The sequence below is a fragment of the Acaryochloris sp. IP29b_bin.137 genome, from assembly GCF_028285745.1.
GTDB lineage: Bacteria > Cyanobacteriota > Cyanobacteriia > Thermosynechococcales > Thermosynechococcaceae > Acaryochloris.
The window spans coordinates 1-56087 of sequence record NZ_JANQOP010000047.1; the positions used below are offsets into that span (position 1 = coordinate 1).

Sequence of the window (56087 nt, forward strand, 5' to 3'; positions counted from 1 at the left end):
TACACTGATTGCCATTCCTATCATTTACTCGGTCTACGTGGGCATTGCTGAAGCAGCCAGGGATCTAACAATCCAGAATGCTCAAAAACGACGAGATGACGATCACGCTTGTTACTTGGTAGGTGGTCTAGAGAATGATTTAACGAACGCAAAGTTGGTGCTTCAGCAGATGATTGCTATAGCAGCCTCTCAATCACCAAGTATCGAAACTACCAACCAGATAATGATGGGTCGTACTTTGATCACCCAGTCGGTGTTGAAGGTAGTGGATGCTGCTATGGAAATTACGGGTGGACTCGCATTTCATCGTCCTTATGGTCTAGAAAAACTATTTCGTGATGCTCAAGGCGCTCGTTATCATCCCATGCGTGAGGAGGTACAGCGTAAGCTGGCAGGTCAGTTAGCGTTGGGCAATGCTCAAGAAATACTCTAGAAATGACCTTGATGTGTTCTCCTTATTTGATCCTAATGATTTGTTATTGGTTGTCCTCTTTGGTTGGCTGTCCATCAACGACTCGGTATGCTCCATTCTCCAGTTCTTGGGCGTAATCACGAATGAACGATCCGAAAGAATCTGAGATGACCATCCATGAACAGCCTTCCCAATCAACCGCAATAATCTGGCCTGAAATTCCCCCTTCTGCTGGATTCATATCCAGTGCCCAAAAAACATCGCCGTTGCAGTCCATGATCGGAATCCATTCAGGTAAAAACAACTTTGCTCGAACTGGTCCTTCAACAAAGATGATGCCATCACGAATTTGTTGTTCTTGATCAGGCATTTCATCTGCGTAATTCTCGACTTCAGCAGCAACTTGCTTTCTCTGTTTCCAATTTTCAAGAATGCTTTCAGTTCCAAGATAAGCACCATAGTCAGCAAATACTTTGCAGGGCCATCCGCCACTTTCACCATTGTGAATGAGCAAGCTTGCGCGAAAGTCTGCTGGGATGGGTTGGCCGAGTTCTGCTTCCAATGCTGCGATTTGCTCTTCCGATGCTCCAGGGTTTAGATCTTCGAGCATTTCTGGGGCATTGCGATTGCCCCACTCGATGATCGTCTCCCAGCTTTCAGCAATCATTTGGAATCTCCTTTATCCGTATCAATTTTAGAGATTTAAAACAGCTTAAAGTAGGTTATCAATGGTAGTTGCTCCAGTTGCCAAAACTTACCTATAGAAACAATTCGACCAGACTCATATCCATCAAATATCTAGTGACTAAGGCTTTAGTTAAAAACACAGTTGATGCATAAAAAACATTAAATAGAACTATTTAAATAAATTAAATTTTCAAGAAAAACAAATATTGCTTATCCAATAGCCATCGGCTAGATTGGGAGAAGACACCTTTCCTATTCTCCATATATTTAGCTCAGAGAATCCTCTGCTGTTTTTCTATTTTCCATGAAAATCGAATTTATTAAGATTGCCTGTATTGCAATATCTATTGGTACGCTAACTTTATTTGATAGAGCTGAAGCAGTAGAGAGAAACATTCCAGAAACGCCTTTGCCCAACTTGGCGCAACCTCGAAATTATTTACCTAGTGCCCATGCAACTCGCCGCTTAGAACTCAGTATTAGCCGTCGTCGAGTCACCTTATTTCAAAACGATCAGATCCTCAAATCCTATCCAGTGGCAGTTGGAAAAGCGGGATGGCCCACGCCCGTGGGGGACTTTGCAGTCAAGACCAAAGTCCGCAATCCACCCTGGCAAAATCCTTTTCGGGGTAAAGGGTACGTCATTCCTGGCGGCGCCCTCGATAATCCCCTCGGTACCCGTTGGTTGGGATTCTGGACCAATGGCAAGAACTGGATTGGATTTCACGGCACTCCCAATCGATCGTCCGTCGGTTCAGCGGCGTCTCACGGCTGTGTGCGGATGTATGACGAAGATATCCAAGAGCTGTTTGAGCTGGTTGCGGTCGGTACCCCCGTTAAGGTGATTCGCTAGACCAAAGGTCGGTCACGTTGTATCCCAGCTCTAATAACATCTGACGTAGTAAGGGTAAACTCAGGCCAATCACGTTGCTGTGGCAGCCCCTAATCTGATCCACAAATAGTCCACCGCGGCCATCCAAAGCAAAACAGCCTGCACAGTGTAAGGGTTCACTTGTTTCTGCATAGGCTCGAATTTGACCATCCGTGAGGGGAGCAAAATCCACTTCGGTAATTTGGCAACGGACAAGTTGACGGTTTTGCTTGAGATCGATCAGGGTATGCCCGGTGAGCAAGCGTCCCGTTTGACCGCGCATGGTTTGCCATCTTGCGATCGCATCCTCAATCCCCTGTGGCTTGCCATAAATTTCGCCCCCTAACTCCAACACCGAATCGCATCCCAGCACTAGCGCAGGGGGCTGTTGCTGGTGGGCAACCACTTCAGCTTTGCCTGTAGCGAGGGTGGTCACCAAGGCTTCCGGATCCGTCGTGGTGATCTGAGTTTCGTCAAAATGACTAGGGAGTACCACCGGATCGATACCGACCGTCTTCAGCAGTTGCCGACGAGCGGGGGAGGCAGACGCCAAAATAAAAGGAATCGTCATAGGATACCAAACGGCTATATGTCTAGAGGAGTTAGTCTTCCTTTAGCCCTAGGTAAAGGTGTCATTCATGCCCATGGAAGTGGGTAAACTGAGTGCGTCTCTAGGGATATGGGGTTGACGATCATTCTATGGGTAAGCTGCGAACATGGGGAATAAAGTTCGGACATTGGAGCATCATCTGTTTACCCCTTTGGCTAGGGTCCGCTGCTCAAACCCATCCCCAAGGGGCGTCCGCCATTGCTCAAAACCTAGCGTTTCAAAATCAAGTCACCCTTGAAGTAAAGGGGGATTATCGCTACATCACCAGTAACGGCATCCCTGATCATCAGCCAGGCAACTTTCCAAATCGGGGTAACCCTAACCGCATCTCACCCCAAAAGCATCAGTATCGCGTTCCTGTCCGTCCCCAACAAGCAGCAACCATTACCCCCATGAGAAGGCAGCCGTTTGGTGTGGCACTGAATGGAGTGCCGTTTGATCCAGGAACGGCAGAGTTCTGGAATAACGATCGCCAATCAGGATGGCGATACAATGCCTTGTCAGGGTCTATCAATTTGGGACTAGATGACCATCATGCCCACGTTCAGCCGACCGGAGCATATCACTATCATGGGTTGCCTACAGGTTTAATTGCCTCTCTCTCCTCAACCCAATCGATGATTTTGGTGGGATATGCAGCCGATGGATTTCCCATCTACGCTCTTAAGGGCTATACCGATGCCCAAGATGCCAATTCAGAGCTAAAACAAATGAAACCGAGTTATCGGTTAAAGTCAGGCCGAAGACCCGACGGCCCCCTAGGGCTATATGATGGGACTTTTGAGCAGGACTATCAGTTTGTTCAGGGCGCAGGCGATCTGGACCAGTGTAATGGCCGGGTTGGTGTCACCCCAGACTATCCCCAAAGGATCTATCACTACTACATTACTGAGACTTATCCGTTTATTCCCAGGTGTTTTCGAGGCACGCCTGATTCAAGTTTTGCCCGCAATAATCCTCCTCCCCCACGCAGACCCTCCCAGCCCCCCTCTCATCCTAGTGGGCAACATCCTCCTGGACATCATCCGCCTCGGCACCGACCACCCAAGCATCGACGCCCGCCACACCCTGGGCATTGGCCCCCTCCGCCTCGGCACCGCCATTAAACCCCTCAGTGCTTGCAGTTATCGTGGGGTCTATGGGGGACGATAAGAACTCTCAACCAAGCAGAGTTGAAGCGGACTTGAGAATGACCATCCGTTCTGGGCACAATAGGCTCAAACCAAATGACCTCCTGGTTTTGCTCAACTTTCGGCTAGGCCTCTATTTAGAATGAACACGGTTTCTGAGTCTCCACTCGACCATCCTTCTTCTGCTCCAACACGACCCCCAATTGATCCTGCAGATCTTCACTTTCCTAGCGGTGCGATCGCGTTAGACTCATCCCTCTATATTGAGCGATTACCCCTTGAAGCCCAGGCCTATCAGGGCATCGAGAAACCAGGCGGCTTAGTACGTATTCAGGCTCCCCAAGGTATGGGGAAAAGTTCCCTATTATTGCGGCTAACTGCTTATGCTCGCGCCCAGGGCTATCAGACGGTAACGATCAACTTTCAAACCGCGGATCAAGACATTTTTACCAATATTGGCAAGTTTTTACGGTGGTTCTGCGCTAGCGTCACTTATCAGCTTAGAACGCCCTCTTGTTTAGATGACTATTGGGATAACGACATTGGGGCGAAGCTAAGCTGCACCATGTATTTTGAAGATTATCTGCTGGCTGAGTTAGATACCCCCCTGGTCATTGCCCTTCAGCACGTTGAAGAGATTTTTGAACATGTCGCCATCGCCGTCGACTTTTTGCCCCTGTTACGCTTTTGGCATGAGCAAGCCAAACAAGGGGATGTTTTTCAGCATCTCCGACTTCTAGTCAGTCACTCCACGGAAGTGTATGTTCCCCTGAATATCAACCACTCGCCGTTTAATGTGGGCTTGCCGATTCGATTGCCGCCGTTTAATTTGGCCCAAGTTAAAGCATTAGCCTATGCCTATGGTTTGGGCTGGGAATCCGACCATGAGGCGCAGCAGTTAATGAACTTGGTGGGTGGACGTCCTGCGCTGGTCAATATGGCCTTGTATGACATCAGCTATGGCCAAAAGACTTTAGACAGGTTTTTGCAAGAGGCCCCTACCCAAACGAGCATCTACCGCCATCATCTCCAGAAGCTCTTAACCACGCTGAATCAGCAACCGGAGTTAGCTGCTGCCCTCAAACATGTGGTATCTGCAAGGAACGGTGTTGAGTTAGAACCAGTCATCGCCTATAAGCTTAATAGTTTAGGGTTAGTGGAACTGCGGGGAAATGAGTGTCTGACCTCCTGTGAACTCTACAGACAGTTTTTCGTCCACAAAACCTTCAGTCAACTAGATGCCTGGCGGAAACGGTTAGCGCAACTAGAAGAGGAGAATACCCATTTAAAACAGCTTGTTAATCTAGATGCCCTCACTCAAGTGGCTAATCGTCGGTCCTTTGACGAATTTATTCATGCGAAGTGGCATCAATTGGCCGAGATGCAGGCACCTTTAGCTGTGATCTTGGCAGATGTGGACTGTTTTAAGCTCTACAACGATACCTACGGTCATCAGGCTGGAGACCAGTGCCTACAACAGGTTGCTCAAGCCATTCAAAAGTGTGCCCATCGGGCATCAGACTTAGTGGCGCGATATGGTGGCGAAGAATTTGTAGTGGTGTTGCCCCTCACCACTGCAGAAAGTGCTGCCCAAATGGCTGAGACGATACTGAACTGCATCAAAGAGAAACAGATTATTCATGCTCGTTCTCCGATTGCCGTCAAAATTGTCACAGCCAGTATGGGGATAGCCAGTGTTATTCCTACGCTCAATCAGCACCCGGCCAGTTTAATCAAAGCGGCAGATCAGGCGCTATATCAGGCTAAAGCATTAGGGCGCGATCGCGTTCAGGTTGCCGACCAGCCTTAAGCTTATGCGATATCAGATTGGTGGCAGTCTTACAGCCAATGCGTCGACCTATATTGCCCGGCAAGCCGATCAGCAGATCTATGCTGCCCTAAAACGCGGCGAGTTTTGCTATGTCCTGAACGCTCGGCAAATGGGCAAATCATCCCTACTCGTGCAGACACGTCACCGTTTGCAGGCGGAGGGCTATCGATGTGCAGTTGTCGATATGACCAATATCGGTAGCGAGAACATCACTCCCTTGCAGTGGTATAAGGGGGTGATCAAAGATCTATGGCGCAACTTTAAGCTGATCCGCCAGTTCGACTTCAAATCTTGGTGGCAAGACGAAGCCGATATTTCTTTACTGCAGCGATTAAGTCGATTTATCAAGGACGGGCTGTTAGATCAGTTCCCCGATCAGCAACTGGTGATTTTTATCGATGAGATCGACAGTATTTTGGGATTGCCCTTTTCTGTCGATGACTTCTTTGCCCTGATTCGCTTTTGCTATAACCAACGGGCAGTGGATCCAGACTACTGTCGACTCAACTTTGCCCTTTTTGGCGTAGCCACACCGTCGGACCTAATCCAAAACCGTCAGCGTACGCCCTTTAATTTGGGGACTGCTATTCCTCTCCAAGGTTTTACGGTGGCGGAAAGTAAGATATTGGCCCAGGGGTTGGATTTGCAGGGTAGGGATGCCGATGCAATCTTAGCTGCGATTTTGTACTGGACCCAAGGTCAGCCGTTTCTGACCCAAAAGCTCTGTCAACTCGTGGCTCAAGCCAGCGATGAAGCTGTCAGCATTGCACCGGGGAAGGAAGCGAACTGGGTCGAGCAACTTGTGAAAGACCATATCCTTCAGCATTGGGAATCCCAGGATGAACCGGAACATTTAAGAACGGTGCAGAATCGATTGCTCAATCATTCTGCTTCTGCTGGTCGGCGCTTAGGACTTTATCAGCAGGTGTTGAAGGCTAGCGCTATCCCGGCAGAAGAGAGCCCAGATCAAACCGACCTTATTCTATCGGGGTTAGTCGTTAAGCAGGACGGACAACTTCGGGTTAAGAACCCCATCTATCGCCAGGTTTTCAATCAAGCTTGGGTGGAGAAGCAGCTGGGCCGACTCCGTCCCTACAAAGCGTCTTTGGAATTTTGGTTGGCCTCAGCGCAGCAAGATGAATCCCGGTTATTGCGTGGTCAAACCCTGCAAGAGGCGCTGGACTGGTCCCAAGGGAAGCGACTTAGCGATGAGGATCATCAGTTTTTAACGGCGTCTGTGGAATGCGATCGCAAACAGATTCAAATGACCCTCGAAGCCGAACGGGCACGAGCTATTGAAATCCAGCTTCAACAGGAACAGCAAACCACCAAACTGCAAAAGCGCTTCTCCATTACCGTCTCTATTGCCTTCTTAATTGCTGTGGGCTTAGGAGGAGCTGCCTATCAGCAAGCACAAACGGCCCAAAAACAGACTGAATTGGCCCAGGCCAGTGAGCAAAAGACGCTAGAAAGTAACATTAGGGCGCTCCTCTCCTCTTCCCAGGGAAATATGGATTCCCACCGACAGCTTGAAGCCCTCTCCGACATTATTCAAGCCCATCAACAACTTGATCACCTGCAAAAGGGGGCTGATGGTCTAGCGAACGAGATCCAAGCCACACTCCGTAGTAACGTCCACCGGATGGTGGAGCGGAATCGTCTAACCTTAGGCGTTAAGGTCAAGCATGTTGCGATTAGTCCAGATGGCACCCAAATTGCCACTGCCGCTGCCGATGGCTCCGTCAGTCTTTGGGGTTGGGATGGACAAAGGCGATGGAAAAAGTTTAATCACCAAGCCGAGGTCAACCAAGTCGTCTTTAGTCCAGATGGGCAAACCCTTGCTTCAGCCTCAGCCGATAGAACCGTAAAGCTGTGGAATTTACAAGGCAAGGTCACTCATACCCTTTCATCGTTTGATGCTGAGGTCCGTGCCTTAGTCTTCAATGCTAAGGGGGATCGGATTGTGACGTCTACGAATAGCCACAAAGTACAGTCTTGGACCCGAACAGGCGAACTGATGAACTCCATCACCAAGACGAAGTTTTTTGGCCACAGCGCGGATGGTCGCTATCTTGCCAATAACTACAAAGGTCATGTCATTCAAATTCGCGCTGCCGATAGCACCCTGATTCGGGAGCTGCCCCCAACCCCCCAATTATTGCGAATCATACGATTAAGCCCAAACGGGAACTATATTGCAGCGACGGGGCTGGATCATAAAATTCAGATCAGGACCAAAAAAGGGAAGTTAGTCAGTGAGTTGCCAGGGCATGGTGCCTTAATCCGAGATATGGCGTTTAGCCCCGATGGTGAACTAATCGCCTCGGTGTCATCCGACAAAACTGTGAAACTTTGGCACCGAAATGGCCAGTTATTGAGAACCTTCAAGGGACATCAAGCGACCGTTTGGTCCGTCACATTTAGCCCAGATGGTCAGTTTTTATTATCTTCTTCAGAAGACGGAACAGTGCGCTATTGGCAGCTTCACAATCCCTTTTGGCAACGGTTAGTTGGCCCCACAGATTTTCTCAGCCAAGTGGCCCATCGCCCGGATGGACAGCAATTGGCAGCGATTTCCCCTAGCCACAAAATTTATCGCTGGCATCGTCAGACATCAACAACCTTTGAAGCCGTGCCTCAAGTCATATCGCCTGAATTAGGTGGTCCCTTACATGGGTTGGCCTATCACCCTAACAAACCAGAACTCGTGACAACGGATCGCGGTGGCTATATTCATATCTGGAATGCAGATGGCTCACTTCGCACCCGAAGATCAACTCCAAGCCGCCTATGGTCAGTAGAGTACAGTCCCGATGGTCACCAGTTAGCGATAGGATCCGCTGACAATACAATTCAACGCTGGCAATTTGATGATCAAGGGCAATTGGAACAGGCTCCCTTTCAAATTTTAGAGGGGCATCAAGCCACCGTTCGTGATGTTAGTTTTAGCCCCGACGGTCAATGGTTCGTCTCCGCTTCTCTCGACAAGACCCTAAAACTGTGGACAAGGGATGGCACCTTAAAAGCAACGCTATCCGAGCATCGTGCGGCTGTCCAAAGTGTGGTCATCAGTCCTAACAGCCAGTGGTTTGCTTCGGCTTCAGAAGATAGCGATATCAAGCTGTGGGCTCCTTCAGGTCAATTAATTCAAACCCTGCCTGATCATCAATCTGCGGTCCAGGAGGTCGCCATTAGCCCAGATGGCAAATGGTTAGCGTCTGCGGCTATGGATAACACGGTCAAACTCTGGCAGGTTGATCTGTCAAGCTCGACACCAGCCACATTGGTTCGAACGTTAATTGGACATGATCGTGCGATCCGTAGCGTTGGGTTTAGTCCAGATGGGAAATCCTTAGTTTCAGCGAGCGATGACCAAACCCTAATGCGCTGGAATTTGGCGAAACTTCTACAGACAAAGGAAGAGGAATATGCTTGTCGTTGGATCTCAAATTTTCTAAAAAATAATACTCAGGGCCATCAGCATCGCCACCTCTGCTCGGCCCTGCACAAGCCTTAACGTCTTAGGTACTGAAGCGAAATCCCAGAAACAATAGAGCAATCCCTCCATAGACCAACAAAGCAGATTTCGCCTTGTCCGATAATTGGCGAGCGCATAAATCTCTGGTTCCTAACACCATGCCCACCAGAACATCACCGATACAACCCGTCAGCCGAAACCGATTTAAGGGAATATTGCCGTTGTCATCGACAATAAACCGGAAGTAGCCTGCCAGTAGACTCATGCATCCCAAGATAAACATGGGGATAAGCAGATTTTTCACGGGTGAAGCCACAGCCTATTTGCTCTTCATGATGCCCCACTTAGTCCTTTGCTTGAGCTATGTTTAAATTTGAAGACCGAGCAGCGCTTATCTTAGTAGAGACCAGTAGAGTATCCACCTGCCGAACCAGTTTGGTGATGAGTGAGTAACGCGTTCAGTCTTTTTGTAACTCTCGCAACCAGGGTTTATTGGCTCTACGGCGGGTTAGATTCATTTCCAGACCATAGGCTCTAAATTCCTGTTCACTGTAATATTCGCGAAACCGAGCCAAGGGCACACGGGACCGTCCGTCCAGAGAATGAACTACAGATGTCGGGATGCGAACGTCCCCGCCCAAATGCACAAAAGCTTCTTCTAGGGTCATCCAGGGCCGTTGGTTATCGTTCGCTTCCGTGGGAATAGCCTGTTCAAGATGACTTAATTTATCTGCCAGCCCCTTCATGACACCGCTAGGTTTGACGTTGGGATTTTGACTCGATTTTTGCAGTTTACCCATCCATAGCTGGATCAACGAGCTGAAATATTGAAAGATGCGCTTGAGAATGCGACCACAGACTTGCAAGATACTGCCAATCCCACCAGCTTCTCGGTCAGACTGGGTGCGACGAGAAGTGAGGGCGGCACTGGACCAGCCGCAATTTGCGCAAACTTGACGACCTGATTTAAGGGGGGGGCCTAAGCGGTGGGAGCAGCGGGGGCAGGTTTCCAGCATAGTCAGAGTTTCCGGAGACAGGGATGCGTGACAAGGGTGAATGGTTATTTCAAGCTCTCTGGTGCAGATATGGGACCTAGATTATGGAGGAATTCTAACGGCAAACCATCTGCATCAGCCGCAAAGGCGACATGGTACGACTGCTTGCCAATGGTTTGGGGCATGGGATAGAGCAACACGTTTAAGGTGATTGAGGCCGCCTTTAGCCGGGCTCGCCATTGTTCTAGCCAGGTCGATAGGGTTTGCCCTGGCGAGAGATCATCGGTGATATCTATCGATAAATGATAATAGCCCACGTAATGTTCATCCCCAAAGGCATCTGCTGGCGGTTTCGGATCTGGGATTTGGATCAGTTCCAACCGGCCAGCGGGACCTTCCAACCAACACCCCAGAGTATACCCAGTTGTAAAGCGTTCGATAACTTCAAAATCTAGGGTTTGGTAAAACGAGATCGCACGATGAATATCTCCCGTTCGAATTGACATATGATGTCCTTTCATCGCGCCATCCTAACCGTGCGGCTACCAGATATACCATAGCCCGATAAACCCAAGGCGAGGGATCAAAAGGACTTAATCAAAAAGACGAGAGTGGGGAGAATTAACGGGGATTCCCGGTTCCTTATCCAAATCGAAATTAATCACTTGCCAACGGGGATTTTCGACCGGGTCAGGCCCAAACTCTACCGGCAATCCGTAGAGGCGAGGACGTCCAGCCAGAGTTTTATCAGACCATGGAGATTGTTCTAAGTAGGTGTTAATCAGGGTTCGATAGCGCTGGGCAATAATGACTTTCGTGGCCCGAAACCCCTCTGTATACAGCCGATCAAGGGCTTCATGAATCTCAAAGCGAATACCATCGGGGTGGGTATGCTGTCGATACCACTGCCCATCCCACAAGCGCCAATGGCGTCCTGATTGCAAATGAACAAGGTCTTCCGTTTCAGGGTCCGCTTCAAAAGCACCGTGACGCTGACAAAGGTAAGTATCCGTAAGGGTCAGAGCTGACATCTTTTGCCGACAATGGGGACAGAGCGTCTCAGGCCCAAAAATCGGATAGTGCATGCTGACAGGTGTCATGAAGTCAGAGGAAGAACCGAAGAACGCGGATTGTCGCTTAAGTGGCTTCATTATAACTGTGATTAGCGCTGCTTTGGGTTGGGCCCTGACTGGAGTCGTCTTCATTCACGGTAGGATCGAAACGTCGTTTTGGCATCAGCAATTGGGTTTATCGTCCCCTGAATTTTGGTCTCCACCTGACCTGTCCTTAGCGGCATTTGTAGCGGAGAATGCTACGGTGTTGGGCAATGTGCAAATTCGCTCAGAGGCCAGCATTTGGTATGGAGCTGTGCTGCGAGGGGATGTAGAACGGATTGAAGTGGGTGAATATACCAATATTCAAGATGGGGCCATTCTCCATGGCGATCCTGGACAACCCACTGTGTTGGAGGATTACGTCACAGTGGGGCATCGTGCTGTCATTCACTCAGCCCATATCGAGACAGGGGTACTCATTGGCATTGGGGCCATTATTCTTAATGGGGTTCATATTGGGGCTGGTAGCATCATTGGCGCTGGAGCGGTTGTCTCCAAGTCTGTTCCACCCCGTTCCCTGTGGGTGGGGGTTCCAGCTAAGCCCTTGCGAGAGGTGAGTGAAGCAGAAGCAGCCGATCTGCTGAACCATGCTCGGCATTACCAAAAGCTGGCTTTAGTCCATGCCAATCGAGGGACTGATTTGGGTTTCAAAACGGTTGAGCGTAAAGTCTAAGGGATTTCGATTAGAAAAATCTGACTAATTGTAGGACAATAGCTAAAAAGTGCTTTTAAAAAATTTCTGAGAGGACATTGAGCATGGATGTACGTTTATTAATTGTTTTGGCTCCTATTGCTGTTGCTGGTGGTTGGGCGTTGTTCAGAATCTTCCCCGCTGCTCTCGAACAATGGCAAGGCATGAACAAGTAACCGGGACGTCATTGTTCAAGGTACTCCTTCTACGGTAATCATAATGGGAGGCTAGCGTCGGTTAGCCTCCCATTTGATTCAGTTAGCTTGAATCAACTAAGGCTTAAGCTAACTTTGATTTTGCCTAAGGAGCATTAGCATCGCAGATAAGGGAGTAAGGCTTGAGCGGTTTCTCCAGACAGATTTATGCGCTGCTGTAGATCGGCAAAGTTTTGAAAAGGACCATGGGCGATGCGATCGCGAATCATGTGGCGAGCAATACGCGAAGTCATGCCGGGGATGCCCGTCAACTGTTCTACCGTCGCTGTGTTGAGATTCAACGTAGTTGCCAAGGCTGCACTATCGTAGTAACAAAATTGTAGGATGGCTGCCAACGGCTGCATTCGTTGGACCGGGAGCGATAAGGCAGCCGCGACATCTTCGATGCAGTAAAACTGAACCCCATTATGCGTGAGCTGGACGAGCTGTCGGGCTTGGTGAATAGAGAGCCCAGGGAGACGGAGCCAGTCATCCACGCTGGCCTGATTCACATCAATTCTGACCCCCAGGTCTGCAGCCAGGGCAACTTCGGCTAAAGATTGAAACCGATAATAGGGGTCAGCCAGGATGCGAGCGTGAAGCTTGGGCTGTGTCCATTGAGCCAACCGATCAAGCATGGTGAATAGAACCCCTACCCCAAGAGTTGACGTCGTTGCTGCTCAAATTCATAGTCTGTGACTAACCCTTCTTGGCGGAGGCTCTCAAGTTGGCGGAGGGACTCTGCGATCGCATTCATTTGCGCCGGTTCGAGAGTGGGTTGAGCGGGTTGAGGCCAAGCTGGGTTAAAGGCTTGATGAAACCGATCATCTCCTTGAGACAGATAAACCAGGGCGTCACAAACACTCGCAATCCGGGTTAGGGTGGCAATCGGTAAAGACGCCCACAAGAGGCCCGGAATCATATAGATCAGCCCCCAGCGCATTTGGCCCAAGTAGATTTTATGCAGGCCGGGTAGAATAAGGCCCGCCAAGGCTAGGGTGATGGCTACTGTCCGATTTTTGGGTCTGGGTAGGCCGAGGTTGGGTTGATTGGCGTCAAGAGTCATCCGTCAGAAGGGGCTGCACGTTGGATTAGTTCTAACACATTGCTGATCTATTGGTGCAAGGAATTGAAATGGATGACGGACAAGGTGGCAAACTATCGTTGTTGCTTACCCAGTAGCCAAGCAGGAATATGGAAATATCGGGTGATTCTCAGGGATAACGATTCCATCCATTGAAGCACTCGTACTAGATACGGCTTCGGGGACCGTTGGGATGGCATTGGGGCGTGGCGCTGGCAACCTTGCAATTGGTTCAGCATTCTCTTTAGATGTTGATCCTGTTCCGCCAGTTGGTGAGTTAAGCAACGGGTCTGGCGTTGACACGTTTGACAAAGCATGGGAAATCACTCCTGATGAAGGGGGGCGATAGGGGCGAGCTTGTGCTCGAAAATCGCCGTTGGGGAAGATTTAGAAGAGTGAAGAGGGGTAAGGTTCGTTTATTCTAGCCAAGACAAAATAAAATGGCATCGTTTGAGGGTCAAGTTTCATGAAGCAGCGGTGCAGGTGGGCTGGAGCCCTAATCCACATAGGAGTGAGAGACATAAACCACATACATTTTGGGGTTGCTGGTATCGATCAGTACTTCCATCAAGGTAGTTCCGTCCGAGAAGTCTGCATATAACAGCGAATTCATCTGTGTCCCCTTCTGTTGCAACCTAGAATCCGAAAAGATCTGGCTGGTGGTTTCCTGACGCCACTGCTTGATTTTTTGAAAGGGAACTTGCTGATTCAGAACAGGTAGATCTTGCGGAGTAATTGTAAATTCTGCTTGATAAGTGGGATTGAACCCCGAATAGCAGTTCTCTTGACGGATACGGGCACTCTGAGGCCACTGTGTAATTTTCAGGCCATCGTCAAATTTGTCACAAATAATTTCCTCACCTAGCGGATTGCCACACCCCCCCAACCCTAATATCAAAACGAAGAAGAGTTGACTCAGTTTTTTGATGTGGGTGAAAGGACTGGGTTTAAGGGGTAACATAATCCGATCAGGCTATTGTTCAAACGGTGGAGCTATTTTAGGATAACCAACACCCAGTCCCGACATGAGGGTGACGATGGACGGGTGACTTTTTGTTTAAATCTTTTCCGAGAGACGACGCTTGAATCTATGAGTGCAGATCATCCATTGTGGCTTCAACAACAAGAACTAACCTGTCTTAACTTCCGAATTCTGGAAGTGACCCCAGACACAATTATTGCCGCTCGCAGAACATTTAATTGGGACTGTCTATTCACATGGGTCAATTACACCGTCTTTGTTCGTCGGGTTTCTCTCTTAACGGCGCAGGTCATGGAAACGGATCAGACCGCCTTAATGCAGAAGGCTCAACAGTCCAATCAGTCCCCCTTACCGAGGGGGTTTCAATCTGGGAATGCTGTTTTAGTCGCGTACATTGCCGATCAAGTCGATTTAGAAGCCCAACAGCTTTGCCAGCAAAGAACCAAGATTCGCTTTGCCCAGTTCTACTTGCCTGCTGCTTTAGATCAAAATCAGCACACCTATCTGATCCACAGAACGCCCCTTTGGGGTTTGATCTACTACACAAAATTTCGCTATATTCTCAACCGACTTTTAAAGCCTCTAGGAACCGCCAATCAAGAACCGCGTTCAATCGCTGGCATGATTCTGACTGGGGTAATAATTGGGTATATGCTCCTGTTGGGGGTGATATTAATTGCGATTTCCAGCTAGGCGACTCAATGATCTTGTCAAAAAGCTAATTTTTAGCAGTGAGACTTGTTTATTCAGGGAAGGGGACATTCTCAGCAAATCCTCAAGTTTATTTATGGGCTTCTCAGGCGTAGATCAAATCCTTCTCAAAATGGCTCGGCATCATTAGGGATAAGTTCAGTCTTACAGGGAAATCGCAATGAAACGTCTCGTCTTTGGCACCTTATCTGCCGTTTTACTGGCTGCCCATGTGGTTCAGCCAAGCCTAGCGGCAAAGCCTTCTGCACCCGGAAATCCGAGTGAAAATTCTTTTCTAGTGGCTAAAAAATCGGTGATTTCGTCGGGTCAATTTGTCACCGTTAAAAAGCAGTCTACGGGTTCTGCGCAAATTATCACCAAAAACGGTAAACGCTATTTGGAATTGAGTTCTGATTTCAGTACGGGGAATGGGCCAGATGTAAAAGTGGTTTTATCCCGTCAGTCCATTGTGCCCAATTCTATCGATGAAGGTTCGTATATAACCCTTGCTCCTTTGCAACAATTTAGGGGCAAGCAGCTTTACGAAATTCCCAGCAACATTGACTTGGCAGACTATGCATCCGTCGCCCTGTGGTGTAGACAGTTTAATGTCACCTTTGGGTATGCCCCCCTTAGCTAAACTTGTTAGGTTGCCGAACGGACTGATATTTTGATCGAATTAAGTCTTATCAGCAGCTATTTTCCACCTAAAAATGAGATCAAAAAATACCCTCGATATCGCTCGAGGGTATTGCTTCAGAAGAGGAACTCTAATCTAACGACAGACAGCACCCATATCGGGAAAGACCTAGCGCTTCGCTAATTCTCCGTGAACGGGGCGCCCATTTTCTCTTAAAAGTTCCAGCCAAGCGTCAGCATCATCGAGCTTATAGCCCGAAAACTGAATCGTCGTTTGTTGATCTGTAATGGTTCGCACCGTCATGAAAAAACTCCTTGAGCATAGGACCAAAAATCCAAATGCGATTCTCCCATGCTTTTTTAGGGTGAGTCGGGTTTACTAACGCGAGAGAAATGGAATTCTATATTTCTTTGAGGACTGCAAAATTTTGCAATAAACGGCTAGCCCTCTTCCTATTCATTCCAGCGATCGATCTACTCCCAATAGTTCCATCAATTGTTGCTCCGATAGTTGGGGAATATTGTATTTTTCTGCCTTTTTCAGCTTATTCCCAGGCGCGTTACCAACGACCACGTAGCTCGTTTTTGAACTCGGATGGGCATTGATGGTGCCTCCTGCTTCCTGAATAACTGTTTTCACTTGTTCATAACTCAATTGAGCTAGCTTGCCCGTAATCACAAAACTTTGACCTGCGAGGGGGAGGTCAGCCTCAATATTTGCCGTTTCTGGCGCAATCGCTGGAGCCGCAACTGACGGCTGCTGTTGTTTTTCCAGGGTGAGTTGTTCAACCTGCTGTTCAAAATGAGAGACCACGTCCTTGGCCATTTTCATGGCTTTTTCTAGCTCGGTTTTTTCTTGTTTAAGGGTTTTAACTTGGGCCTCTAGGTGGGTAATGTGCTGATCCGCCTCCTTCAGCGCCACCATCATCTCTTCTGGCAAGGCATCGCCCAGGTCAGGCAATTCAGCTGCCTGTTGTTCTAGGGTCTGAATTTTTTGCTGCAGGGTGGCTATTTCGGCCGTAGCAGCGTTGTAGGTCTGCTGTAATTGGTTGCGAGCAGTCGTCATCTCTTGAAGCTGCTGTTCTGCAGCGCTGGTAGCGGATTGCAGCTCAAGAATCTGCTGTTCTAAGGCTTGGTTCTCTGATTGGAACGACGCTGTCTCTTTTTGGGTTTGGGACAACGTTGATTGCAGGGTCTGTTGGGTATGGGTGAGTTGCTCAACTTCTGCGGTTAGGGTTTGAATGGTGTTTTCGGCAGTTTGCCAAGCTTGGGTGATGCGATCGCACTCTCCTTTCACTTGAGTTAACTCCGCTTCCACCGTGGCAATATCAGGAACTCGATCTAGGGCGGTTTGCAAGTCTAGATTGGTCTGGGTTAAATCAGTGAGCTGCTGTTGCAGTTGGGCCTGCTCCGTTTGGGCTGACTGGAGTTCAGCTTGCAAGGATACGGGAAGTGACTCGGCTTCCTTGAGGGCGGTTGCCAAGCGGGTTTTCTCCTGCTCCGAAGCTTGGCACTGCTGTTCAGCCTGGTTTAACTGTTGCTGTTGGCGTTGGAGTTCCTGCTGGAATTGGGTGCAATCTTGTCGTGTAGCCTCAAGCTGCTGTTCGAGTTGACTATTGCGGGTTTCTGTAGTTTGTAAAGCGGTTTCTAAGGTCTGCTGCTGCTGCTCTAAGTCTGTAATCTGTTTCTGGAGCGGTATCAGTTGATTTTGGTGTTTCGTTAACTGGGTTTGAAATCCGTTACGTTCTTGCTGCAGTTGAACTTGGTGCTCAGCGAGCTGTTGGTTGAGGGTATCCCGTTCCGTTTGCAGGGTCTGAAGTTGGTTCTCCAGCGTTGCGATCGCTTCTGCTTGCCTTTGGCCCCTCTGATCTTGCTTCGTCGCTTGGGCTAGATTGTTCTGTTCCAAATCCTGAATTTGCTGACGGAGGGTCGCAATGGTATCTTGAGCATCCGTTAAATCTGCAGAAAGCTGCTGATGGGCCTGGTTTCGCTCTTCCAGCTCTGATCCTGAGTCAACCGCCTGGGTTTCAAGGGTCTGCTCCAGTTCACGGACCTGCTGGCGGAGGGTATCAATCAACGTATGGGCATCTTGCAGATCATGCGTCAACTCGGTATTTAGATCGGTATCTTGAGTTTCTAAAGCCGCCAAAGATGTTTGAGCCACTTCGTACTCTTCCGCCAGTTGCTGTTGGGTCTGTTTAGTGGTGTCCAAGCGGTTTTTTAGGCTGGCGATTTCCTGTTCTTGGGCACTGATAACGGCTGTTAGGGCTTGATTCTCTTGAGTCAGGGTTTGGTATTCATCCTGGCTTTGACTGAGGGTTTGCCACTGGGCGGTCAGTTGTTGATGCTCTGTTATCAGTTGTTGATGGGTCTGGGTAAGGGCCGCTAAGTTCTGAGCCATTTCATCCCGGGCCTGGGTCAGTTGTTGCTGGGCACCCGTGAGGGTATCGACTTGCTGCGTGAGGGCATCTCGATCGGCTTGAACCTGTTCTACTGTGGTGGTTAACGTCTGTCTTTCAGTGGTTAATGCCGTGATCTGTGCTTGCAGATCGGCGACTTCAGTGGCCAGATTTTGACGCTGCTGCTCCCGTTGGGACTGTTCCTGAAGCTGGGTCTTTAGCTGCTCTGATGTTGTTGTTAAAGTGGCGTTTTGCTGCTCAAGCGCCTGAATCACGGATTGTGCTTGTCCATATTCCGATTCAACCTGCTGGTGGTCTTGCGATAGATCTCGCAATTGCCCTTGAAGTTGCTCATTATTTTCAGTCAGGGTAGCGATGGTTTGTTCAGCTGTTGCTAACTTTGCTTTTAAGGGTTCCTGTGTTTGAGTGAACTGCTCGATTTGGAGCTGCAGTCCACGCATTTTGGATTGAGCTTGGCGGAGGTCCACTTCAGCTTGGGTTTTGGCTGTGGTTAGCGTTTCTAGATCTGCTGCAGTGGCGCTTTGTTTTTCGAGTTCGGTGGATAATTGCTGGTTCTGCTCCTGCAGGGCGTCTCGTTCTGATTGGAGCGTTAGGAGTTGTGCCTGTTGGTTCTGGTGATCGCACTTCTCCGCTTGCAGTTGGTCCTGCAGTTGGGACACTTGCTCGGTTAAATCAGCAATCTCCTGCGTTTGGGCCGCTGCCTCCTGTTGCGCGGTTGCCAACACTGTCGAGAAGGTCTGCTTTTCTGCTTTTAAAGTGTCCACATCACCCTGTAGTTGGGTTTGGGCCTTCGTCAGCGCCTGCTGTTGCTTGGCTGAGGCTGATGTGAGCTGCCGTTGGCGCTGTCGCTGTCGAAGCGTATCCACAGTGGTCGCTCCTAACAGAAGACCCCCTAAACTTTCTAGGACCAAACGAACATCGAGAAAACTGGACAATTCAGGCATGGACGTAACAGTAACCTTTGCAACGATGATGACAATCAGGAAACGAATTCCCTTCTTTTATCCTGACGTTCTCTGCTGAGAAATGCTAGGACATTGGCGACAAAGATTCTCTCGGTCTCGTCTTTTGCAATAAGCTTTATACCTAAAAATACTTATTTCTACTCTGATTTTTTAGGTATGAGATGAGCCGTTTAACCCCTCAAGGGCTTGGTGGACTAAAGCCACCCCCTGGGTGACGACGATCTGCCGCCAAGCTAAACGAGAGGGAGCATTGGCTTCGAGTAACAAAGATTTTGCCCATTGATAAGTAGAAGAAGTGGGCTGATCCCACCAATGGGCCTGATTCTCGGCCCGAATGGCTTTTAGCACAGGCAGCAGCGGATAGGTGCCAAACTCAACCGTGGCAAATCGATAGTCACAGTCCGACATTAAAGCCTGGCACCAGGGACCAATATCCCCCTGGCAGACATAGGTCGCGCCTTGCTGTCCGAGGATTTGCAGACCTTCAGCAGTAAAGGTTTGTTGAAACCAGGGCAGATCCTTTTGATCGGCTTGGGGTTTGACGAGAAAGGTAGGAGCCGTCCAGCGCCCTAGCCCCGTATGTAAATCGAGATGCAAGACCTGCTGGGTTTGTGCCAACCAGTTCGGCAATTGGGTCGCCAAAATCCGTTGAGTCTGGGCAGGCGCTTGACCCCCGAAAAAGATCCCCTGGGGAAAATCATACTGGCCAACAGGTAGCGTTTGTTTGAGGGACGATACACCATATCGAACGGTATAACCCAACAGTTTGAGAAGATAGGAATCGCGTGGGTTTGGCGGCTGCCGAGGGTTGAGAAAAGCATCGAGCTGCGCATAGGCATCGGGACTTCCCGCGAAGGCTTGTCCTGGCAATAGAAAATTACGATTGAGATCGATATTGTCTTCATTACAACGGCGGTTCCAGGCAAAGCCATAGGGGTTGAGGGCATGGATCAACAGCACCGCCACTCCTTTGGGCAATGTCAGATTGGGCAACAGTTCGGTTAACGTTGCCACCTGAATGGCCGAGCCGCAATAGCCTTCTACCCCATGCAGACCACTGGAGAGGATCAGCGTTATTTGGGGAGATTTAGAGCCATAACGGGCCACGTCCATACTTAAGGATTGGTCTTGTGGCCCCAGGGCTTTGATGGGGTGAGTTTCCAGAACACAGGCTAAGGACTGGGCGGCTTGCCGGAAGCGATCGCGCGCTTGCCAATAATCGGAGGGAAACACAGACATTTTGAAGCGGAATACTCGTTCTTTCGAATTTCTATGGAGTGAGTTTAACGGATCGAGCTTGTCCTTTAGCCAATGCTCCTTAGACCGAGCTGAGTGTCAACAGTTAGCGGATGGAAACGGAAAAAAATCCGCGAAATCACTGATCTAAGTTACAAAACTAGGCAGGTAGAATATAAATTATTTTACTAAGAAAAATTTCTTTTTGTAACAAAACCTAAAGAATAGCTGTAGAATATTGAATAAAATTCTCTTGAATGTTTCTGCAACTTCGTCTACTACTAACGCTTGCTTCCCTTCATTGCATTAATGCCTATGGAACCATCGAAGTTTGATCCGTATCAACTGCTCACTGAGCTGTCAAGCTCTGGCGCCACTGGTGTTCTTAAGGTTAGTAATGGCAAATCTGTCTGGCATATCTATTTGAATGAGGGAGACCTGCGGTATGTCGATTGCTCTGTCCAAACCCTGGCCCAGCTCAGCTATTTTCTGTGCCGACAAGGGTTAGACCAAGCATTTAATGTCCTAAAGGAAATGCCACCTGCCGCTGAGGTAGTGGAGGGAACGACCGCAACACAAGCTCAGGGCCTTATTCAACGCTCAATGATGTGGCTACAAGATCGCCAGGCCCTGGATGAGATCCAATCCCGGCAACTGATTGAAGATATGACCCAAGATGCCCTGGAAACCTTTTTATGGCTGCGTCAAGCCAGGGCAACTTGGGACAATGGAACCCCTTCACCAGCATGGGTAACCCTAGTGTTGGGGCAAATACCGCTGCTAGATTTGGTCGATACGGTCCGATTCCTTAAGCAGCGCATGAGGGGTTGGCAAAGTTGCTGCCCACAGATTTGGTCTCCCTATCAACGTCCCTACCTGTTAGATTTCCGCCACATCAGCAAACCAGTGACGGGTGGCAAACTATCCCCAGAAGCTTTGACAAAATTAGCCCAGTTAATGAGTCGAGGATTCAGTATTCGTCAGCTTTCAGTATTGCTCAAACAGGACGAGCTGCATATTGCTCAACTCTTTGGTCCCTACGTGAAACAGCAAGTCATTTTTCTACGGAACCCTCAACCGCCCTTTGACCAACTCCCTCGGATTCCGATTGTACCCAAAATGCCGACGGTCACCCAAGCAGCTCAGGCGGCCCAGGCGGCCCAGCGAGTCTTTAAGATTGTCTGCATTGACGACAGCCCAACCATTTTGAGTGAGATTGAGCGGTTTTTAGGGAACACTCGGTACGAAGTCACTACCGTAGATGATCCCATTCAAGCCTCTTCTGTCATCTTTCGGATCAAGCCCGATCTGATTTTGCTCGATATCACAATGCCCAAAATCAACGGTTACCGTCTGTGTAGTTTGCTGAGAAGTAGTGCTGTCTTTGACGAAACCCCGATCATTATGGTGACGGGAAATACCGGGCTCATTGATAAGGCCCGGGCCAAATTAGCCGGAGCCACCGATTATTTCACCAAACCTTTTACCCAAAAAGGCCTTACAGAAGTGGTGGAAAAATACTTGACTCAACTCAATCCAGCTTAGAGGCATCGGGTTAGTTCCAAAGCCTTCAAGTCAGTAGCGAGTCTGTCCCCAACCCATCCATTTCAGCGCTTACCCCCCGCCTACTTGTTCACTAAATTAGCGATCCAAGGACCTACCATGAGCAGCAAAATCTTAGTTGTCGATGACCTCCAATCCGAACTGGACTTACTCTGCCAGTATTTGACAGAAGAAGGCTACACCATTGTCACAGCCACAAATGGTGCTGAAGCGTTGGAAAAAGTCAATCAGAACAAGCCCGATGCCATCGTTACCGATTGGATGATGCCCAAAATGGGGGGGTTAGACCTAGCCCGTAAGCTGCGTAAGAATCCAGAAACCGCCGATATTCCCGTAGTAGCCTGCACGGCCAAAGACCGGGATGTGGATCGCATGTGGGCTGCCAAGCAAGGGGTGGAAGCCTACGTCACCAAGCCCTGCACCAAACAAGAACTCGTCAGTGCCCTGAGAGCGGCCATGAAATAAATGACTCAACAACCCACTGCCTCTACAACTTCTCTGTCGCGGCTGCAAGAACTGCTGCCCCAGCTCTTTCAGTCCACCCAACTCACGGGTCAGCCCTATCTGAGATTTACGGTGACAGAAGGGATTGGCGCTCTCCTGTCGATGGAACATGTTCAAGAGTCCTTGATGGTCGAGGCTGAACAGATTACCCCCATCCCCAATATGGCCCGATCGGTGCTGGGATTGATGAATTCCCGAGACCAGGTCTTCTGTGTGGTTAATCTGTCCCAGTTATTGGGCTATCCCGATGTCACCGGTAGCCAACGTCGCTATAGCATGATTGTGGTTCGAGTCCCCCGTTCTGATTATCAACGGTCGGGGAATGAAGAGGCTTTATTGGGTTGGGCCGTGCCCCACATTCAAGGGGTAACCCGGCTACAAGCAGAGCAATTGCAAACCGACCTTTCCCTTTGTCCGGCAAACCTCAGTCCTTACGTTTCCGGGGCGTGCCAGCAGGACCAACAAACGATGTATATCCTTTATCCACCAGCCCTAGCTAAAGCACCGGCTTTATATCCCACCTAGGTCTGGACCCACCAACACAAAGTTGACCGCTTTCTCTATACCTTATACAGCTACTTTCACAACAAGACCATGACGACCCAACAGGACATTACCCCAGCCGACGTCGCTTCTAATGGCCAGAGCAACGGCAATATCGCTGCGCTAGACCAAGGCACAGACTCAGCACCAGCTGCCACTCTACGTCAAAAACTGTTAACTACCGTTTTGCCCGTGTCTCTCGTTCCAGTAGCCATTGCGAGTGGGATTGGTTATGTGCAGACCGAGGCTCAGTTAAAGGAAAAAGCCCTGTTGCAGTTAGAAGAGGTGAGCTTGCTAGCCAGTGAGGCTAGCACCATTTTCTTGAAAGACTCCCTAAAGTTCCCAGACATTATTGATAGTGACCCCTTGTTGCTGGAGGCGGTTAAAGCAGGCGCCCAGCAAGCCGAGTCCCAAGGCTTAACAGAAAAGCCGATTGAAGCGGTAGAAAAGCAGTTTGCCAGTACAAAATTACTCAAACCTAACGCTAAGTTGAATGAGTATCTGCAACGGGTGGTTAAGAACGCTCAGTTAGCTGAGGTGTTCGTCACGGACGTGAATGGGTTTAACGTGGCATATAGCAATCCCACCTCTGACTTTGTTCAGAATGATGAGCGCTGGTGGCAAATGGCCAAGGAGAAAGGGCAATTTATCGAAGAACCCGAGTTCGATGAATCAGCCAATCAAAGCGTCATTGCCATTTCCAAACAAGTTAAGGACGATGCGGGTAATTTCATTGGGGTGACGAAAGTTGGACTACCGACCAAAGCGTTAGACGAAGCCATCAGTACCCTGATCTCTCCCAACCTGACCGAGTCAGAAATTGTCCAAATTGTCGACCCGAAACTTGAAACCAACCCAGTGGTGGACACTATTACTGCCAAAGGCAGTGATCTCCAAAACCAAGAAGTTACAGGTGGGGCAGATGTGGTCGCCGCCGCCAACCTGATTGAAGATTATCTGGAAGCCGAATCTGGGGATTTAAATGCCACGAAGGCTCAGATTCAAAATATTCCTGGCATCACCGACCTCAAGATCAAGGAACAGGAAGCGGGAGATACCAAGTTAGTGATTGCTTCCTTTACCTACAAGGATCGATTCTTTAATGTGTCCATTATCCCAGGGACAAAATTGGTGGCCATTGCCTCCGTGGAAACGGCAGAAGAAGCCGCTTTGGCCCAACAGCAGTTGATTCTATTCGCAGGTATGGGTCTGTTACTGGCCGGGATTATTTCTGTTCTGATTTACTGGCTATCCAGTACCGTGTCCAATCCCCTAGCCAAACTTACTAATACTGCTGACGAAGCCGCTAGCGGTAACTTGGAGGTTGAAGCCGAAGTAGAAGGCACCCGAGAAACTCGTGCCCTAGCCCGGACCTTTAACACTATGGTGTCTGAGGTCAAAACACTACTCGACAAAACCGAACAAGCCGCCCAGGAGCAAAAAGAATCCCGCGACAAACTGGAAATGGAAATTTATCAGCTCCTCGACGAAGTGGGAGAAGCGGTGGATGGAGACCTCACGGTTCGTGCCAGCTTGGACTCCATGGAAATGAGTACCGTTGCTGACTTGTTCAATGCCATTATCGACAACCTCAACGACATTGCCGGTCAGGTAAAAGACTCCTCCGTGCAGGTGAGTTCGTCCCTGAATGATAACAAGGGGGAAATGCAGACCTTGGCCGAACAAGCCGTCCAAGAAACCGAACGAACCCGCACCACCCTGGATTCCATTGAGCAAATGTCTACCTCCATTGAGGATGTGGCCAGCAACGCCGGTAAAGCTGCCCTGATTTCTGATCAAGCCTACACCACGGTTCAAGAGGGCAGTGAGGCAATGGATCAAACGGTGGATAGTATTCTCAACCTGCGAAACACGGTGGGTGAAACGGCTAAGAAAATTAAGCGACTGGGCGAATCCTCCCAAAAGATTTCCCAGGTGGTGTCTCTGATTGAAGAGATTGCGCTAAAAACCAACCTGCTAGCGATTAACGCTAGTGTAGAGGCCAGCCGCGCGGGTGAGCAGGGCCAAGGTTTCACCGTGGTTGCGGAGCAGGTGGGTGCTCTGGCAGAACAGTCGGCAACGGCGACCAAGGAAATTGCCCAAATTGTGGCGAGTATTCAGGCCGAAACTAAAGAAGTAACTGAAGCCATGGAAGTGGGAACCAACCAGGTGGTCGATAGTACCCGCTTAGTGGAAACCACCAAAGAGAAGTTGGCGGTTGTGCTCAGCCGTTCTCAAGAAATTAATGACCTGATGCGGTCCATTTCTGACGCCACGGTCTCCCAAACGGAAACATCTAAAGTGGTGACCACCCTGATGCAACAAATGGCAGCACTATCCGAACAGCGGGCGGAATCCTCCACCCAGGTGGCCGAATCTATGCAAGAAACAGCAGAAATTGCCGAGAAGCTGGAAGCAGCCGTGGCCCAGTTTAAGGTCGAAGAAGCGAGCTAAAACGTTCGAGACTTGCCCCTATAGCCCCCTGGATTAAGACACCGGATGCCCCCCATCGACATTAGCGACCTATCATCGCCTCAGTACTATGGATAAAGAACAACAAATCCAGTTTAAATTTCTCGAAGAAGCAGAAGATTGTTACGACAGAATTGAACGGGTTCTACTCGGTCTAGCCACCCGCGTGGCTGAACCTGAGCAACTGGATGACGCCCTCAGGGCCTCCCACTCGGTTAAGGGGGGGGCGGCCATGATGGGGCTGATGGATCTGAGTCAAGTGGCCCACCGTCTGGAAGATTTCTTCAAGATCTTACGGGTTCACTATGCATCCAAAACCCTGGAGACTGAGGTGGAAACCTTACTTTTGCAGGGGTTAGATAGCTTACGACAAGTGGGCGATCGCTATAAGCAGGGGGCAGACATTAATGCTGACTGGCTGGCTGCGCATATCACACCTGTTTTTGACCAACTGCAGATCCATTTGGGAGAGGTGACGGATGAAGATGAAAATGCCCTACTTAGCAGCGATGACGAAGACATTGATCCAGCTTTACTAATGTTTGAGGATGGCGTGGAAGCTGTTCTTGATCGCATTGAAGGTTATTTTGGCACTTTACCCACACCCCAACTGGCGGGGGAATTAGCGATGACCGCTGAAGAGCTGGTGGCCTTCGGCCATATGGCCAATTTAGCCCCCTTTATCCAGCTCTGCCAATCGATCCAGGAACTGGCGACCCAAGTTGTACCGGAGCAAATCCCAGAACTCTCGACGGCGGCTCTCAAGACCTGGCGACGGTCCCATGCGTTGGTTATTCGCCGTAGTTTTGAGAAGCTGCCCCATGAACTCCTAGACTTTACGCCCACGATTGCTCCCAGCCCTGCGGTCAATTTTGAAACGGCCTTAGACTCGGTCGATCTATCAGCTCTGCAAGCTGACTTTGGCACGATTGAATGGCCAGGGGAGACTACCCCAGAAGATGTCGCTGTCGCCAACCTCGCTGATGCTTCAGGGACGGATCTGCCTAGCCCTGGGCCTTTAGAATCGGTCAATTTAGAAGACATTGCTGTTGAGGATCTGGCTGTTGCCAACCTGGCAGATACCCTAGCAACCGATCTGCCTAGCCCTGAAGTGCTAGATGAGATTGCCCTTGATGATCCGGCTGTCGCTGGCCTCGCCGATGCTTTGGCCACGGATCTACCTAGCCCTGAAGCGCTAGAAGCGGTCAATTTAGATGGCATGGCCCTTGATGATCCGGCTGTCGCTGGCCTCGCCGAGGCCTTATCGGTCGAGCTACCGACGCCCGACCCTGAGTTAGACTTTCCTGCAGAGATCCCTGCTACAGACTTTTCTCCAGATGACGTGTTCAATGCAGATGCGCTCGCTGATCTGCAGGACTCGATGGAGCTGGCTGATTTACAGCAGGCCTTTGATGTTGCCTCCGATCTCTTGGAAACCACCGCAGACCCGGAGGTTGAAGAGGAGACTGCTGACCTCCCCTTGACCCTTGAAGGTGCCGCCCAAATTTTGGAACAGGCCACGGCTGCCCAGCCAGCTGCCGCCCCCGTCAAGCCCCTCAGTGGTAAAACGGTGAGGGTTCCAGTGGAACAGCTTGAGCAATTTAATACCTTGTTCGGGAAGTTGATTCTGGAACGGAATACGGTCAATTTGCGTTTTGAGCAGTTGCAAGCCTATACCCAACTGATTCGACAGCGGATTCGCCAGTTAGAAGCCTCCAATACCCAGTTGCAGCAATGGTATGACCGGGCTTCTATGGAAGGAATTATCCCCGCCGAGGATGCGGCTCCGGTCCAACCTGAACCTCTTGCCGAATCTAGGTCTGCGGACTTCGATGCCTTAGAGATGGACCAATATACGGACTTGCACCTGATTGCCCAGGAACAGATTGAGACGATTGTTCAGCTCCAAGAGGTAGGCTCTGATATTGACCTGACCCTCCAGGATATGGGTCAGGCCGTGCGAGATATTAACCAAACCACCCGCTCTTTACAGAATAATGTCACCCGCACCCAGATGGTGCCCTTCCGAGAAATTGTCAAACGCTTCCCCCGGGTGATTCGAGACTTAAGCGTTCAGTTTAATAAGCCAGTCAACTTGGTGATGGAAGGGGACGCCACCCTGATTGACCGAGCGGTACTGGAACCCTTGGGAGATGCCCTGAATCATCTCCTTCGCAATGCCTTTGATCATGGGATTGGCAATCCAGAACACCGAATTTCGATTGGCAAAGACCCTAAAGGCACGATTACGATTAAAGCCCGTAATCGGGGGGCGCAAACGGTGATTACCCTCAGTGATGATGGGGCTGGCATTCGCCTAGATAAGGTCCGTAATCGCTTGCAGGAAATGGGACTCTCTCAGTTGGAAGTCACCCAGATGGAAGAGGCCGATTTACTCGATTGTATTTTTGAGCCCGGTTTTAGTACGGCAGAGCAAGTGACTGAACTCTCTGGGCGAGGTGTAGGGATGGATGTGGTGCAGAACAACCTCCGCGACATCCGAGGTGAAATTCAGGTCTATACCGAACGAAGCGTAGGAACGACCTTTACGGTTACCGTACCCTATACTCTCTCGATTTTGCGAGTGATGCTGTTAGAGCATTCGGGATTAATCTTTGCGGTTCCGAGTGATAGCATTCGCGAGCTGTTGCGATTGCAAGCAGACCAAATCCAAAGTCTCGAAGTATCTCACACATTGACCTGGCAAGATCAATCTATTCCCGTCATCAACCTGGCTCAGCATTGGGCGTTTAATCAAACCCGTCGATTCTCTGAAATGCTAGGAACACCTATCATCAATAAACCCACCATTCTAGTGGTTGGGGAGGATGACTATGTGGGTGGCTTAGAAATTGAACGGTTCTGGGGTGAGCAAGAAGTCACCATCCGCGACATCGCCAGTCCGCTGCCTATGCCCCCCGGTTTTGTTAGCTCTACGGTCTTGGGGGATGGCCGCGTCGTCCCGATTATCGATCCATTGCCCGTGCTCAAGTGGTCTCTGGAACGGCAGCAATCCGGTATGGCTGCTCCTGCCGAGCCCCTTCCTTCAGCCAGTTCAGACAATACCATCCTGGTGGTGGATGACTCCGTTAATGTCCGTCGCTTCCTAGCCTTGACCTTAGAAAAAGCGGGCTATCAGGTCGAGCAGGCCAAGGATGGTCAAGAAGCCGTTGACAAACTGGAAAGCGGCTTAGTCGTACAGGCAGTGGTCTGTGACATTGAAATGCCCAGACTGGATGGCTATGGGGTGTTGGAAGAAGTCAAAGGCCAGCTTCGGTTTAAAAACTTGCCGATTGTGATGCTGACCTCCCGCAGTCACGAAAAACATCGCAAGGTGGCCATGAATTTAGGCGCTTCGGCCTACTTCTCCAAGCCGTTTAACGAGCAGGAGTTGCTCGATACCTTAGCGGCGTTCATAGACCAAAAGACGCCCGAGTTAGTGGGATAGTGCTTCTGGTCCTTCCGGGCCACTAAATATCTTTAAACCCTTGGCAGACCACTCTAAGGCCATAGGAGTTCTGATAGTTACTTGGCAACGAGCGATAGCGAAAGGCTGACCAGCAGGCATGGGGGCTATCATACCAAGAGCTGCTAAGGTATTTCGTATCAGGGCTGTGGGAGCGAAGTGAATGACAGAAGCCATGAATGTCTTAGGAGGGCCTCTACAGATCTGCTGTACCTCGCCCATGACCGGATTTTATCGGGATGGTAAATGCAATACCGGCGCAGGAGATATGGGAGCTCACATTGTTTGTGCTCAAGTCACTGCCGAGTTTTTAACCTATACCAAAGCGCAAGGCAACGATTTGAGTAGCCCTGCTCCCATGTATGGGTTTCCTGGGTTAAAACCAGGAGATTGTTGGTGTTTATGTGCGTCACGCTGGCAGCAGGCCCTAGAAGCCGGTGTAGCACCGCCTGTGAAGTTAGCCGCGACCCATGCCATCGCGCTTGAGCATGTCTCCCTGGATGATCTGAGGCAATATGCCGTCGATGCTGAATCTGGAAGCAGCTAGAGATAAACGATGCGGCCATACATTGAGCAGGATGAGCACCAATAACCTTACGTTAAGGTATATAAAGTAAAGTAAATCCTTCAGGTTGTGTTTTGTCCACCTGCTACTTTGACGTCGATTTCATCTTTTTATGTTTAAATCTCGGCAGTGGTTGGCTCAGCTAGGCCAATCGCTCTATTCCCCCTGGCAACGCCTTGGGATCGTGGCAGCAGCATTAGCGTTGGGCATCTTTGTTGTGATCGCAACGCTTCTTCCCCAATCAGAATCCCTCGACACTCAGATTTTGCTGGCCATTCACCACCTCCATACCCCTACCTTGGATCGGTTGATGGTGCTCGTCACCTATCTGGGCGAGCCGCTAATCTTATTCCCTTTTACCCTGGGAATGGGAGGACTATTATTCTGGCAAAAACGACGCCTAGAAGCCATAACCTTTGTGATCGCGATTGGTGGTTCCCTAGGATTAAATATCTGGTTAAAAGAACTGTTCGCCCGACATCGCCCTGCTCTATGGGACCAAGTTTTACAGGTGCCCTTTTACAGTTTTCCTAGTGGCCATGCCATGGTTTCTTTAGTCTTCTACGCGGTGCTGGTTTATGGTTTGATTCGCCAGTTTCAATCCCGCCGATTTTTAATGCTGACTGTGGGCACTGGCTTGATTGCAGCCATTGGGTTTAGTCGGCTCTATATCGGTGTTCATTGGCCTACAGACGTCGTTGCAGGGTATGCGGCTGGTTTGGTGTGGTTGACCCTGTGCCTTATCGTTCAGTCTATGCTGCTAGGGCGCAGCAAGTCGGTAACGGGGTAAGGTGAAAGTTCTAAAATTCGGATGGCTTAAGAAGGGGAGCTTGTCGAAACTCTGCTTGCGCTAAGTCACTGGAGGCAGAAGCGACGGTCGTTGTTTCTCGCAGAGCAATTGAGGGCACAGAGGGACGGATATAAGCAACCAACTGGGTAGTCTTAGCATCGTAAATCTGAGTAATGATTTTGGGATAGAGACCAATACCAATAATGGGAACCAGCAAACAGGCAATCACAAAGATTTCCCGAGGTTCGGCATCGACTAGCTTCTCGTGGGACGTGAGTTCCTTATTCTCAGGTCCATAGAAGATTTCCCGCAGCATGGACAGCAGATAAATCGGCGTCAGAATCACGCCAATACCCGCCAAAATTACCACCGGTACGCGGAAGGTGAGGCTATAAGCATCGCTGGTTGCTAGGCCGACAAATACCATCAATTCAGCGACAAAACCGCTCATCCCCGGTAGGGCTAAGGAAGCCATCGAACAGGTGGTGAACATGGCAAAGATCTTAGGCATGTTCTGGGCCACGCCCCCCATCTCTTCCAGAATCAAAGTATGGGTGCGATCGTAAGTCGCGCCAACCAGGAAGAAGAGACTGGCACCAATCAAGCCGTGAGAGACCATTTGCAGAACAGCGCCACTCATTCCCAAATCCGTAAAGGAGGCAATGCCGATCAGGACAAAGCCCATATGCGAAATGGATGAATAAGCAATTTTACGTTTGAGATTGCGCTGGGCAAAGGAGGTAAGGGCCGCGTAAATGATATTGACGACACCCAGAATAATCAAAGCGGGAGCAAAATAGGCATGGGCATCAGGGAGTAACTCCACATTCATGCGAATTAACGCATAGCCCCCCATCTTTAAAAGAATTCCGGCCAACAGCATGTGAACCGGGGCTGTGGCTTCGCCGTGGGCATCCGGTAACCAGGTATGCAGCGGCACAATCGGCAACTTGACTGCAAAGGCAACTAGAAAGCCCGTGTAACAGAGCAGTTGGAAAGTTAACGGATAATCTTTTGCCGCTAGGGACTGCAGGTCAAAGGTCAAGTCGGGGCCAAAGAAGGCCATTGCCAAGGCTGCTACCAAAATAAATAGGGAGCTGATGGCGGTATAAAGAATAAATTTCGTCGCTGCATAAAGCCGTTTGTAGCCGCCCCAAATCGAGAGCAACAGATACACTGGCACCAATTCCAATTCCCAGACCAAGAAAAAGACCAGCAGATCTTGAACGGCGAACACCGCAATCTGACCACCGTACATGGCCAAGATCAAGAAATAGAAGAGTCTTGGCTTATAGGTGACGGGCCAGGAGGCCAGGATCGCCAAAGAAGTAATAAATCCTGTTAGCAGAATCAACGGCATGGATAAGCCGTCTGCTCCAACAGACCATTGCACACCTAGTTGGGGAAGCCAGTCGTAGTGTTCCACCATCTGCAGCCCAGACTCGGCAAAGTCGTACTGGGTGTAAAAGGCGTAGATCAATAAGACAAAATCAATCAGGCCAATCACCAGTGCATACCAGCGAATGGGATCACCTTTACCCTTTGGATCTGGAATAAAGGGCAGAGCGACGGTGGCCACAATTGGGAAGAAAATCAGAGTTGACAGCCAAGGAAATGTATCTGGATTCATGAACCGCTATCTCTATTCAACGGATTGAGCAACGACGAGGAAAAAATGAAAAGACGTTAGATGACCGTGGCAATCGAGATCCCCAAGACTGCCATAAAGATGATGAACAGGTAGAACTGGATACGGCCACTTTCCAAGTACTTAAGCCCTTCCCCAGTCAATACTGCGAGGAATCCAGCGAAGTTAACGATGCCATCGACGACTTTGAAGTCAACCTCTAGGACCTGACGGGCAATCCGGCGACAGCCCTTGATGATGGTGCGCTCATAGAGGTCATCAATAAACCACTTGTTGAGGGAGAACTCATACAGGGACGGGAATCGATTTGCGATCGCAGCCGGATCCACTTGCCGAGTTCTATACATGAGTGAGGCCAGGGTGATCCCAATTAAGGCAATACCGACCGAATTCCCGGCCATCAACAAAAACTCAGACCATTCAAACTCAGCCGCTGCTTCTAGAGCCGCATTGGCTTCACCAGGAGCGTAAATAAAAGCTTCAAACCGATTGTTGAACGGCATGCCCAGTAGACCGATAGCAATGGAGGGCAGCGCCAACACCATCAACGGCAGGGTCATGGTAATTGGAGATTCATGGGGTTCATCCGCATGGTGATGATCGTCATGATGATGAGCCTCTTGCTCAGCCACCATCGTCAACTCCCGGGGATCCATGGCGCCAGGGCCGAAGTTGAGGGCCGGGGATTTGCCATCAATCTGTTCACGCAAAGCATTGATATTGCCCCGGAAGTCTCCTTCAAAGGTGGAGAAATACATGCGGAACATATAAAAGGCGGTCAGACCTGCGGTTAGCCACCCCACTAGCCACAAGGCAGGATTGGCTGCAAAGGCAGAACTGAGAATCTCATCCTTAGACCAAAAGCCCGCAAAAGGCGGAATACCGCAAATGGCGAGGCAACCGACTAAAAAGGTCAGTCCTGTGACGGGCATATACTTGCGAAGGCCGCCCATCAAGCGCATATCTTGAGCCAGGGCGGGGTTATGACCGACCACTGCTTCCATACCGTGGATGACCGAGCCCGATCCTAAAAACAGCATGGCCTTGAAGTAGGCATGGGTCATCAGGTGGAAGAGACCCGCAGAATAGGCACCGATGCCCATGGCCATCACCATATAGCCCAATTGGGAAATGGTGGAGTAGGCCAGACCTTTCTTAATATCGTTTTGGGTGACCGCAATCGTCGCTCCCAAGAAGGCGGTAATCGCGCCAGTCCAGGCAATAAACTGCATGGCGGTGGAGATGCCCGAGAACACGGGAAACATCCGAGCGACTAGGAAGACACCAGCAGCCACCATCGTTGCTGCGTGAATCAGGGCCGAAATGGGAGTCGGACCTTCCATGGCTTCCGGTAGCCAGACATGAAGGGGGAACTGGGCTGACTTAGCCATGGGTCCCATAAATACCAAAATAGCGAAGATGGCCGCCACCACTCCGCTGAGTTCACCGGTCGACACTAGAGACTGCAACCGCTCTCCCATAATGTCGAATTCAAAACTATTGGTGGCCCAATACAGGCCTAAGATGCCGAGCAGTAACCCAAAGTCACCGACTCGGTTTGTTACAAATGCTTTTTGGCAGGCGTTGGCGGCGGGCTTGCGGTCATACCAGAATCCCACCAGCAGGTAGGAACACATCCCTACCAATTCCCAAAAAATATAAATTTGCACCAAGTTAGGGCTAACGACGAGTCCCAACATGGAGAAGCTAAATAGACTTAAATATGCATAAAACCTTACATAACCAGGGTCATGAGCCATGTACCCATCGGTATAAATCATCACCAGGAAGGCAACGGTGGTGACCACCACTAACATCAGGGAGGTCAGATGATCGATGGTATAGCCCATCGTCAGGTGAAACGCTCCTGCTGAGGCCCATTCAAAGGTCATTAGATAAGGATCATGATCTTGAATCTGACTCCATAAAATAGCGAAGGAGAGGACCATTGCCGCTCCCATCAAGGAGACAATAAAGGCCGCATTGATTTGACGGAGAGCGTTGGTTTGTTTGTTATAGGAAATTAACCCTAAACCAACGAGAAATGCACCGCCCAACGGCAATACAGGGATAAGCCAAGCAAATTGATATAACGAGTCCATCGTTGACGCTGTTTGCGATAGAAAACTTTACAGTTTGTAAAACTTTTTACATTGTTACATATTTCCAGGCCGTTTTTCGACTTGAAAATCTTAAGATTAACCGACAGAATATCGGTCCCAAAGACTATCTAGGATATTGTTGTGGGTTAATCCGCTCGCACTCAGGGATGTAAAGTTAGGTTACCCTGCCAGTAATAGCGATGGAACAATCTGACATAGCCCTTCCTCCAGCAAGTGCAATGCGTCGGTGCGATCACAAAACTGGTCAATCCGATGGACCAGGCGACCCTGGTGGAATAGCAGCAGGCTGGGAATATTCGTTAGCCGATATTGACTGGCAATGGGAAAATTTTCGTCAGCATTGATAGTGACAATTTTGAGTGCCGAACCGTAATCTGCTTGGATCTGGATGAGCCACGGTTCTACCCAGCGACAGACTCCACACCAAGGAGCCCAAAAACTGACTAAAACGGGCGTTTCAGACTGCAAAACGTCTGGGTTAAAGGTTTGGGTATTGGTCGAAGGCAGCATGCTCAGCGGTGATTCAGAGAAGAGATTTTATCAGCTGGGATCATGCTACCAGCGAACGTTGAATGCTGCACGCATCATCAGGGGATGGGCAATCCAAAACAACCAGACAAACCCAGCTACCCCGACATAGGCGAGCTTAAAAAACTCTCTCAGTTGAAAGGTTTGTTTGCCCTGGGCAATGGCCAGAAAGGGCACGATGGAGGTGCGAGCCTTGACCGCTGCAAAGGCCTCTCCATAGCGTTTAGCCAAACGCTGATCGCCATGCCAGACGCCGAATAAGTGATAGCCAATCAGTCCCAAACAGGTGGCCAACGTAAACGAAGTGCCAACCCAGAGCAAGTGGGCAATACACCAAATCACCTGGCCCACCATTTGGGGATGGCGACAAATACGAATAATGCCCGTTTCGTAGAGATGGACTTGGGGTTTTTGGATGGCCGCAATTTCTAGCAGATTAAAGGTGGCAGGATAGAGAAAAATAAAGGAAATGGCCGACAACGCCCAGACAAAGCTTTTCAAGCCAGGGGTGCCCTGCAGCTGCCAGAGCTGCACCCCATCGTATCGATGCTTGAGAAAATAGCCGATCACAATCACGGCTGCAGTGATACTCGCTAAGGCAAAAATCACGCGATAGAGTCGCGCCCCTAATTTTTTCTCTGCGGCCATGCGCAGGGAGGCCAAACCGCTATGGGTTAACCCAAAGCCGCCCAGTAAGGCCAACATGATGAAGTGAGAGGGGGCAAACCAAGAATGGGGATCAGTGGACATTTCGAATCATACTCAAACAGACTGCCAAGACGCGTCCCCCCGAATAAGACGAATTTGGGCCAGGGTAAAGATCACTGGAATGACGCGCCCGTAGTTGGTTGCGATCGCACGCCAACCCAGGTCTGCAAACAAGCCAATCCACAGAGCTGAACTCACTACCGTCAACGCCCCGCGCATCACGCCATATCGGGCTGCATTCCAAGCCATACCACGTCGTGCTGCTTGCACCGCGATTTGTCCTTCGATTTGGGGGGCTGCTTGTCGAGCCACTTGATACACTGCCATTTGAGCCGCAAATTGCCGCGCCAAATGCTTTAACAGCAAGGGGCGCAACACTGATGATACGGCTAAAGCGCTGCTTCCTTCCAGCAGCCATCGCCGGGGATCCGTTTGGCAATTTACGGGTAAGGGCGTCCCAGGGGCCTCAGCCAACGCTTTTTGGATTCGCTGTTGCAGCTGCTCCTGCTGATTCTCCGGCAACTTCTGCCAAGCTTCTTTGATCAGGTGCAAATAGATCTCAGCTTCTAAATCTGTAGTGGATAGGGTCGGTGAATAGCGAATTTTGAGGTGACGGCTAACTTGCACCAGGACTTGGCGATAGCTCAAGGTTTCCGTTTGCCCTTTCAGGACCGTAAATCCGTCGGCGGCTACAAAGCGGAAGCGGTTTTCAATAGCTTCTAACCAATCTTGGCGACTGGTCGCTTGGACCTGATCTGGCGTCGGTTCTTGCAGGTAATCGAGGGGGTTATATCGGCGTCGAAACAGCAAATCCGTCAGGTCTTGCAATTCTTCTTCCGTCGCTAATTCTAGTGCCTGCCTCAGCTCGTTCATGCCTAGGGTCCTGATGGTCTCTACCTTTTACGATAGCGTACAGATTAAAAGACGGATCCCTAGGGAGTCTCAACGGTCAATGTCCCCTGATCGCCGTCTAACTGGGCGGGGACACCCACCGGTAAGGCCGCGTTGGGAGCACCATGGCCAAAGGGTAACGCTGACACAATCGGAATGCCTAAATCCCCCAAGCGATCGCGGAGAACTTCTTCCACCGTTAAGCTGAGAACCCCGGCAGGGGCTTCGCAATCACTAAAGCGTCCAAGGGCAATCCCTTTTACCTGCTTCAATACCCCACTCATGCGCCATTGGGTCAGCATCCGATCCAGCCGATAGGGCGCTTCCCCCACATCTTCTAGGGCTAAGATCACCTGATCTAGCTGCGGGCAGAGAGACGTTCCTAAGATATGGGTCGCCACCGTTAAATTACCGGGTAATAAGACACCGGTTGCTTTGCCCTGGCCCCAACCTTGGCCTGTTAGAGCTGGAATGGGGCGACCGGCGAGCCAATCAAACAGTCGCTTCTGGGACCAGTCGGGTTCCTGGGCCAAGGTGGTCATCACCGGCCCGTGGACACTGGCAATCCCCTGGGTGGCCAGTCCCCAAAGCAGAGCCGTCACATCAGAAAACCCCACCAGCCATTTGGCAGGGGTGGGAGGCCAGTCCCAATCCTCTAAAAGTCGAGCGCCGCCATAACCACCTCGTCCACAAAAAATGCCGGAGTAGTTGCCTTTGAGCCCTTCGATCAGGGCTTGTCTGCGCTGAATATCGGTGCCAGCAAGATAGCCCCACTGGGCGGTGATGTTCGGGGATAGGTGGATGGTGTAGGCGTGAGATCGCAACACTGCAACTCCTCGATCAAAGTCGTTCCGTTCTCTTAATACCCCACTCGGCATCGTTACCCAGAGGTCATCCCCCGGTTGCAAAAAAGGAGGTAACTGACAAGCTCTCATAGGGTTATTGCTCTGGTTGAGATAGGATTTTGGCAAACCATTGTTCAAGACGCTGAGCAAAGGCAATCAAAGAATACTCCTGCTCGGCTTGCTGCCGACAGGACTGCCGATCAATCTCGGGCAATTTGCCAATGGCCGCAACCAGGCCATCGACACTGTCAGGTTCTACGAGCCAACCCGTTTTTCCCGGCTGCACAATTTCTGCTGGACCGCCCCTGTTGTAGGCAATGACCGGAACCCCACAGGCCAAAGCTTCAATGACGACATTGCCAAAGGCCTCTACCCAGCGAGGCGTCACCAGTAGGCCTTGGCTATAGCGTAAGACCTCTTGCATCGCAGTTGTATCGAGAAACCCCAGATAGTCGATGTTGGCATGGGGAAACTGAGCCTGAATTTGATCAAAATAGGCCTGATCTTGAATATGACCCATAATTTTGAGAGCTTGGCCTGTTTGATCCACCGCGGCTACCGCATCTTCCAACGCTTTCTCAGGCGCAATCCGTCCGAGCCAACATAAATAGTCCTCTGGATTAGGGGTGAATTGGTAAAGGTCTAAATTAAAGCCGTTCCTCACGGAATAGCAGTGCTCGGCAAAGGGAAAGGTATTGGCCTGTGCTTGGGTATGCACGCCGATGGTGTGGGGAAATTGGTTGGCAATTTGACCAATGATTTGATCCATCGCGTCGGTCAGCGACCCCATGCTAATCAGATGGGCAATGGGAGTGTCTAGAAAGGGCGTTAAGTAAAGGGGGAGCCAATCGTAGGCAAAATTGACGATCAGATCAAACTCAGATTGCAAAGTTTGAACCTGCAGCCACATGTTGGCAAGAACCGAGTTCTCAGGCATGTGAACCGGAGTATGCCGAACTTGAGTTTGGGCTGGAATCTGAGGAGACCCGGCCACAGGAATGACTTCTGCTTGGGGCAGTTGAGACTGCTGAGGAGCCATCACCTGGATTTGATGCCCCTGCTGGGTTAATGCCTCCAGCATATTGAGAAGGGTCAGCTCCACTCCGCCCCCTGCCCCAGAGCCCAGAGGGCCGAGAGGCGTAGAGACAAATAGTAATCGATAGGATTGACCCGCAGACACCAACGATAAGAACTGATTGAATAGCTTCAGCAGTCTAACAGAGTTGAACAACCCCGGGAATAGGATTTGGAGAAAAAATACACCGATGGATGAGGGACTCAAACCATCGGTGTGGGGTGATTTTGATGGGAGACATCCAGCTTAGGCAGCGGGATTGAGAGTGCCTTCCTCTTGACTCAGGGCGATTACAATTTCATCTACTTCATGGGGAGATAAGCGGGTCAATTCTCGAACCCAGAATCGGAGGAGTTCTTTTTGATTAGTATTGTCGCAAATAGTCGTCATATGTAGACTCCGATAGCTTCGATACCCGTGAAGTATATACACCCTGCCAATGGATATGTGGTAGGCTGCGCTACACCTTCGTAAAAAATTGTGTAACCCTATTTACAATAGGTCCATAACTGCTGATTTTTCCTTTCGATTAATTAACCGAAAGGAACTGGGATCGAACATTCCTAAAACAGTGTTAAAGGGTACCCCCTTTCTCTGTTCGGTCAATTACTGTGAGATATGGTTACACTAGGTGCATAAGCCAGAAACTCCTTTGGATGACCTAACTGCAGCAACCAAACGCTGTCGTTCGCTCAGATAAACACATAGATAAGAGTGGTTGAGAATTGACCTATGAGCAATATTCAAGAAAAGATTGAAAAAGAACTAGAGCAAGCCCGCGAGACTTGTGATACCAGTGGTGCAACATCTGGTGAATGCGCAGCGGCTTGGGATGCCGTAGAAGAATTGCAGGCAGAAGCTTCTCATCAGCGCAAAAGCAATAACGAGGGCAAAAACTCCCTTGAGCAATATTGTGATGATAATCCTGATGCCGCTGAGTGCCGCATTTATGACGACTAGTTTTGCCTTCCAAGGCTAGGGTATCGATTCATAAGCTTCTTCAAAAAGACAACCTGATGAGGTTGTCTTTTTTCTATGGTTCAGGGTCTAGGAGGTGGATATGTCCGTATGGACTGAAATTCAACACCAGATTGGCCAGGTGTTAGGGCGAGACTTTGTGATTGCGGATCGCAGATCCGTCGGGGGGGGCAGTATCAATCAAGCCTTTCAAGTGAATGATGAGCATCAGTCCTATTTCGTAAAGCTCAATCAAGCCAGCAAAGTTGCCATGTTTGAAGCTGAAGCGGCAGGTCTCAAAGAAATGCAGGATTCCCGAACCATTCGGGTCCCCCGACCCTTAGGATGGGGCACCGCTGAAGGACACAGCTACATTATTCTCGAATGGATTCCCCTAGGCCATGGAGATTCCCAGGCTTGGTTTGCAATGGGCCAACAATTGGCAACCATGCATCGCCAAACTCACGAACAAGGGTTTGGCTGGCATCAGCGCAACACAATTGGCGATACTCCTCAACGGAATCCCTGGACAGCAGACTGGGGAGAATTTTTTGCGGAACATCGCATTGGCTATCAACTGCAACTTGCCCAACGTGGCAGTCATTTTCGCCACTGGGAAGCGCTTGTGGATAAAATTCCCACCTTATTAGCTCACCACCCCGCCCCCTCTTTGGTACATGGCGATCTATGGTCGGGGAATGCCGCTTTTAGTCAAGGTGGGGAACCCATTATTCTGGACCCTGCGACCTACTATGGCGATCGAGAAGTCGATATGGCAATGACCGAACTGTTTGGAGGATTTCCACCAGCGTTCTACAAGGGCTATCAAGCGGCTTGGCCGCTGTCCGAGGGATATCAACAGCGCAAAATTCTCTATAACTTGTATCACATCCTCAATCACTTCAATTTGTTTGGAGGAGGATATGCATCGCAGGCCCAGCAGATGATTGAGCAAGTTTTGAGGACGGTTTAGGCCGAACTGGGTCGGTACTATTACGGAGTTAACGCTATCTTTGCCGAATAAACCGATCGAGGAGTTACGGGTTTCTACCGCTGTCGGTGCCAGGATGGCCTAGCTAGGTTAGAGAGGAAGTTTTCAGAGTGATGGTTCTCATGACGCCACTCTGGCCGCAACGTTAGGAATGTGATTAAAAATGCCCCTTACTTTAGAGACAGCTACTTCTACCCTTGAACCACCCGTCGCTATGGAAAAGCGGATGCAAGATGCTTTGTCCCAGGCTCGGGCAACTTGTGCCAACGAAGGTGCCACATCTAAGGCCTGCGCAGTTGCTTGGGATATTGTCGAGGAACTGCAAGCTGAATATTCTCATCAGAAAGTGCAAGAGCAGCCTTCTGAGTTCGACGGTTTTTGCAATGACAACCCCAATGCCGAAGAGTGCCGCGTCTACGACGTTTAACGGGCCATTGTTTTATCCCATATTGGGCCGTCAGCATAGGTGAAGGTTAGATTGGTGTTACTTCTCAATCTCCTTCCTCTTGCTGATATCCTCGAGTATGCGATCGCAACCCCGATTAAAATGGCTAGCGCTGATCTACGCTGCCCTATTTGGCTGGATACTGGTTTTAGCCTATACCGGAAATTTACCGTCTCAACTAGCGGTTATTCCTTACTATGACAAGTTTGGCCATATCATTCTGTATGGTGTGGCCACTTATCTTGGTCATCGTCTTCTCCATCGATTTACTTTCCGCTTGGGCCATTTTCGCCTTCCCCTATGGGTAATAGCGTTTAGTACATGGACCTTAGCAGAAGAAGGAGCCCAGTTTTTTGCTCCAACCCGCTCCTTGGATGCCCTAGATCTTGTTTGTAGCGCGCTAGGGATCGGAACTGGATACTGGCTTGCAAAGCAACAACTCTCCCAGCCATCAGCCTACTCAGACGGCTCACAGCTGCCAGAATCAAAGCACTAAATCAAGATAAAAAGCCCCTCAACTCACGTCGCGGGGCTTTCTGTAATTGTGGTGATGTTTTCGCAAGAAAATACATCTGTCTTTAGTTATGCCCTATTGCAAGTTCAGATCTATCTACCCCATCTCGTTTTTTGCATCGATATGATGCAATTATTGCGTCGTCAGGTTCGGTATGAGGAATAAACTGAGCCGAAAGAAGGATGCCAGAGAAAATTATGCGGGCTGAAAACTTAATTCCTGAGCAACATAGGCAAAACCAAACCTTTCGTTGTCTGAGATGATTTGATGGATACAAAGAAATACGTTCATCTCATACCGCTGCCAGTATCGAGTTTACAGCTAGCTTATATGGCTATCGTTGTTTCTCGGCCAGCATTAGTACTCATCTGATAACCAATAAAGTCAACAAGATTTTTCACGGTTTGAATATTTCCTACGGCTTGATCAGGGAGCTGAATATCGAAAGCAGCTTCTAGGTCGTTTAAGATCTTAAGAAACTCACGCTTTTGAGCTAACTCATCAATGCGACTCGCCATATTGACCCGATGAGCACTAACCTCTGTACATTTACAAATCACTGAACAAGTTTTCAAAAAGATCGATCTAGTAAAGTCTACGTTAGTCCGGCTTGGCGTCTCTTTTTGAGTATGACTGCCTAGCCTCTTCTTATGAGAAGGGTAACTTTTTCTTTCTTCTAAATGGATATCAATCAAATCGCGAACCATCGGTAGCTCAACTTTGTGGCCGCTATAGGTGTAGATTTTAGTGGCCATTTCCCAGACGAGTTGATCTCGTTCAGCTTCAGTTACTTCTGAATCTAGAAGAGATTCGGATGACTTTTTCTCTAGTTCGTTATCAATGACCATCTTAAAAATGCTAAATGTATAGTCTTGATCTTTCATCAAACTATGCCCCCCTTATAGAAACAGGTAGATATATCGCTTATTATCTCAAGGCAGAATATTCTCTAAATCATAAGTACATTTATTAAGTCTTTCTCTCTCGGCACTTGAACTAAAAAAGCCATGCAAATCGAGTAGTCTAAAATAGGAAATAATATTGATATTGGCCCTTGCAAGGTCTCACCATAGATGTAGCTTAAGAAGTTTACGACGTTCAACAAATGACCTCTGCAATGAATTTAATAAAATTCAGGGTTTTGGGAGTTACGTTAATTTAGCTTGCTAATGTTACTAATTTTGACTACTAACTAAACATAGGGTAGGGCCTATCTCTACTGATAAATTCAACTCTGCGTTTCTCAATATTTCCAGAATAGTGAGAAATTCTGGAGAAGATGCCAGTAATTTCAGTTTGTTTACGGTGAATGCCGTAGATATCGGCTCTGGCAGGTATCGTAATTCTGAACCACTGAGAAAGGAGATGGCCTCTGGAATGGGTAGGGATGGCCAATAGTGCTCTCTTTGATAATGAACAAATTTGAGCGTACGAAATGCATCAAACCACACTCTCATGAAGAACTGGAAATGTTCAAGGTCATGGCATTGTTGGAAAGCTTGCTCAAGGGCTTGCTCCACTTGGAGATGGCGCAAGGTTTGCAGAAGAGAATGGCTCAGGCCTTGTTTTTGCCCCCAATCGTGGAGCTGCATCTTTTTCTTTGTCCACGTTTTCGTGTGAAACTCATTCCACAGCAACCGATCGAGCTTTAGCCAACGCTGTAATTCCAGAAAAATCTGGGGATGATAGAGCTTGATGATTGGGTCACGAGCGAGTTTAACCATTGCTGCGCCTGTCCCAAAAGGCACCCGATGGGATAGCCGAGAAGATAGGGTCACCGCTGGTCCTCTTAAGCGCACCACTTTGCCCGTCTTGGCGAGCTTATTGAGCATATAAAAATCTTCTGCTGCTTGACGTTTGGGGAACCCTCGCACTTTTGCATAGTGCTCAGCGTTGATTTTCAATAAACTACCAATCGTCTGAAAAGCATAGGGGGAAGCAGCCTGGGATAATCCGAGGACATAATACCGTAAAGAAATTTCGTACTGGATGATCCCTGAATGCTGAGGGTGGTGGCAAAACGGGTAAATTGCGACCGCCACATCTGAGCCCAAGTCTGAGGTGTGAAAATAATCGTCTGGCAGTTTGACATCACCATCTGTGCAGTGAACCCAAGGAATGCTTACTTTTTGAGCAGCGATGCAGGCTAGGGCAATGTCACCCCCAATTTTGCGGGCCAGGCCCACACCCTGCTTATGGGGGAGTTGCCGAGTCCTGGTACAGCAATCAATCAGAAGTAAGGTATTTCCCGATCGTTGCTCAACGACGGTAAAGGAGACCTCTGGGTGGGGATTAAATTGTGCTAAGAACGCTTGGGTGCGACGGGTAGCAGCCTTATCCGCATCCACTGAAGCATTCACCACCGCAATAATGAGCGTATTGCTCATGGTTTTAGGTAAGATGCTTTCCAGACAGTTGAGGGGTTCATCAAAGAGGGGAATGGCTAGGACAAATTGGTAAGTCTGGCGCAGGGTTGCTAGCCACTCGTTTTGAATAGTAATGACAATAGGTTCGGCATAGCGATCCAAGTAACGGCTGATTGTCTTAGCGGTCATAGAAGGAGGGGCGGATTTGAGGTCGTCGCACGATACTGCATCTGATTGAGCCATCACAAGTGATTTTCGGATTTATCCTGCCCATGGGTAGCGGGCATGGGCATTGCCCGCTAATGCAACATGGCGCGATGCGGTAGCTGTTCCAAAATATTAGCCTCAGCCGTCAGTAGCAGGTCTAGGCGACATTGTAGGTCTGAAGCAGGACAATGCTGCTTCGCTAGGTTGACAAATAAGTTGGCATGTCGTGCTTCGGAGTGGGCAATCGCTTGATAGAAGCCTTTTAAGGGACCACTGGGCAACGCTTGAGCAATTTTGGTAAAGCGCTCTAGTCCACGAGCCTCGATAATTCCTGCGACTAAGAGGCGATCAAGAAAGTAATTTTCTGTTCCTTTGCGGATCAGACCTCGCAATTGATTGACATAAGGGTCTTTGGCATCAGGAGGAATCGTTAAGTGGCGTTCTCGAATTAATTTGAAGACATCACGGTAATGACTCAGTTCCTCAATGGCTAAGTCAATCATGGCGGTTACTAGGTCAGGCTTATCTGGATAATGAGCGGCTAGATTCAGGGCAACCCCGGAGGCTTTCTTTTCGTTGGCAGCATGATCGAGCAGGAACGTATCAAAGTCTGCCAGAACAGTTTTTAGCCATTCTTCAGAACTTTCACAATGTAGGAGGATGGTCACACAGACTCTCCATGCTGCAACCTATCCATTATCCTCAATGTCAGGGAGAATTCTGGCCTGTAACCGTGAGATAGCAGTTTGTAGATTTGAGCGGGCAACGTCATCATACCGCTCCTGGAAATAAGCCGTTTGATAAACATGGGAACGTTGCAAAAATGTCTCTAAAATTTCACTGCGTCGCTGACAGTATTCAGCCACGGGAATCCAAGCATATTCCTGGCGAATATGGGTTTCAAAATTAGCAAAAGCCTGGGCGTCTTGACCCAAGATCGCCAAATCAATATCGACCATCAAAGCGGTATCTAGATCATCATGCAGTACATGATCCGCAGTTGCCATGATCAGATGATGAACTTGATGGCATTGATCCTGAGCGACACCTGCTTGCTGCAAAAAATGAACGGCCCAAGCTGCACTGTCTTGCTCATTTTGGTGGGATTGAGTTTGATAAACAGCATCGTGAAACCAGAGCGCAATTTCCAACGCTACAGGTGTTTGGGTTAGAGGTTTCACACCGTCGAAATGATGCAGACAGGCATTGATATGATCGATGGTGTGATAGTAACGATGAGGTTCAGTGTAGGAGCGAACCAACTGGCGATAGGTGTCTAGAGAGAGATTAGCTCCCAAATGATGCATTAAGGTTCGCCAGCGTTGCTCATTCACTATGGTAGAAGGTTCAGGTTTTAGGTTGGTTCAATAAATGTGCAGTTGGTTTAACGGTGGCTCGTCTTCATCTGTTCATAAGCCCAGTCTAACCAAGGTGTCAACGCTTCAAGATCAGCGGTATCCACGGTAGCTCCACCCCAAATCCTCAACCCTGGAGGAGCATCTCGGTAAGACCCAATATCATAGGCAACTCCCTCCTTATCTAAGAGGGAAGCTAGCTGTTTTGCTCCTTTGGCCTGGTCTTCGGCAGAAAGCCCGGTATACCAAGGATCAACGATTTTGAGGCAGATGGATGTGTTAGAACGAGTAGCTGGATCAACGGCTAAAAAGTCAACCCAAGGGGTTTGATTCACCCAGTTGGTGATGGCAGTGAGATTGGCTTGCGATCGCGCCATCAATGCCGAGACCCCACCCAGGCTCTCAGCCCATTTCAGCCCATCTAAAGCATCTTCTACACAGAGCATTGAGGGGGTATTGATCGTTGACCCTTGGAAAATTGCCGCGTTGAGCTTGCCCTTTTTGGTCAACTGAAAAATCTTCGGCAGCGGCCAAGCGGGGGTATAGGACTCCAACCGCTCAACAGCCCGGGGGCTAAGGACTAACATGCCGTGGGCTGCTTCACCCCCCATCACCTTTTGCCAGGACCAGGTGACCGCATCCAGCTTGGTCCAAGGGATATCCATAGCAAAGACAGCAGAGGTAGCATCCGCAATGGTCAGTCCTTGACGGTTATCTGCAATCCAGTCGCCGTTGGGAACTTTGACCCCGGAGGTGGTGCCGTTCCAGGTGAAGACAATATCGCGATCGCAATCCAGTTGCGACAGATCCGGCAAATGACCATATTCAGCCTTGGTAATGCGGCAATCTGGCAGTTTCAATTGCTTTTGTACATCCGTCACCCAGCCAGAGCCGAAACTTTCCCAAGCCACCATCTCTACACCGCGAGCACCGAGAAGCGACCACATGGCAATTTCCACAGCACCCGTATCAGAAGCGGGGACAATGCCGCAGAGATAATCTTCAGGAATGCCGAGGATTGCCTTGGTGCGATCAATTACCTCTTTCAGACGGGCTTTGCCGGGACCAGACCGATGGGAGCGACCCACCAACGCATTATTAAGAGCTTCCAGACTCCAACCAGGGCGCTTGGAGCATGGCCCGGAAGAGAAGTAAGGACGTTGAGGACGTTGGCTAGGTTGGGGAGTCATATCAAATTCCACATCGGAGTCAGGACTATCGAAATGCAGCAAAACTTGAACAGCTTGCCCTATAAGTTAATTGAACGAAGTTAATTAGTCTAAGCTGCTTCGCCTGGGATCTAGCGTTCCGAATTATTTTTTTAAGATCTGAAAGGGGCTTGCTAGAGCACTGATAAACTTGAGTTCTCCCGTCGCCCACAATCTGTAACCCATGCCGCCAGAGAACAGTCTTAAGGATCAACGTCATCCGCAGCAGGATCGCGATCGCAACACCCTCAATCGCCTGTTGCGCGAAGACCCCAATGAACTCAATTTGGCTGAACTGGCTCGGCTCCGTATTCGGTACACTGGATTTCCCGGCAGTCGAGATATCCAAAAAGATCTCGATCAGTTACTCGAGAAATGGGAACTCACTGAAGACCAACTCTTCGAAAAAACCCGCGAAATTCACGCCACCCAGAAAGTTTACACAGTCCGCACCAATAAAAAAGAAGACTGGACCTAAATGTCCCTCAAGCTCTACTTCATTCGACATGGTATTGCCGAAGAACGGCAACCCCATGTCCTCGATGAACAGCGGGCCTTGACGACTAAGGGGCGTGAGAAAACTCAGAAAGTGGCCCAAAGACTGCAGACACTCGGCCTGCACTTTGATGATTTGCAAACAAGTCCCTTGGTCCGAGCCCATCAGACTGCTGAGATTCTTCAGCAACAGGGGTTAGTCAACGCGATCCATATCTCTGATGTGTTGAGCCCTGAAGGGAGCTGCCAAGATTGGCTCGATTGGTTACAAACTTGGCGCAAACTGGGTTTAGCAAGTTTGGCCTTAGTGGGCCATGAACCCAACTTAAGCGAATGGGCAGAAATCTTAGTGTGGGGCCAACCCCGTCAGCAACTGGTTTTGAAGAAGGCTGGTATGATTGGATTACTCCTGCCAGAGCAAACCAACCCTGTGGGTCAAAGCACCCTGTTTTGGTTAACTGCACCTAAATTGCTGCTTTAGTTCCGATACACTTCCTCGCCCAGTCCAGTTTCCACCTCAGTTCATCCTGGCTGCTTGGCGACGTTATTTATCTTCATTTGAGAGATGTTATGGTCGCTTGTGAATTTCAACCCGGTTTAGAAGGTATTCCTGCTGCTCAATCTCAAGTCAGCTTTGTGAATGGTCAAGTTGGCAAGTTGGAATATCGAGGCGTGCCGATTGAAGCCTTAGCGGAAAAAAGTAGTTTTCTCGAAACAGCCTATCTATTGATTTGGGGAAAATTTCCTACAGCGGATGATTTAGAGGCATTCCAAGAGGACATTACCCACCATCGCCGCATCAAATATCGCATTCGGGACATGATGAAATGCTTTCCTGAAAGTGGCCACCCGATGGATGCATTGCAGGCGTCAGCGGCAGCGTTAGGGCTGTTTTACTCTCGGCGGGCGTTAGATGATCCTGCCTATATTCGCGGGGCTGTGGTTCGCTTACTCGCTAAGATCCCGACGATGGTGGCAGCCTTTGAGCATATTCGGAAGGGAAATGACCCGGTTCGCCCACGGGATGACTTGAGCTATGCCGCCAATTTTCTTTATATGCTGAATGAACAGGAGCCCGATCCCTTCTTGGCCCATGTGTTTGACACCTGTTTGATTCTGCATGCAGAACATACGATGAATGCCTCGACCTTCTCTGCTCGGGTCACCGCTTCCACACTCACGGATCCCTATGCCATTGTGGCCTCGGCAGTTGGCACCTTGGCAGGTCCTCTGCACGGTGGTGCTAACGAGGAAGTGATCACGATGCTGGCAGAAATTGGCTCGGTTGAGAAGGTTCAGCCCTTCTTAGAAGAAAAGCTGGCCACCAAATCTAAAATTATGGGATTTGGACATCGCGTTTATAAGGTTAAGGATCCCAGAGCCAAGATTTTGCAAAAACTAGCCGAAAAGCTGTTTGCCCGCACTGGGGGTGATCCGGCCTATGAGATTGCTTTAGCGCTGGAAAAAGCGGTGGCCGAAAAATTGGGGGGTAAAGGCATTTACCCGAATGTTGATTTTTACTCCGGGTTGGTCTACCAAAAGTTGGGAATTCCCACAGATTTATTTACGCCTATTTTTGCGATCGCACGGGTCGCAGGTTGGCTAGCCCATTGGCGAGAACAGCTGGAGACCAACCGCATCTATCGTCCTAGCCAGGTTTACATTGGTGAGCATGGTCTGTCTTATATCCCACCCGAAAGCCGTTAATCAGGGTATTGACTCCAATCAATCCTCTTCCTAAACCCGTTTAGCACTGAATGTCGGAGCGTGAAGTTATTCTCCTAGAGATCGTCCTAGACGTATATACTGGTTTAGGCATCAAGAAACTTTACAAATCATAAATTCGGTAAGAATGGGCGGCAATGAACCCAGGAATTGATCTTGAACAACGCTTCGTCGAAACTTTAGTGGAATTGGGGTTAACCCCCGGTGTGGCCAAAACGATTTGGCTCCCCATTCCCATGTTGTTGATGATTATCGGTGCAACGGTGGGGGTGCTGGTTTCGGTTTGGTTAGAACGAAAAATTTCAGCGGCGGCCCAGCAACGAATTGGCCCCGAGTATATTGGTCCCTTAGGCATCCTGGCCCCGGTGGCTGACGGGATTAAGCTAGTTTTCAAAGAAGATGTGGTGCCCGCCAATACAGACCCCTTACTCTTCACCTTGGGGCCGATTATGGTGGTGATTCCGGTCTTTTTCTCTTACCTGATTGTCCCCTTCGGCCAAAATATTCTGATTACAGATTTAGGGATTGGCATCTTCTTCTGGATTGCCCTTTCCAGCATCGCCCCCATTGGTCTGCTGATGGCGGGATATTCCTCCAATAATAAGTACTCTCTCTTGGGAGGACTGCGGGCCGCCGCTCAATCGATTAGCTATGAGATCCCGCTAGCCTTAGCCGTCTTGGCGGTGGTGATGATGTCCAATAGCCTCAGCACGATTGATATTGTTAATCAGCAGTCTGGCTACGGTATTTTGGGTTGGAATGTGATTCGTCAGCCCATTGGTTTCTTACTGTTTTGGATTGCTGCGCTTGCTGAGTGCGAACGGATGCCCTTTGACTTGCCAGAAGCGGAAGAAGAATTGGTGGCGGGTTATCAAACCGAATATGCCGGGATGAAGTTTGCCCTGTTTTACTTGGGGTCCTACGTCAACTTGGTGCTGTCCTCGATTTTAGTGGCCGTCCTTTACTTTGGCGGTTGGGACCTACCCATTCCGGCCACCATGATTGCCGACTGGATTAATGTCGATCCCAACAATGCCATTTTTGAATTGGTGACGGCAGGTTTAGGACTGGTTATGACCTTGCTAAAAGCCTATTTCTTCCTCTTCTTGGCCATTCTGTTGCGCTGGACGGTCCCTCGGGTCCGTATTGACCAGCTTTTAGATTTCGGTTGGAAATTTCTCCTGCCCGTCGGTTTAGTCAATTTACTGATTACGGCTGGGTTGAAATTAGCCTTACCCTTTGCCTTTGGTGGGTAAGCATTTTCAAGGCAAATTTTCTAAGCTTTAGTTAGTCCCCGCACCTGCCGACATCTGAGAGTGAACACCCATGCTCAAGTTTCTGAATCAAGTCACCAATTACGGTAAAGAATCTATTCAAGCCGCTCGCTACATCGGTCAAGGTCTATCGGTGACCTTCGATCATATGAAGCGTCGCCCAATCACGGTTCAATATCCCTATGAGAAGCTGATCCCGTCCGAACGCTTTCGGGGCCGCATCCACTTTGAGTTTGATAAGTGTATCTCTTGCGAAGTCTGTGTCCGCGTCTGCCCAATCAATCTTCCGGTGGTGGACTGGGAGTTCAATAAAGAAATCAAAAAGAAGCAGCTTAAGCATTACAGTATTGACTTTGGGGTCTGTATTTTCTGTGCCAATTGTGTGGAATACTGTCCCACCAACTGTCTCTCGGTGACTGAAGAGTATGAGCTATCGACCTTCGATCGCCATGAACTCAACTTCGATAATGTGGCGATGGGACGCTTACCCTATAAAGTGACCCAGGATCCGATGGTGACACCGATTCGCGAGTTTGCTTACTTGCCGGAGTCCGAGATCGATGGTCATAATGTTGACCATACGGCCCCCCGAGCAGGACAAACCCCGGCAGAGATTGTTGCCAGCACACCCAAACCAGAACCTAAGGAGGACTAAGTCAGTGAATCTTGCAGAAGGGGTTCAACTAGTCACCCTGATTATTTTGTCCGTAATGATGATTGGTGCTGCCCTAGGGGTGGTGTTGTTCGAGAACATTGTCTATTCCGCCTTTACCCTGGGGGCTGTGTTTATTAGCATCGCCGGGCTCTATATTCTGCTGAATGCTGACTTTGTCTCTGCCGCCCAAATCCTGATTTATGTCGGGGCGGTCAACGTGCTGATTCTGTTTGCGATCATGTTGGTGAATAAGCGGGAAGCTTTTAAACCGCTGCCTCGGCGCTGGATTCGCAAAGTGTCCACCGCCTTTGTGGCATTAGCCCTTTTTACCTTGCTGGCTACGATGGTGTTGCAAACGAACTGGGCGGTGGATCTCTCCCTCAGTCCCCCTGCCTCCTCTGTGGAGACTATTGGTATTCATTTCTTTACGGATTATTTATTGCCCTTCGAATTGGCATCGATTCTGCTGCTGATGGCCTTAGTGGGTGCGGTGGTTTTGGCCCGTCGCGAGACCATTATTGGCGAGGAAACTGCCATTGTAGGCGAAGAACCGGCTCCCGTACTGGAACTACCCGAGCGTCCGAAAGAGCCGATTGCTTAGCCAGTTAACCCTTTTAAAGTTTTGGAGATATTCTAGAGAATCCCTATGAACCTTGAGTTCTTTCTACTCCTAGCGGCTGCCCTGTTTTGTATTGGCATCTATGGTCTGGTGACGAGCCGTAACGCGGTACGAGTGTTGATGTCGGTGGAGCTACTGCTCAATGCCGTGAATTTGAATTTAGTGTCCTTCTCCAATTTTTTGGATGGCCAAAATATTAATGGTCAGGTGTTTACGGTCTTTGTGATTACGATCGCAGCGGCTGAGGCAGCAGTTGGGCTGGCGATTATCCTCTCTATCTACCGCAATCGTGACACAGTCGATATGGAACAGTTCAATTTGCTGAAGTGGTAGCAAGCTCCGATGAATTGGGTCTAGAGTGGCGATCTTATCCTTGGGCTGATTATGCTTGAAAGGTAGCGCATCGCAACCTGCATGAGAGATCAACTCAAAACCCAACTGCAAATTTTAGGACTGTGTGCGATCACACTTTGGAGCATCCAACTGATCAATTCGCTGACGAGTGATTCACTCACTCAGTTTGGCATTCAACCCCGTACCCTAGTCGGTCTACGGGGCATTCTGTTTGCCCCCTTTTTGCACGGTAGCGTCAAACATTTGCTAGCCAATACAGCCCCCTTTTTAATTTTGGGTGGCTTGGTCATGGTGCGCCGGATTATGGACTTTTTCTCCGTTAGCGTGATTGTGATGGTGGTGGGTGGCCTGGGCACCTGGTTAATTGGCGGCAGTGGTTCAAACCATATTGGGGCCAGTGGACTGGTCTTCGGCTACCTTGGCTATCTCCTATTTCGGGGATATTTTGAGCGCAGTTGGCCCGCCATCTCTCTGTCGGTATTTGTGTCCATTGTCTATGGCAGTATGCTGTTTGGCGTGTTACCGACGATGCCGCATATTTCCTGGGAAGGCCACCTATTTGGATTTATTGGGGGTGGACTGGCGGCCAAATGGCTGACCGCAAAACCCCGATCAGCAGCTTAATTCCCCCTGGAAGCTTACAAATTAGCGGTAGAATTATTAAGTAATTTTTCAAAATGTTACTATGCCCCGCCGTGCTAATGCTTCCAAACAAGAGAAAAAAGCAGCGGCTAGTCGTGCATCTACTAATGGTCGGGTCAAGAAAGTCCAGATTCCCGCAGACCATCGAATACGGATTCGAGGCGCCCGTCAGCATAACCTCAAAAATATTGATTTAGACCTACCCCGCGATCAGCTGATTGTGTTTACAGGCGTATCGGGGTCGGGGAAATCTTCCCTGGCCTTTGACACCATCTTTGCAGAGGGGCAACGACGCTATGTGGAATCCCTTAGTGCCTATGCCCGCCAGTTCTTAGGCCAGGTCGATAAGCCGGATGTGGATGCTATCGAAGGTCTGAGTCCAGCGATTTCCATCGACCAAAAATCTACATCCCATAACCCCCGATCCACAGTGGGGACGGTGACAGAGATTTACGACTACTTGCGCCTACTGTACGGACGGGCAGGAGAACCCCATTGTCCCCATTGCGATCGCACCATCACCCCCCAAACCATCGATCAGATGGTAGATCAGGTGATGGAACTGTCGGAGAAAGCGCGATTCCAGATTCTGGCCCCCGTGGTTCGAGGTAAAAAAGGCACCCATAAAAAGCTGCTGTCGAGTCTGGCTTCGGAGGGATTTGTTCGAGTGCGGGTAAATGGTGACGTGCGAGAACTCAGCGATGCCATCGTCTTGGATAAAAACTTCAAGCATGACATTGAAGTGGTGGTTGATCGATTGGTGATGAAGCCAGGGATTGAGGAACGACTTGCAGATTCGCTATCCACGGGACTGCAGCGCGCTGAAGGCATTGTAATGGTTGAGGTCCTGCCTACCCCCTCCGATAAAGTGGTGCCCATTACCCAAGCTAAATCGCTTAAGGTGGCCGAAGCAGAAGGCAGTTATGGCGACGACACCCAGCCCAAACTCTTTGTTTTTTCCGAGAACTTCGCCTGTCCTGAGCATGGGGCAGTGATGGAAGAACTCTCGCCTCGTCTGTTCTCTTTTAACTCACCCTATGGGGCCTGCCCGGCATGTCATGGATTGGGGAGCCTTAAGGTCTTTTCTGAAGATCTAATTGTCCCGGACCCCAATCTGCCTGTCTATGCCGCCATTGCTCCCTGGTCAGAGAAAGACAATACTTACTACTTTTCGCTGCTTTATAGCGTGGGGCAGGCGTTTGGGTTTGAGCTACAAACGAGCTGGGCTGATCTAACGGACGAGCAGCGCCATATCGTCTTACATGGCACTAAAGAACCGATTTATATGGAAGTGGATTCTCGCTATCGAGAATCGAAGGGCTATCACAAACGATATGAGGGTGTGATTCCCCTGCTGGATCGGCATTACCGGGAAACCACCTCCGAGCAGTATCGGCAAAAGCTAGAAAAATATCTGATTCAGCGGCCCTGTGAAGTCTGTGGGGGGCGGCGCTTAAAGCCAGAGGCATTATCGGTGCGGATGGGCCAATTCTGCCTGCCCGATCTGACTAGCGTTTCTATTCGCGATTGTCTGGAACGGATCAATGCCATGACCTTGAGTGCTCGCCAGGCCAAAATTGGGGAGCTGGTGCTTAAGGAAATTAAGGCTCGTTTGCAGTTTTTGCTGGACGTGGGGCTGGATTATCTCACCCTAGACCGAACCGCCATGACCCTATCGGGAGGTGAGGCCCAGCGGATTCGTCTGGCGACTCAAATTGGTGCGGGGTTAACGGGGGTTCTCTACGTATTGGATGAGCCCAGTATTGGTTTGCATCAGCGGGATAATCATCGGTTGCTGCAAACCCTAACCAAGCTGCGAGACCTCGGTAATACCTTGATTGTGGTGGAGCATGACGAGGATACGATTCGAGCTGCGGATTACCTAGTGGATATCGGTCCAGCGGCGGGGGTACATGGCGGCGATATTGTTGTGCAGGGGGGCTTAGAAGAACTGCTGGATAACGGCGAATCCTTGACGGGGGCTTACCTGTCTGGGAAACGGGTGATTCCTACCCCGCCTGAACGCCGAGCCGGGAATGGCCGGGCGCTGCGACTCCACAATGCCTATCGCAACAATCTCCAAAGCCTGGATGTGGAGATTCCCTTGGGCAAGCTGGTCTGTATTACCGGGGTATCGGGGTCGGGTAAATCGACGCTGATGAATGAGTTGCTTTATCCCGCTTTGCAGCATCACTTGGGCTTTAAGGTGCCGTTCCCGAATGAGTTAGACCGGGTGGCGGGTCTGAAGAGTTTGGATAAAGCCATCGTTATTGACCAATCTCCGATTGGCCGGACGCCTCGTTCTAACCCCGCTACCTATACGGGGGTATTTGACGTGATTCGGAGTGTGTTTTCGGAAACGGTAGAAGCCAAGGCCCGGGGCTATAAACCCGGTCGTTTTTCCTTTAACGTTAAGGGCGGGCGCTGTGAAGCCTGCGGTGGGCAAGGCGTAAATGTAATTGAGATGAATTTCCTGCCGGATGTCTATGTGCAGTGCGAGGTTTGTAAGGGGGCACGGTATAACCGGGAAACGCTGCAGGTGAAGTACAAGGGTAAGTCGATTGCGGATGTGCTGGCGATGACGGCGGAGGAAGCCCTGAAGTTTTGTGAGAATATCCCGAAGGCGGCGAATAAGCTGCAGACGATGGTGGATGTGGGATTAGGATATGTGCGGCTTGGGCAAACGGCACCCACTTTGTCGGGAGGGGAAGCCCAGCGGTTGAAGTTGGCGACGGAGTTGTCTCGGCGGGCGACGGGTAAAACGCTGTATTTAATTGATGAACCGACGACGGGTTTGTCTTTTTATGATGTGCACAAGCTGCTGGATGTGTTGCAGCGGCTTGTGGATAAGGGCAATTCGGTGTTGGTGATTGAGCATAATTTGGATGTGATTCGCTGCTCGGATTGGGTGATTGATCTGGGGCCAGATGGGGGCGATCGTGGGGGTGAGTTGGTGGCGACGGGGACACCCGAGACGGTTGCGAATGTGGCTAAGTCTTATACGGGGCAATATCTTAAGCAGGTGCTAGCGCTTCATCCGCCCACCATTGCTGCTGACGCTTAAGACCGCTAATTCACGTATTAGAATACAGTTGCAATCTGATCATCCTGATTGCTCTTGATATAGAGCAAATTCAAGAGATTAATTGTTGGCTTTTCAAGGGTCGGCCAGGAGCAATGAGTGGCAGCTAATTTCCAATACGATGTATTTCTCAGCCACAGTACCCAGAATAAAGATGTAGTGCGGAGGATTGCAGAGCGTCTTAAGTCTGATGGGGTGGAAGTTTGGTTTGATGAGTGGTGCATTCAACCTGGGGACAATATTCCAGCCAAAATTGAGGAAGGGTTAGAACAGTCCCGAGTGTTGGTGCTGTGCATGTCGGCTGAGGCATTTGGGTCGGATTGGGCACAGTTGGAGAGCTATACCTTTCGATTTAAAGACCCACTAAACAAGGACCGTCGCTTTATTCCCCTAAAGTTAGATGACGCCCCGATCAAAGGATCGTTGGCACAGTTTAGCTATATCGATTGGCGTAGGCAGGATAGCTCTGAAGCATATGGCAAACTGCTGACAACTTGTAAACTTCAGCAAGACGCTCCATTACCAAACCCAAAACAACTCACTCAAGACGAATTTAAGTTAAAGATTCTATCGCTCGGACACACTGACTCCGTCAGGAGCGTGGCCTTCAGCGCCGACGGTCGCCGCGCCCTCTCCGGCTCTGATGACAACACCGTGCGCTTGTGGGACGTCGATACCGGACAATCCCTCAGGGTCATGGAAGGACACACTCACGACGTCTTGAGCGTGGCCTTCAGCGCCGACGGTCGCCGCGCCCTCTCCGGCTCCTCTGACGGCACCGTGCGCTTGTGGGACGTCGATACCGGACAAACCCTCAGGGTCATGGAAGGACACACTGACGACGTCAATAGCGTGGCCTTCAGCGCCGACGGTCGCCGCGCCCTCTCCGGCTCCTATGACGACACCGTGCGCTTGTGGGACGTCGATACCGGACAATCCCTCCGAGTCATGGAAGGACACACTGACTCCGTCAGGAGCGTGGCCTTCAGCGCCGACGGTCGCCGCGCCCTCTCCGGCTCCTCTGACAACACCGTGCGCTTGTGGGACGTCGATACCGGACAAACTCTCCGAGTCATGGAAGGACACACTTCCTCCGTCTATAGCGTGGCCTTCAGCGCCGACGGTCGCCGCGCCCTCTCCGGCTCTGATGACAACACCGTGCGCTTGTGGGACGTCGATACTGGACAATCCCTCAGGGTCATAGAAGGCCACGCTCCAGACGGCGTCAGTGTGTCCTTCCATGACTCGGAGGGATTGTCCGGTATCGACGTCCCACAAGCGCACGGTGCGGTCATTAGAGCTGGAGAGGGCGCGGCGACCGTCGGCGCTGAAGGCCACGCTCCTGACGGAGTCAGTGTGTCCTTCCATGACTCGGAGAGTTTGTCCGGTATCGACGTCCCACAAGCGCACGGTGTTGTCAGAGGAGCCGGAGAGGGCGCGGCGACCG

Annotated in this window: 55 protein-coding genes and 2 pseudogenes; 30 read left to right on the forward strand and 27 right to left on the reverse strand. The window is 49.9% G+C overall.

The genetic code is table 11. The features are described from left to right. Positions 1-433, forward strand: a 433-nt coding sequence (locus Q0991_RS03840; RefSeq protein WP_299485673.1) for an acyl-CoA dehydrogenase family protein, incomplete at its 5' end; no start/stop codon positions are given. Between the two features lie 43 nt (positions 434-476). On the opposite strand, the gene Q0991_RS03845 is transcribed toward Q0991_RS03840, so the two are convergent. Continuing rightward, a complete protein-coding gene (locus tag Q0991_RS03845; RefSeq protein ID WP_299485675.1) occupies positions 477-1079 on the reverse strand; it encodes an SMI1/KNR4 family protein in 603 nt (200 codons plus the stop codon). Between the two features lie 324 nt (positions 1080-1403). Here Q0991_RS03845 and Q0991_RS03850 point away from each other — a divergent pair, with 324 nt between their 5' ends. Next, positions 1404-1952: a L,D-transpeptidase gene (locus tag Q0991_RS03850; RefSeq protein ID WP_299485677.1), complete on the forward strand. Its 549-nt coding sequence runs from the start codon at positions 1404-1406 to the stop codon at positions 1950-1952. Here the strand turns inward: Q0991_RS03850 and Q0991_RS03855 are convergent. Further along, on the reverse strand, positions 1936-2541 hold the full coding sequence (locus tag Q0991_RS03855; RefSeq protein WP_299485679.1) for a nucleoside triphosphate pyrophosphatase: 606 nt from the start codon (positions 2539-2541) through the stop codon (positions 1936-1938). The genes Q0991_RS03850 and Q0991_RS03855 overlap by 17 nt on opposite strands. Positions 2542-2669: 128 nt before the next feature. Between Q0991_RS03855 and Q0991_RS03860 the strand changes: the two genes are divergently transcribed. The 3 genes from Q0991_RS03860 to Q0991_RS03870 all read left to right on the forward strand — a co-directional run bounded on the left by Q0991_RS03860 (position 2670) and on the right by Q0991_RS03870 (position 9058). Continuing rightward, the gene (locus Q0991_RS03860) at positions 2670-3686 is read left to right on the forward strand and encodes a YHYH protein (RefSeq protein ID WP_299485681.1); all 1017 of its coding nucleotides are present in this window, start codon (positions 2670-2672) and stop codon (positions 3684-3686) included. Between the two features lie 166 nt (positions 3687-3852). Beyond that, entirely contained in the window at positions 3853-5520 is a 1668-nt protein-coding gene (locus tag Q0991_RS03865) for an AAA-like domain-containing protein (RefSeq protein ID WP_299485683.1), read from the forward strand. A 4-nt stretch (positions 5521-5524) separates the two neighbouring features. Further along, the gene (locus tag Q0991_RS03870; protein ID WP_299485685.1) at positions 5525-9058 is read left to right on the forward strand and encodes an AAA-like domain-containing protein; all 3534 of its coding nucleotides are present in this window, start codon (positions 5525-5527) and stop codon (positions 9056-9058) included. Between the two features lie 4 nt (positions 9059-9062). On the opposite strand, the gene Q0991_RS03875 is transcribed toward Q0991_RS03870, so the two are convergent. The 4 genes from Q0991_RS03875 to Q0991_RS03890 all read right to left on the reverse strand — a co-directional run bounded on the left by Q0991_RS03875 (position 9063) and on the right by Q0991_RS03890 (position 11114). Next, positions 9063-9323 carry a hypothetical protein gene (locus Q0991_RS03875; protein WP_299485687.1) on the reverse strand — a complete coding sequence of 87 codons (261 nt, stop codon included), beginning with the start codon at positions 9321-9323 and terminating at the stop codon, positions 9063-9065. A gap of 154 nt (positions 9324-9477) precedes the next feature. After that, positions 9478-10035, reverse strand: coding sequence for a hypothetical protein (locus Q0991_RS03880; RefSeq protein ID WP_299485689.1), 558 nt, complete (start codon positions 10033-10035; stop codon positions 9478-9480). Positions 10036-10079: 44 nt separating this feature from the next. Further along, positions 10080-10520 carry a VOC family protein gene (locus Q0991_RS03885; protein ID WP_299485691.1) on the reverse strand — a complete coding sequence of 147 codons (441 nt, stop codon included), beginning with the start codon at positions 10518-10520 and terminating at the stop codon, positions 10080-10082. 87 nt (positions 10521-10607) lie between these two features. Beyond that, positions 10608-11114, reverse strand: coding sequence for a TIGR02652 family protein (locus Q0991_RS03890; protein ID WP_299485693.1), 507 nt, complete (start codon positions 11112-11114; stop codon positions 10608-10610). A 142-nt stretch (positions 11115-11256) separates the two neighbouring features. Between Q0991_RS03890 and Q0991_RS03895 the strand changes: the two genes are divergently transcribed. Both Q0991_RS03895 and Q0991_RS03900 read left to right on the forward strand, forming a co-directional pair. Then, positions 11257-11802 (forward strand): gamma carbonic anhydrase family protein, encoded by a 546-nt coding sequence (locus Q0991_RS03895; protein WP_299485767.1) that lies wholly within the window; start codon positions 11257-11259, stop codon positions 11800-11802. A gap of 83 nt (positions 11803-11885) precedes the next feature. Then, positions 11886-11996 (forward strand): photosystem II protein Y, encoded by a 111-nt coding sequence (locus Q0991_RS03900; RefSeq protein ID WP_299485695.1) that lies wholly within the window; start codon positions 11886-11888, stop codon positions 11994-11996. Positions 11997-12130: 134 nt separating this feature from the next. Here Q0991_RS03900 and Q0991_RS03905 read toward each other — a convergent pair whose 3' ends face one another. The 4 genes from Q0991_RS03905 to Q0991_RS03920 all read right to left on the reverse strand — a co-directional run bounded on the left by Q0991_RS03905 (position 12131) and on the right by Q0991_RS03920 (position 14059). After that, on the reverse strand, positions 12131-12652 hold the full coding sequence (locus Q0991_RS03905; protein WP_299485697.1) for a ComEA family DNA-binding protein: 522 nt from the start codon (positions 12650-12652) through the stop codon (positions 12131-12133). Between the two features lie 14 nt (positions 12653-12666). Beyond that, positions 12667-13080, reverse strand: a complete 414-nt coding sequence (locus Q0991_RS03910) for an SHOCT domain-containing protein (RefSeq protein ID WP_299485699.1) — start codon at positions 13078-13080, stop codon at positions 12667-12669. 92 nt (positions 13081-13172) lie between these two features. Further along, complete coding sequence (locus Q0991_RS03915) at positions 13173-13415, reverse strand: hypothetical protein (RefSeq protein ID WP_299485701.1); 243 nt, start codon at positions 13413-13415, stop codon at positions 13173-13175. A gap of 179 nt (positions 13416-13594) precedes the next feature. Continuing rightward, entirely contained in the window at positions 13595-14059 is a 465-nt protein-coding gene (locus Q0991_RS03920; RefSeq protein WP_299485703.1) for a hypothetical protein, read from the reverse strand. Between the two features lie 129 nt (positions 14060-14188). Here Q0991_RS03920 and Q0991_RS03925 point away from each other — a divergent pair, with 129 nt between their 5' ends. Both Q0991_RS03925 and Q0991_RS03930 read left to right on the forward strand, forming a co-directional pair. Further along, positions 14189-14773 carry a hypothetical protein gene (locus tag Q0991_RS03925; RefSeq protein WP_299485705.1) on the forward strand — a complete coding sequence of 195 codons (585 nt, stop codon included), beginning with the start codon at positions 14189-14191 and terminating at the stop codon, positions 14771-14773. A 178-nt stretch (positions 14774-14951) separates the two neighbouring features. Further along, entirely contained in the window at positions 14952-15410 is a 459-nt protein-coding gene (locus Q0991_RS03930) for a DM13 domain-containing protein (RefSeq protein WP_299485707.1), read from the forward strand. Positions 15411-15578: 168 nt separating this feature from the next. Here the strand turns inward: Q0991_RS03930 and Q0991_RS03935 are convergent, their stop codons facing one another. The 3 genes from Q0991_RS03935 to Q0991_RS03945 form a co-directional block, all read right to left on the reverse strand. Then, positions 15579-15713 carry a hypothetical protein gene (locus Q0991_RS03935; protein WP_299485708.1) on the reverse strand — a complete coding sequence of 45 codons (135 nt, stop codon included), beginning with the start codon at positions 15711-15713 and terminating at the stop codon, positions 15579-15581. Between the two features lie 153 nt (positions 15714-15866). Beyond that, a complete protein-coding gene (locus Q0991_RS03940; protein ID WP_299485710.1) occupies positions 15867-18773 on the reverse strand; it encodes a BRCT domain-containing protein in 2907 nt (968 codons plus the stop codon). A gap of 171 nt (positions 18774-18944) precedes the next feature. Further along, the gene (locus tag Q0991_RS03945; RefSeq protein WP_299485711.1) at positions 18945-20033 is read right to left on the reverse strand and encodes a DUF2817 domain-containing protein; all 1089 of its coding nucleotides are present in this window, start codon (positions 20031-20033) and stop codon (positions 18945-18947) included. 312 nt (positions 20034-20345) lie between these two features. Here Q0991_RS03945 and Q0991_RS03950 point away from each other — a divergent pair, with 312 nt between their 5' ends. The 7 genes from Q0991_RS03950 to Q0991_RS03980 all read left to right on the forward strand — a co-directional run bounded on the left by Q0991_RS03950 (position 20346) and on the right by Q0991_RS03980 (position 29933). Continuing rightward, on the forward strand, positions 20346-21575 hold the full coding sequence (locus Q0991_RS03950) for a response regulator (RefSeq protein ID WP_299485712.1): 1230 nt from the start codon (positions 20346-20348) through the stop codon (positions 21573-21575). A 117-nt stretch (positions 21576-21692) separates the two neighbouring features. Beyond that, positions 21693-22058, forward strand: a complete 366-nt coding sequence (locus Q0991_RS03955; RefSeq protein WP_299485714.1) for a response regulator — start codon at positions 21693-21695, stop codon at positions 22056-22058. Then, positions 22059-22622, forward strand: a complete 564-nt coding sequence (locus tag Q0991_RS03960; RefSeq protein ID WP_299485715.1) for a chemotaxis protein CheW — start codon at positions 22059-22061, stop codon at positions 22620-22622. A gap of 69 nt (positions 22623-22691) precedes the next feature. Beyond that, positions 22692-25094, forward strand: a complete 2403-nt coding sequence (locus Q0991_RS03965) for a methyl-accepting chemotaxis protein (RefSeq protein WP_299485716.1) — start codon at positions 22692-22694, stop codon at positions 25092-25094. A gap of 88 nt (positions 25095-25182) precedes the next feature. Continuing rightward, positions 25183-28560 carry a hybrid sensor histidine kinase/response regulator gene (locus tag Q0991_RS03970; protein ID WP_299485718.1) on the forward strand — a complete coding sequence of 1126 codons (3378 nt, stop codon included), beginning with the start codon at positions 25183-25185 and terminating at the stop codon, positions 28558-28560. A gap of 181 nt (positions 28561-28741) precedes the next feature. After that, the gene (locus Q0991_RS03975; protein ID WP_299485720.1) at positions 28742-29125 is read left to right on the forward strand and encodes a DUF2237 domain-containing protein; all 384 of its coding nucleotides are present in this window, start codon (positions 28742-28744) and stop codon (positions 29123-29125) included. Positions 29126-29255: 130 nt separating this feature from the next. Further along, complete coding sequence (locus Q0991_RS03980) at positions 29256-29933, forward strand: phosphatase PAP2 family protein (RefSeq protein WP_299485722.1); 678 nt, start codon at positions 29256-29258, stop codon at positions 29931-29933. 10 nt (positions 29934-29943) lie between these two features. On the opposite strand, the gene ndhD1 is transcribed toward Q0991_RS03980, so the two are convergent. From ndhD1 to Q0991_RS04020, 8 genes are all read right to left on the reverse strand, one after another. Beyond that, positions 29944-31563, reverse strand: coding sequence for a photosynthetic/respiratory NAD(P)H-quinone oxidoreductase subunit D1 (ndhD1, locus tag Q0991_RS03985; protein WP_299485723.1), 1620 nt, complete (start codon positions 31561-31563; stop codon positions 29944-29946). A gap of 56 nt (positions 31564-31619) precedes the next feature. Beyond that, positions 31620-33683 (reverse strand): NAD(P)H-quinone oxidoreductase subunit 5, encoded by a 2064-nt coding sequence (locus Q0991_RS03990; RefSeq protein WP_299485725.1) that lies wholly within the window; start codon positions 33681-33683, stop codon positions 31620-31622. A gap of 180 nt (positions 33684-33863) precedes the next feature. Beyond that, positions 33864-34214, reverse strand: coding sequence for a thioredoxin domain-containing protein (locus tag Q0991_RS03995; RefSeq protein ID WP_299485727.1), 351 nt, complete (start codon positions 34212-34214; stop codon positions 33864-33866). A 45-nt stretch (positions 34215-34259) separates the two neighbouring features. After that, positions 34260-34982 (reverse strand): NnrU family protein, encoded by a 723-nt coding sequence (locus Q0991_RS04000; RefSeq protein ID WP_299485729.1) that lies wholly within the window; start codon positions 34980-34982, stop codon positions 34260-34262. A 12-nt stretch (positions 34983-34994) separates the two neighbouring features. Next, positions 34995-35813, reverse strand: a complete 819-nt coding sequence (locus Q0991_RS04005; RefSeq protein WP_299485731.1) for a hypothetical protein — start codon at positions 35811-35813, stop codon at positions 34995-34997. A gap of 59 nt (positions 35814-35872) precedes the next feature. Beyond that, positions 35873-36766, reverse strand: a complete 894-nt coding sequence (locus Q0991_RS04010; protein WP_299485733.1) for an LD-carboxypeptidase — start codon at positions 36764-36766, stop codon at positions 35873-35875. Positions 36767-36770: 4 nt separating this feature from the next. Then, a complete protein-coding gene (locus Q0991_RS04015) occupies positions 36771-37859 on the reverse strand; it encodes a glycosyltransferase family 4 protein (RefSeq protein ID WP_299485769.1) in 1089 nt (362 codons plus the stop codon). A gap of 138 nt (positions 37860-37997) precedes the next feature. Next, positions 37998-38141 (reverse strand): hypothetical protein, encoded by a 144-nt coding sequence (locus tag Q0991_RS04020; protein ID WP_299485735.1) that lies wholly within the window; start codon positions 38139-38141, stop codon positions 37998-38000. Positions 38142-38483: 342 nt separating this feature from the next. On the opposite strand from Q0991_RS04020, the gene Q0991_RS04025 reads away from it, so the two are divergent. The 4 genes from Q0991_RS04025 (at position 38484) to Q0991_RS04040 (ending at position 40640) form a co-directional block, all read left to right on the forward strand. Continuing rightward, a complete protein-coding gene (locus Q0991_RS04025) occupies positions 38484-38711 on the forward strand; it encodes a Calvin cycle protein CP12 (RefSeq protein WP_299485737.1) in 228 nt (75 codons plus the stop codon). A gap of 100 nt (positions 38712-38811) precedes the next feature. Then, positions 38812-39681, forward strand: coding sequence for a fructosamine kinase family protein (locus tag Q0991_RS04030; RefSeq protein WP_299485739.1), 870 nt, complete (start codon positions 38812-38814; stop codon positions 39679-39681). Positions 39682-39862: 181 nt separating this feature from the next. Further along, positions 39863-40126, forward strand: coding sequence for a Calvin cycle protein CP12 (locus tag Q0991_RS04035; RefSeq protein WP_299485741.1), 264 nt, complete (start codon positions 39863-39865; stop codon positions 40124-40126). Between the two features lie 97 nt (positions 40127-40223). Continuing rightward, entirely contained in the window at positions 40224-40640 is a 417-nt protein-coding gene (locus Q0991_RS04040) for a hypothetical protein (RefSeq protein ID WP_299485743.1), read from the forward strand. A gap of 344 nt (positions 40641-40984) precedes the next feature. On the opposite strand, the gene Q0991_RS04045 is transcribed toward Q0991_RS04040, so the two are convergent. The 5 genes from Q0991_RS04045 to Q0991_RS04065 all read right to left on the reverse strand — a co-directional run bounded on the left by Q0991_RS04045 (position 40985) and on the right by Q0991_RS04065 (position 45776). Continuing rightward, complete coding sequence (locus Q0991_RS04045) at positions 40985-41542, reverse strand: hypothetical protein (protein WP_299485745.1); 558 nt, start codon at positions 41540-41542, stop codon at positions 40985-40987. 291 nt (positions 41543-41833) lie between these two features. Continuing rightward, positions 41834-43213, reverse strand: coding sequence for a hypothetical protein (locus Q0991_RS04050; protein ID WP_299485746.1), 1380 nt, complete (start codon positions 43211-43213; stop codon positions 41834-41836). Between the two features lie 110 nt (positions 43214-43323). After that, positions 43324-43899 carry a tRNA-(ms[2]io[6]A)-hydroxylase gene (locus tag Q0991_RS04055; RefSeq protein ID WP_299485748.1) on the reverse strand — a complete coding sequence of 192 codons (576 nt, stop codon included), beginning with the start codon at positions 43897-43899 and terminating at the stop codon, positions 43324-43326. Between the two features lie 21 nt (positions 43900-43920). Beyond that, positions 43921-44565 carry a hypothetical protein gene (locus Q0991_RS04060; protein WP_299485749.1) on the reverse strand — a complete coding sequence of 215 codons (645 nt, stop codon included), beginning with the start codon at positions 44563-44565 and terminating at the stop codon, positions 43921-43923. Positions 44566-44615: 50 nt separating this feature from the next. After that, a complete protein-coding gene (locus tag Q0991_RS04065; protein WP_299485751.1) occupies positions 44616-45776 on the reverse strand; it encodes a phosphoserine transaminase in 1161 nt (386 codons plus the stop codon). 202 nt (positions 45777-45978) lie between these two features. Between Q0991_RS04065 and Q0991_RS04070 the strand changes: the two genes are divergently transcribed. The 10 genes and pseudogenes from Q0991_RS04070 to Q0991_RS04115 all read left to right on the forward strand — a co-directional run. Further along, positions 45979-46272, forward strand: coding sequence for a DUF3288 family protein (locus tag Q0991_RS04070; protein ID WP_299485753.1), 294 nt, complete (start codon positions 45979-45981; stop codon positions 46270-46272). Further along, positions 46273-46770: a phosphohistidine phosphatase SixA gene (sixA, locus tag Q0991_RS04075; protein WP_299485754.1), complete on the forward strand. Its 498-nt coding sequence runs from the start codon at positions 46273-46275 to the stop codon at positions 46768-46770. Positions 46771-46859: 89 nt separating this feature from the next. Beyond that, the gene (locus Q0991_RS04080) at positions 46860-47996 is read left to right on the forward strand and encodes a citrate synthase (RefSeq protein WP_299485756.1); all 1137 of its coding nucleotides are present in this window, start codon (positions 46860-46862) and stop codon (positions 47994-47996) included. 155 nt (positions 47997-48151) lie between these two features. Next, on the forward strand, positions 48152-49270 hold the full coding sequence (nuoH, locus tag Q0991_RS04085; protein WP_299485758.1) for an NADH-quinone oxidoreductase subunit NuoH: 1119 nt from the start codon (positions 48152-48154) through the stop codon (positions 49268-49270). Positions 49271-49340: 70 nt separating this feature from the next. After that, on the forward strand, positions 49341-49943 hold the full coding sequence (ndhI, locus tag Q0991_RS04090; protein ID WP_299485760.1) for an NAD(P)H-quinone oxidoreductase subunit I: 603 nt from the start codon (positions 49341-49343) through the stop codon (positions 49941-49943). 4 nt (positions 49944-49947) lie between these two features. Next, positions 49948-50544, forward strand: coding sequence for an NADH-quinone oxidoreductase subunit J (locus Q0991_RS04095; RefSeq protein WP_299485762.1), 597 nt, complete (start codon positions 49948-49950; stop codon positions 50542-50544). Between the two features lie 45 nt (positions 50545-50589). Then, positions 50590-50895, forward strand: a complete 306-nt coding sequence (nuoK, locus tag Q0991_RS04100) for an NADH-quinone oxidoreductase subunit NuoK (RefSeq protein WP_012162654.1) — start codon at positions 50590-50592, stop codon at positions 50893-50895. Between the two features lie 81 nt (positions 50896-50976). After that, the gene (locus tag Q0991_RS04105; RefSeq protein WP_299485765.1) at positions 50977-51540 is read left to right on the forward strand and encodes a rhomboid family intramembrane serine protease; all 564 of its coding nucleotides are present in this window, start codon (positions 50977-50979) and stop codon (positions 51538-51540) included. 61 nt (positions 51541-51601) lie between these two features. Beyond that, positions 51602-54622, forward strand: a complete 3021-nt coding sequence (gene uvrA / locus Q0991_RS04110) for an excinuclease ABC subunit UvrA (protein ID WP_366524895.1) — start codon at positions 51602-51604, stop codon at positions 54620-54622. Between the two features lie 177 nt (positions 54623-54799). Further along, a pseudogene (locus Q0991_RS04115) lies at positions 54800-55759 on the forward strand (TIR domain-containing protein); the annotation flags it as partial. A gap of 204 nt (positions 55760-55963) precedes the next feature. Here the strand turns inward: Q0991_RS04115 and Q0991_RS04120 are convergent. After that, positions 55964-56008, reverse strand: a pseudogene (locus Q0991_RS04120) (hypothetical protein); the annotation flags it as partial. Between the last annotated feature and the right edge of the window lie 79 nt (positions 56009-56087).

Excerpts from the sequence above, each read along its gene's own strand:
- Q0991_RS03845 (WP_299485675.1), bottom strand. The coding sequence starts at position 1,079 with ATGATTGCTGAAAGCTGGGAGACGATCATCGAGTGGGGCAATCGCAAT.
- Q0991_RS03850 (WP_299485677.1), top strand. The coding sequence starts at position 1,404 with ATGAAAATCGAATTTATTAAGATTGCCTGTATTGCAATATCTATTGGT.
- Q0991_RS03855 (WP_299485679.1), bottom strand. The coding sequence starts at position 2,541 with ATGACGATTCCTTTTATTTTGGCGTCTGCCTCCCCCGCTCGTCGGCAA.
- Q0991_RS03860 (WP_299485681.1), top strand. The coding sequence starts at position 2,670 with ATGGGTAAGCTGCGAACATGGGGAATAAAGTTCGGACATTGGAGCATC.
- Q0991_RS03865 (WP_299485683.1), top strand. The coding sequence starts at position 3,853 with ATGAACACGGTTTCTGAGTCTCCACTCGACCATCCTTCTTCTGCTCCA.
- Q0991_RS03870 (WP_299485685.1), top strand. The coding sequence starts at position 5,525 with ATGCGATATCAGATTGGTGGCAGTCTTACAGCCAATGCGTCGACCTAT.
- Q0991_RS03880 (WP_299485689.1), bottom strand. The coding sequence starts at position 10,035 with ATGCTGGAAACCTGCCCCCGCTGCTCCCACCGCTTAGGCCCCCCCCTT.
- Q0991_RS03885 (WP_299485691.1), bottom strand. The coding sequence starts at position 10,520 with ATGTCAATTCGAACGGGAGATATTCATCGTGCGATCTCGTTTTACCAA.
- Q0991_RS03890 (WP_299485693.1), bottom strand. The coding sequence starts at position 11,114 with ATGACACCTGTCAGCATGCACTATCCGATTTTTGGGCCTGAGACGCTC.
- Q0991_RS03900 (WP_299485695.1), top strand. The coding sequence starts at position 11,886 with ATGGATGTACGTTTATTAATTGTTTTGGCTCCTATTGCTGTTGCTGGT.
- Q0991_RS03905 (WP_299485697.1), bottom strand. The coding sequence starts at position 12,652 with ATGCTTGATCGGTTGGCTCAATGGACACAGCCCAAGCTTCACGCTCGC.
- Q0991_RS03910 (WP_299485699.1), bottom strand. The coding sequence starts at position 13,080 with ATGACTCTTGACGCCAATCAACCCAACCTCGGCCTACCCAGACCCAAA.
- Q0991_RS03915 (WP_299485701.1), bottom strand. The coding sequence starts at position 13,415 with ATGCTTTGTCAAACGTGTCAACGCCAGACCCGTTGCTTAACTCACCAA.
- Q0991_RS03920 (WP_299485703.1), bottom strand. The coding sequence starts at position 14,059 with ATGTTACCCCTTAAACCCAGTCCTTTCACCCACATCAAAAAACTGAGT.
- Q0991_RS03925 (WP_299485705.1), top strand. The coding sequence starts at position 14,189 with ATGAGTGCAGATCATCCATTGTGGCTTCAACAACAAGAACTAACCTGT.
- Q0991_RS03930 (WP_299485707.1), top strand. The coding sequence starts at position 14,952 with ATGAAACGTCTCGTCTTTGGCACCTTATCTGCCGTTTTACTGGCTGCC.
- Q0991_RS03935 (WP_299485708.1), bottom strand. The coding sequence starts at position 15,713 with ATGACGGTGCGAACCATTACAGATCAACAAACGACGATTCAGTTTTCG.
- Q0991_RS03940 (WP_299485710.1), bottom strand. The coding sequence starts at position 18,773 with ATGCCTGAATTGTCCAGTTTTCTCGATGTTCGTTTGGTCCTAGAAAGT.
- Q0991_RS03945 (WP_299485711.1), bottom strand. The coding sequence starts at position 20,033 with ATGTCTGTGTTTCCCTCCGATTATTGGCAAGCGCGCGATCGCTTCCGG.
- Q0991_RS03950 (WP_299485712.1), top strand. The coding sequence starts at position 20,346 with ATGGAACCATCGAAGTTTGATCCGTATCAACTGCTCACTGAGCTGTCA.
- Q0991_RS03955 (WP_299485714.1), top strand. The coding sequence starts at position 21,693 with ATGAGCAGCAAAATCTTAGTTGTCGATGACCTCCAATCCGAACTGGAC.
- Q0991_RS03960 (WP_299485715.1), top strand. The coding sequence starts at position 22,059 with ATGACTCAACAACCCACTGCCTCTACAACTTCTCTGTCGCGGCTGCAA.
- Q0991_RS03965 (WP_299485716.1), top strand. The coding sequence starts at position 22,692 with ATGACGACCCAACAGGACATTACCCCAGCCGACGTCGCTTCTAATGGC.
- Q0991_RS03970 (WP_299485718.1), top strand. The coding sequence starts at position 25,183 with ATGGATAAAGAACAACAAATCCAGTTTAAATTTCTCGAAGAAGCAGAA.
- Q0991_RS03975 (WP_299485720.1), top strand. The coding sequence starts at position 28,742 with ATGACAGAAGCCATGAATGTCTTAGGAGGGCCTCTACAGATCTGCTGT.
- Q0991_RS03980 (WP_299485722.1), top strand. The coding sequence starts at position 29,256 with ATGTTTAAATCTCGGCAGTGGTTGGCTCAGCTAGGCCAATCGCTCTAT.
- ndhD1 (WP_299485723.1), bottom strand. The coding sequence starts at position 31,563 with ATGAATCCAGATACATTTCCTTGGCTGTCAACTCTGATTTTCTTCCCA.
- Q0991_RS03990 (WP_299485725.1), bottom strand. The coding sequence starts at position 33,683 with ATGGACTCGTTATATCAATTTGCTTGGCTTATCCCTGTATTGCCGTTG.
- Q0991_RS03995 (WP_299485727.1), bottom strand. The coding sequence starts at position 34,214 with ATGCTGCCTTCGACCAATACCCAAACCTTTAACCCAGACGTTTTGCAG.
- Q0991_RS04000 (WP_299485729.1), bottom strand. The coding sequence starts at position 34,982 with ATGTCCACTGATCCCCATTCTTGGTTTGCCCCCTCTCACTTCATCATG.
- Q0991_RS04005 (WP_299485731.1), bottom strand. The coding sequence starts at position 35,813 with ATGAACGAGCTGAGGCAGGCACTAGAATTAGCGACGGAAGAAGAATTG.
- Q0991_RS04010 (WP_299485733.1), bottom strand. The coding sequence starts at position 36,766 with ATGAGAGCTTGTCAGTTACCTCCTTTTTTGCAACCGGGGGATGACCTC.
- Q0991_RS04020 (WP_299485735.1), bottom strand. The coding sequence starts at position 38,141 with ATGACGACTATTTGCGACAATACTAATCAAAAAGAACTCCTCCGATTC.
- Q0991_RS04025 (WP_299485737.1), top strand. The coding sequence starts at position 38,484 with ATGAGCAATATTCAAGAAAAGATTGAAAAAGAACTAGAGCAAGCCCGC.
- Q0991_RS04030 (WP_299485739.1), top strand. The coding sequence starts at position 38,812 with ATGTCCGTATGGACTGAAATTCAACACCAGATTGGCCAGGTGTTAGGG.
- Q0991_RS04035 (WP_299485741.1), top strand. The coding sequence starts at position 39,863 with ATGCCCCTTACTTTAGAGACAGCTACTTCTACCCTTGAACCACCCGTC.
- Q0991_RS04040 (WP_299485743.1), top strand. The coding sequence starts at position 40,224 with ATGCGATCGCAACCCCGATTAAAATGGCTAGCGCTGATCTACGCTGCC.
- Q0991_RS04045 (WP_299485745.1), bottom strand. The coding sequence starts at position 41,542 with ATGAAAGATCAAGACTATACATTTAGCATTTTTAAGATGGTCATTGAT.
- Q0991_RS04050 (WP_299485746.1), bottom strand. The coding sequence starts at position 43,213 with ATGACCGCTAAGACAATCAGCCGTTACTTGGATCGCTATGCCGAACCT.
- Q0991_RS04065 (WP_299485751.1), bottom strand. The coding sequence starts at position 45,776 with ATGACTCCCCAACCTAGCCAACGTCCTCAACGTCCTTACTTCTCTTCC.
- Q0991_RS04070 (WP_299485753.1), top strand. The coding sequence starts at position 45,979 with ATGCCGCCAGAGAACAGTCTTAAGGATCAACGTCATCCGCAGCAGGAT.
- sixA (WP_299485754.1), top strand. The coding sequence starts at position 46,273 with ATGTCCCTCAAGCTCTACTTCATTCGACATGGTATTGCCGAAGAACGG.
- Q0991_RS04080 (WP_299485756.1), top strand. The coding sequence starts at position 46,860 with ATGGTCGCTTGTGAATTTCAACCCGGTTTAGAAGGTATTCCTGCTGCT.
- nuoH (WP_299485758.1), top strand. The coding sequence starts at position 48,152 with ATGAACCCAGGAATTGATCTTGAACAACGCTTCGTCGAAACTTTAGTG.
- ndhI (WP_299485760.1), top strand. The coding sequence starts at position 49,341 with ATGCTCAAGTTTCTGAATCAAGTCACCAATTACGGTAAAGAATCTATT.
- nuoK (WP_012162654.1), top strand. The coding sequence starts at position 50,590 with ATGAACCTTGAGTTCTTTCTACTCCTAGCGGCTGCCCTGTTTTGTATT.
- Q0991_RS04105 (WP_299485765.1), top strand. The coding sequence starts at position 50,977 with ATGAGAGATCAACTCAAAACCCAACTGCAAATTTTAGGACTGTGTGCG.
- uvrA (WP_366524895.1), top strand. The coding sequence starts at position 51,602 with ATGCCCCGCCGTGCTAATGCTTCCAAACAAGAGAAAAAAGCAGCGGCT.